The organism is Aliivibrio sp. 1S175 (assembly GCF_001690985.1).
Classification (GTDB): domain Bacteria; phylum Pseudomonadota; class Gammaproteobacteria; order Enterobacterales; family Vibrionaceae; genus Aliivibrio.
In genome coordinates, this window is the sequence record NZ_MAJS01000023.1 from 1 (window position 1) to 57,671 (window position 57,671).

40 protein-coding genes and 2 pseudogenes (1 of these 42 running past the window's edge) are annotated in these 57,671 nt (G+C 38.8%); 19 read left to right on the forward strand and 23 right to left on the reverse strand.

Annotated elements, in window-relative coordinates; genetic code table 11:
* Positions 1-6 precede the first annotated feature (6 nt).
* On the forward strand, positions 7-9,003 hold the full coding sequence (locus A6E06_RS09345; RefSeq protein WP_255312070.1) for a VCBS domain-containing protein: 8,997 nt from the start codon (positions 7-9) through the stop codon (positions 9,001-9,003).
* Positions 9,004-9,092: 89 nt separating this feature from the next.
* On the opposite strand, the gene A6E06_RS09350 is transcribed toward A6E06_RS09345, so the two are convergent.
* The 3 genes from A6E06_RS09350 to A6E06_RS09360 are packed head-to-tail and all read right to left on the reverse strand — an operon-like array spanning position 9,093 to position 14,067.
* Complete coding sequence (locus tag A6E06_RS09350) at positions 9,093-10,385, reverse strand: HlyD family type I secretion periplasmic adaptor subunit (RefSeq protein WP_065592507.1); 1,293 nt, start codon at positions 10,383-10,385, stop codon at positions 9,093-9,095.
* The gene (locus A6E06_RS09355) at positions 10,382-12,445 is read right to left on the reverse strand and encodes a peptidase domain-containing ABC transporter (RefSeq protein WP_065592506.1); all 2,064 of its coding nucleotides are present in this window, start codon (positions 12,443-12,445) and stop codon (positions 10,382-10,384) included. The genes A6E06_RS09350 and A6E06_RS09355 overlap by 4 nt, the downstream gene beginning before the upstream one ends.
* Complete coding sequence (locus A6E06_RS09360) at positions 12,445-14,067, reverse strand: ABC transporter transmembrane domain-containing protein (RefSeq protein ID WP_065592505.1); 1,623 nt, start codon at positions 14,065-14,067, stop codon at positions 12,445-12,447. The genes A6E06_RS09355 and A6E06_RS09360 overlap by 1 nt, the downstream gene beginning before the upstream one ends.
* Positions 14,068-14,202: 135 nt before the next feature.
* Here A6E06_RS09360 and A6E06_RS09365 point away from each other — a divergent pair, with 135 nt between their 5' ends.
* Positions 14,203-16,725 (forward strand): HD-GYP domain-containing protein, encoded by a 2,523-nt coding sequence (locus tag A6E06_RS09365; RefSeq protein ID WP_065592504.1) that lies wholly within the window; start codon positions 14,203-14,205, stop codon positions 16,723-16,725.
* A 59-nt stretch (positions 16,726-16,784) separates the two neighbouring features.
* Here the strand turns inward: A6E06_RS09365 and A6E06_RS09370 are convergent, their stop codons facing one another.
* The 4 genes from A6E06_RS09370 to A6E06_RS09385 all read right to left on the reverse strand — a co-directional run bounded on the left by A6E06_RS09370 (position 16,785) and on the right by A6E06_RS09385 (position 24,553).
* Complete coding sequence (locus tag A6E06_RS09370) at positions 16,785-19,088, reverse strand: zinc/cadmium/mercury/lead-transporting ATPase (RefSeq protein WP_065592503.1); 2,304 nt, start codon at positions 19,086-19,088, stop codon at positions 16,785-16,787.
* Between the two features lie 139 nt (positions 19,089-19,227).
* Positions 19,228-19,644, reverse strand: a complete 417-nt coding sequence (locus A6E06_RS09375) for a CBS domain-containing protein (protein ID WP_023603473.1) — start codon at positions 19,642-19,644, stop codon at positions 19,228-19,230.
* A 132-nt stretch (positions 19,645-19,776) separates the two neighbouring features.
* Positions 19,777-21,369, reverse strand: a complete 1,593-nt coding sequence (locus A6E06_RS09380) for a hypothetical protein (protein ID WP_065592502.1) — start codon at positions 21,367-21,369, stop codon at positions 19,777-19,779.
* 151 nt (positions 21,370-21,520) lie between these two features.
* On the reverse strand, positions 21,521-24,553 hold the full coding sequence (locus A6E06_RS09385) for an FAD-binding and (Fe-S)-binding domain-containing protein (protein ID WP_065592501.1): 3,033 nt from the start codon (positions 24,551-24,553) through the stop codon (positions 21,521-21,523).
* 262 nt (positions 24,554-24,815) lie between these two features.
* Between A6E06_RS09385 and A6E06_RS09390 the strand changes: the two genes are divergently transcribed.
* From A6E06_RS09390 to A6E06_RS09400, 3 genes are all read left to right on the forward strand, one after another.
* Complete coding sequence (locus tag A6E06_RS09390; protein WP_176703488.1) at positions 24,816-25,505, forward strand: DUF3334 family protein; 690 nt, start codon at positions 24,816-24,818, stop codon at positions 25,503-25,505.
* 81 nt (positions 25,506-25,586) lie between these two features.
* The gene (locus A6E06_RS09395; protein ID WP_065592499.1) at positions 25,587-26,276 is read left to right on the forward strand and encodes a DUF2786 domain-containing protein; all 690 of its coding nucleotides are present in this window, start codon (positions 25,587-25,589) and stop codon (positions 26,274-26,276) included.
* A gap of 112 nt (positions 26,277-26,388) precedes the next feature.
* Positions 26,389-26,577, forward strand: coding sequence for a hypothetical protein (locus tag A6E06_RS09400; RefSeq protein WP_065592498.1), 189 nt, complete (start codon positions 26,389-26,391; stop codon positions 26,575-26,577).
* A 5-nt stretch (positions 26,578-26,582) separates the two neighbouring features.
* On the opposite strand, the gene A6E06_RS09405 is transcribed toward A6E06_RS09400, so the two are convergent.
* On the reverse strand, positions 26,583-27,272 hold the full coding sequence (locus tag A6E06_RS09405; RefSeq protein ID WP_065592497.1) for a UTRA domain-containing protein: 690 nt from the start codon (positions 27,270-27,272) through the stop codon (positions 26,583-26,585).
* A gap of 9 nt (positions 27,273-27,281) precedes the next feature.
* Positions 27,282-28,223 carry a bifunctional precorrin-2 dehydrogenase/sirohydrochlorin ferrochelatase gene (locus A6E06_RS09410; RefSeq protein WP_065592496.1) on the reverse strand — a complete coding sequence of 314 codons (942 nt, stop codon included), beginning with the start codon at positions 28,221-28,223 and terminating at the stop codon, positions 27,282-27,284.
* Positions 28,224-28,612: 389 nt separating this feature from the next.
* On the opposite strand from A6E06_RS09410, the gene A6E06_RS09415 reads away from it, so the two are divergent.
* From A6E06_RS09415 to A6E06_RS09435, 5 genes are all read left to right on the forward strand, one after another.
* Positions 28,613-29,641, forward strand: a complete 1,029-nt coding sequence (locus A6E06_RS09415) for an amino acid ABC transporter substrate-binding protein (RefSeq protein ID WP_065592495.1) — start codon at positions 28,613-28,615, stop codon at positions 29,639-29,641.
* 99 nt (positions 29,642-29,740) lie between these two features.
* On the forward strand, positions 29,741-30,907 hold the full coding sequence (locus A6E06_RS09420) for an amino acid ABC transporter permease (RefSeq protein WP_065592494.1): 1,167 nt from the start codon (positions 29,741-29,743) through the stop codon (positions 30,905-30,907).
* A 2-nt stretch (positions 30,908-30,909) separates the two neighbouring features.
* Positions 30,910-32,007 carry an amino acid ABC transporter permease gene (locus tag A6E06_RS09425; protein ID WP_065592493.1) on the forward strand — a complete coding sequence of 366 codons (1,098 nt, stop codon included), beginning with the start codon at positions 30,910-30,912 and terminating at the stop codon, positions 32,005-32,007.
* A gap of 24 nt (positions 32,008-32,031) precedes the next feature.
* Positions 32,032-32,781 (forward strand): amino acid ABC transporter ATP-binding protein, encoded by a 750-nt coding sequence (locus tag A6E06_RS09430; protein ID WP_065592492.1) that lies wholly within the window; start codon positions 32,032-32,034, stop codon positions 32,779-32,781.
* Between the two features lie 237 nt (positions 32,782-33,018).
* Complete coding sequence (locus tag A6E06_RS09435; RefSeq protein ID WP_065592491.1) at positions 33,019-33,681, forward strand: Bax inhibitor-1 family protein; 663 nt, start codon at positions 33,019-33,021, stop codon at positions 33,679-33,681.
* 93 nt (positions 33,682-33,774) lie between these two features.
* Here the strand turns inward: A6E06_RS09435 and A6E06_RS09440 are convergent, their stop codons facing one another.
* Positions 33,775-34,800 (reverse strand): tetratricopeptide repeat protein, encoded by a 1,026-nt coding sequence (locus tag A6E06_RS09440; RefSeq protein ID WP_065592490.1) that lies wholly within the window; start codon positions 34,798-34,800, stop codon positions 33,775-33,777.
* 224 nt (positions 34,801-35,024) lie between these two features.
* On the opposite strand from A6E06_RS09440, the gene A6E06_RS09445 reads away from it, so the two are divergent.
* The 3 genes from A6E06_RS09445 (at position 35,025) to A6E06_RS09455 (ending at position 39,143) form a co-directional block, all read left to right on the forward strand.
* Positions 35,025-37,379 carry an ATP-binding protein gene (locus A6E06_RS09445; protein WP_065592489.1) on the forward strand — a complete coding sequence of 785 codons (2,355 nt, stop codon included), beginning with the start codon at positions 35,025-35,027 and terminating at the stop codon, positions 37,377-37,379.
* A gap of 1 nt (position 37,380) precedes the next feature.
* Positions 37,381-38,256 carry a mechanosensitive ion channel family protein gene (locus A6E06_RS09450; RefSeq protein WP_065592488.1) on the forward strand — a complete coding sequence of 292 codons (876 nt, stop codon included), beginning with the start codon at positions 37,381-37,383 and terminating at the stop codon, positions 38,254-38,256.
* Positions 38,257-38,447: 191 nt separating this feature from the next.
* A complete protein-coding gene (locus tag A6E06_RS09455; RefSeq protein ID WP_065592487.1) occupies positions 38,448-39,143 on the forward strand; it encodes a tetratricopeptide repeat protein in 696 nt (231 codons plus the stop codon).
* A gap of 64 nt (positions 39,144-39,207) precedes the next feature.
* Here the strand turns inward: A6E06_RS09455 and A6E06_RS09460 are convergent, their stop codons facing one another.
* On the reverse strand, positions 39,208-40,668 hold the full coding sequence (locus A6E06_RS09460; protein ID WP_065592486.1) for a bifunctional NUDIX hydrolase/phosphatase PAP2 family protein: 1,461 nt from the start codon (positions 40,666-40,668) through the stop codon (positions 39,208-39,210).
* On the reverse strand, positions 40,665-41,150 hold the full coding sequence (locus A6E06_RS09465; RefSeq protein ID WP_065592485.1) for a GNAT family N-acetyltransferase: 486 nt from the start codon (positions 41,148-41,150) through the stop codon (positions 40,665-40,667). Before A6E06_RS09465 ends, A6E06_RS09460 begins: the two co-directional genes overlap by 4 nt.
* A gap of 414 nt (positions 41,151-41,564) precedes the next feature.
* Here A6E06_RS09465 and A6E06_RS09470 point away from each other — a divergent pair, with 414 nt between their 5' ends.
* A complete protein-coding gene (locus A6E06_RS09470) occupies positions 41,565-42,296 on the forward strand; it encodes a phosphatase PAP2 family protein (RefSeq protein WP_065592484.1) in 732 nt (243 codons plus the stop codon).
* On the opposite strand, the pseudogene A6E06_RS20210 reads toward A6E06_RS09470, so the two are convergent.
* A pseudogene (locus A6E06_RS20210) lies at positions 42,293-42,421 on the reverse strand (LysR family transcriptional regulator); the annotation flags it as partial. The gene A6E06_RS09470 and the pseudogene A6E06_RS20210 overlap by 4 nt on opposite strands.
* A 13-nt stretch (positions 42,422-42,434) precedes the next feature.
* Here A6E06_RS20210 and A6E06_RS09475 point away from each other — a divergent pair.
* Positions 42,435-42,716: pseudogene (locus A6E06_RS09475) on the forward strand (aspartate/glutamate racemase family protein); the annotation flags it as partial.
* A gap of 2 nt (positions 42,717-42,718) precedes the next feature.
* Here the strand turns inward: A6E06_RS09475 and nrfF are convergent.
* From nrfF to nrfB, 6 genes are all read right to left on the reverse strand, one after another.
* On the reverse strand, positions 42,719-43,174 hold the full coding sequence (nrfF, locus tag A6E06_RS09480) for a heme lyase NrfEFG subunit NrfF (protein ID WP_065592483.1): 456 nt from the start codon (positions 43,172-43,174) through the stop codon (positions 42,719-42,721).
* Positions 43,174-43,701, reverse strand: coding sequence for a DsbE family thiol:disulfide interchange protein (locus tag A6E06_RS09485; RefSeq protein ID WP_065592482.1), 528 nt, complete (start codon positions 43,699-43,701; stop codon positions 43,174-43,176). Before A6E06_RS09485 ends, nrfF begins: the two co-directional genes overlap by 1 nt.
* Complete coding sequence (locus A6E06_RS09490) at positions 43,698-45,584, reverse strand: heme lyase CcmF/NrfE family subunit (RefSeq protein WP_065592481.1); 1,887 nt, start codon at positions 45,582-45,584, stop codon at positions 43,698-43,700. Before A6E06_RS09490 ends, A6E06_RS09485 begins: the two co-directional genes overlap by 4 nt.
* Positions 45,585-45,677: 93 nt before the next feature.
* A complete protein-coding gene (gene nrfD / locus A6E06_RS09495; RefSeq protein ID WP_065592480.1) occupies positions 45,678-46,634 on the reverse strand; it encodes a cytochrome c nitrite reductase subunit NrfD in 957 nt (318 codons plus the stop codon).
* Between the two features lies 1 nt (position 46,635).
* Positions 46,636-47,322 (reverse strand): cytochrome c nitrite reductase Fe-S protein, encoded by a 687-nt coding sequence (gene nrfC / locus A6E06_RS09500; RefSeq protein ID WP_065592479.1) that lies wholly within the window; start codon positions 47,320-47,322, stop codon positions 46,636-46,638.
* A gap of 1 nt (position 47,323) precedes the next feature.
* Positions 47,324-47,920 carry a cytochrome c nitrite reductase pentaheme subunit gene (nrfB, locus tag A6E06_RS09505; RefSeq protein WP_065592478.1) on the reverse strand — a complete coding sequence of 199 codons (597 nt, stop codon included), beginning with the start codon at positions 47,918-47,920 and terminating at the stop codon, positions 47,324-47,326.
* A gap of 488 nt (positions 47,921-48,408) precedes the next feature.
* Here nrfB and nrfA point away from each other — a divergent pair, with 488 nt between their 5' ends.
* Positions 48,409-49,848: an ammonia-forming nitrite reductase cytochrome c552 subunit gene (gene nrfA / locus A6E06_RS09510; RefSeq protein WP_065592477.1), complete on the forward strand. Its 1,440-nt coding sequence runs from the start codon at positions 48,409-48,411 to the stop codon at positions 49,846-49,848.
* 123 nt (positions 49,849-49,971) lie between these two features.
* Here the strand turns inward: nrfA and A6E06_RS09515 are convergent, their stop codons facing one another.
* From A6E06_RS09515 to A6E06_RS09525, 3 genes are all read right to left on the reverse strand, one after another.
* A complete protein-coding gene (locus A6E06_RS09515; RefSeq protein WP_065592476.1) occupies positions 49,972-50,616 on the reverse strand; it encodes a heme lyase in 645 nt (214 codons plus the stop codon).
* Positions 50,617-50,756: 140 nt separating this feature from the next.
* Positions 50,757-51,530: a phospholipase A gene (locus A6E06_RS09520; RefSeq protein WP_065592475.1), complete on the reverse strand. Its 774-nt coding sequence runs from the start codon at positions 51,528-51,530 to the stop codon at positions 50,757-50,759.
* Positions 51,531-51,607: 77 nt separating this feature from the next.
* Positions 51,608-53,953, reverse strand: a complete 2,346-nt coding sequence (locus A6E06_RS09525) for a helicase-related protein (protein WP_065592474.1) — start codon at positions 53,951-53,953, stop codon at positions 51,608-51,610.
* 154 nt (positions 53,954-54,107) lie between these two features.
* Between A6E06_RS09525 and A6E06_RS09530 the strand changes: the two genes are divergently transcribed.
* From A6E06_RS09530 to A6E06_RS09540, 3 genes are all read left to right on the forward strand, one after another.
* Positions 54,108-55,796: an NAD-dependent malic enzyme gene (locus tag A6E06_RS09530; RefSeq protein WP_065592473.1), complete on the forward strand. Its 1,689-nt coding sequence runs from the start codon at positions 54,108-54,110 to the stop codon at positions 55,794-55,796.
* A gap of 116 nt (positions 55,797-55,912) precedes the next feature.
* On the forward strand, positions 55,913-56,245 hold the full coding sequence (locus A6E06_RS09535) for a DUF3392 domain-containing protein (protein WP_060991277.1): 333 nt from the start codon (positions 55,913-55,915) through the stop codon (positions 56,243-56,245).
* A gap of 26 nt (positions 56,246-56,271) precedes the next feature.
* The gene (locus A6E06_RS09540) at positions 56,272-56,949 is read left to right on the forward strand and encodes a vancomycin high temperature exclusion protein (protein ID WP_065592472.1); all 678 of its coding nucleotides are present in this window, start codon (positions 56,272-56,274) and stop codon (positions 56,947-56,949) included.
* Positions 56,950-56,999: 50 nt separating this feature from the next.
* Here the strand turns inward: A6E06_RS09540 and A6E06_RS09545 are convergent, their stop codons facing one another.
* Positions 57,000-57,671 carry the 3' portion of a GGDEF domain-containing protein gene (locus tag A6E06_RS09545; protein ID WP_065592471.1) on the reverse strand. It continues 660 nt past the right edge of the window, so 672 of the gene's 1,332 nt are visible here — the last part of the coding sequence; the start codon falls outside the window, past its right edge; it ends in the stop codon at positions 57,000-57,002.

Sequence of the window (57,671 nt, forward strand, 5' to 3'; positions counted from 1 at the left end):
GGCACACTGACTGTTACGGATGTCGATACTGGCGAAGCGCACTTCTCTACCTTGTCCACAGGAAGCATTGATATTACTGGTACGCTCGGCACGCTACACCTTACCGACAACGGCCAGTGGACTTACGATTTAGATAATACTAACCCAACAGTTCAAGCATTAGGTAAAGGCTCGACAGCTACCGATTCCATCACCGTTCATTCAGCCGATGGTACGCCTCATCAAGTGGCCATCACTGTTAATGGCACTAATGACAAAGCCGTGATTGGTGGCTCAAATACTGGTGCGGTGACGGAAGAATCTCAACTTCAAACCTCTGGCACACTGACTGTCACCGATGTTGATACCGGCGAAGCGCACTTCTCAAGCACAGATGTTATTGGCTCACTAGGCACGTTACATCTAACTGATTCAGGCGCATGGACGTACGATCTTGATAATACAAATCCTAACGTTCAAGCGTTGGGCAAAGGAGCAACAGCTACCGATACCATTACCGTTCATTCTGCCGATGGTACGCCTCATCAAGTGGCCATCACGGTTAATGGCACTAATGATACAGCTGTAATTGGTGGCTCAAATACTGGCGCAGTAACAGAAGAAACACAACTTCAAACCTCTGGCACACTGACTGTCACCGATGTCGATACTGGTGAAGCGCATTTCTCCAACACAGATATTATCGGCACACTCGGTACCCTCCACCTAACAGATAATGGTAATTGGACATACGATCTAGATAATACTAACCCGACCGTTCAAGCATTAGGTAAAGGCTCGACAGCTACCGATTCCATCACCGTTCACTCAGCCGATGGTACGCCTCATCAAGTAACAATTACGGTTAATGGCACTAATGATACAGCTGTAATTGGTGGCTCAAATACTGGCGCAGTAACAGAAGAAACACAACTTCATACCTCTGGCACACTGACTGTTACGGATGTCGATACTGGCGAAGCGCACTTCTCAAGCACAGATATTATCGGCTCACTAGGCACGTTACATCTAACTGATTCAGGTGCGTGGACATACGATTTAGATAACACCAACCCGACCGTTCAAGCGTTAGGTAAAGGCACGACAGCAACGGATACCATCACCGTTCATTCTGCCGATGGCACGCCTCATCAAGTAACAATTACGGTTAATGGCACTAACGATAAAGCGGTAATTGGTGGCTCAAATACTGGTGCGGTGACAGAAGAATCTCAACTTCATACCTCCGGCACACTGACTGTTACGGATGTCGATACCGGCGAAGCCCATTTCTCCAATACCAACATTGTTGGGACTTTAGGTACTCTCCACCTAACAGATAATGGTAATTGGACTTACGATCTAGATAATACTAACCCGCAAGTTCAATCGCTAGCGCAGGGCGCAACGACCACTGATGTGATTACTGTTAACTCAGCAGATGGCACGCCGCATCAAGTGACTATTACGGTGAATGGCACCAATGATGCTGCAGTGATCATGGGAACATCGACCGGTGATGTTCATGAAGGACACACTTTCACAGCACCAGATGGTAGTATGACTGGTAGCAGTGTCGATGATCGTTCACCTGACCACATGCATGGGAATATAGGAAAATTATGGAACGATGAAATCCATACAGATGGCCACCTATTGATAGTTGATGCTGATACTGGTGAAAGCTATACCCAAACAGGTGTTTATTATGGTTCACATGGTCGTATCATACTTCAAACTAACGGAGACTGGACTTACTATGCTTCCATCGGCCAAGATACAACCGGCAGAACAATTGATCACTTAGGAAAAAGTGAAACACTAACCGATACAATCACCGTTAAGTCAGCTGATGGCACCACACACGATATTGTTATCACCATTCATGGCGACAACGACCGTCCATACTGCTCTTCAGAAGTGCAGCTCAACAGCGGTAAAGAAGACCTCGCGCAAACCATCACGGCAACCGAACTCTTAGCAAACACTATAGACGTGGATAGTAACGACCTAGGCAAACTCACCGTTGCGAATCTTCACGCTGATCATGGTTCTATTCTAGATAATCAAGACGGCACATACACTTTTACCCCAACCAAAGACTATAACGGTCAGGTTCATTTTAGCTATGACGTGACAGATGCGCATGGCGGAACGACTCATACAGGGGCGTCTACCACACTCACGGCTACCCCAGACGGCGCCATCATTTCAGAAGTGACAACTGACCACGTCACTGAAGATGGTTCACACAGCAGCCACAATACAGGGGTTACAACTGAGCTCGCGAATGGAAGACTACAAGTTGTGGACCCAGATAGCGGGGAAAATAAATTCCAGTACAGCCAGTTTGGTGAATCAGCAGTTCACGATCCGTTTGGTGGCATGTTACGTATTGATAGCATGGGCAATTGGGGGTACAGCGTTAATAATGCCAATTTGCAACACCTTGCTCAAGGACAAACTGAAACCGTTGTCTACCGTGTTCATAGTTATGATGGAACGGCATACGAGTTGCACATAGACGTTGTTGGCACCAATGACGCGCCAACCGTTACCCAAGTTGCGCTAAGTAGCGGCACTGAAGACACGCATTATCAAATGCAAGCGAGTCAGTTTGGGTTTACGGATGTTGACACCGGCGACACGCTACATTCCATCGCAATCACAGATCTACCACCAGCAACACAAGGTAAGTTTGTACTCGATGGCCACGATATTACTGCGGCGCAACACATCCCTACAGCTGACATCAATAAGCTTCAGTTCGTCCCTGCGCAAGATTTTAATGGTGATGTTCAGTTTAAATATACTGTTAACGATGGGCATACCGACTCTACAGAGGCTACAAATACTCTTCATTTTGATGCCGTTGGGGACGTAGCAGTAATCACTGGAACTACAACGGGCGATGTCGATGAAGGGCATGGTAGCTTTGGTAATATGTCACCAGATTACGCACAACCTGGCATGGCGAAACTCGGACAATCTGCATTAACGGCTGATGGTAAGTTGGATATTGTTGACCCAGATACGGGTGAATCTCAATTTGACTCTAAAGGCGGCGCTTGGAATAACTCCTATCATGGACAATACGGACACTTATTGTTAAACAGTGATGGTACTTGGCATTACGACGTGACCGTCGGCAACGTTGATTGGGTTGGTAATCGAAAAACAACCGTCGGCACGACCATTGATAAACTGGGTGAGAGTCAAACCCTCACCGACACCATTACCGTTTATTCTAAAGATGGCACAAGCCACGACATAGTCATTACCATTCACGGCGATAATGATAGACCTTATATCAGTTCTGAAGTCACACTTGCCACAGGAACAGAAGATACCGCGCAAACATTAACCACTGCCGATTTACTTACTAATACTGTTGATGTAGATGCCAATGATGCTGGTAAACTTACTATTGAAAACTTAGTTTCCGATCATGGTTCACTCTTAAATAACAAAGATGGTACTTTCACTTTCACACCAGAGAAAGACTACAACGGTGTTGTTCATTTTAGTTATGATGTCAAAGATGCCCATGGTGGTGTGACGCATACGGGGGCAACGACTACCCTTGCAGCGGTTGGAGACGCAGCAATTATTACCTCAGGCGCCCAACAAACTATTATTGAAGATGCTTCGGGTCGCCAACATGAAATCGCCAGTGGCAAATTATCGATTATCGACCCAGATGCAGGCGAACAACAATTTCAATACAGCCAGTTTGGCGAACAAGTAATCCATGACCCTTTTGGTGGCCACCTAAACATTAGTGCGGCTGGAAGTTGGGGATATTCAGTACCGAATAGTGCGTTACAGCATTTAGGCGCAGGTCAAACAGAGCAAGTTAGTTATCTTGTACATTCAAGAGATGGTACGGCTCATACCATCACCATTGACGTGGTGGGGACGAACGACAAACCGACAGTTAACGCACAAGTTATCGCGTCGACAGAAGATCAAGTACACACCTTTAACGCGTCAGAATTTGGGTTTGCCGATGTAGATGATGGTGCAGCGCTTGATCATATCACTATTGCAACAGTTCCTACTGCGTTAGAAGGAAGTCTGACTCTGAATGGCAAGCTTGTCCATAACGGCGATATAGTCGCAGCGAGTGAGATTGGGAACTTAAACTTTATACCAGCAAAAGATTTCACCGGAGTGATTAATTTCGGTTATAGCGTCAATGACGGTGCCGCAAACTCGTCGCTAGCCATCATGAAGTTAGATATTAGTAATGTAAATGATGCAGCTCATTTTCAAGGCGATAAATTAGGTTCAGTCACCGAAGATTTAAACGTTCATTCCGGCAACTTACTCGCTCAGGGAACACTACAAAGCACTGATGTTGATAATCCTGACAATCGTTTTAGTGCTGAAAACATCCATCAATTGGCCGATGGTTCTGCCGCGCAAGGTCAGTTGATGATGGGCAGTGACGGACGTTGGGTCTATCGTATTGATAACACCGCGGTTCAACACCTTGGCAGTGGTGCAACCCTAACCGAAACGTTTACAGTTCATAGTATCGATGGCACAGAGCAGGCAATTGCTGTCACGGTGGTTGGCACCAATGATGCACCAACGTTAACCGTGCAATTATCGGGTCATAGCGCGGGGCAATTACACGGCAGTGATATTGATACTGGTGATCAGATGCAATACGACACCTTGCAACCTCACGGGCAATTTGGTCAATTGCACGTTGATCCAACAACAGGTGCATTTAGCTATCAGCAAGCCGCTTCTGTCGCGGGGATGAACTTTGACCCTACAACAGGCACTTATAGTGCTAAGGAAGTTTTTGAGGTACGAGTTTCAGATGGGCATGGTGGCGAGTCTCATCAGTTTGTTAGCTTTGATGTCACGGCAACCGTATCTGCACCAGCAATCACGGGTGGAGTCCCAACGATTACCACGCAAATAGCGAATGTACCGGTGGTGTCAGCAACCCAGCCACAACAAATTGCGTCGATACCGCCCGTTAATAAGGTCAACCTCACATTAGCGGCAAGCAGTGATACTGGTAGTTCAAGCACCGATCATATTACTCACGATAATACACCTATGATGTCGGGTACGACCGATATTCCATTTTCACAGGTGACGATTTACGAAGGTTCGACGCCTGTTGCGCATGCAATATCTGATGCTAACGGCGATTACAGTACTGACCTTACAACCCTGACAGACGGTTTACATAATTTATCTGCAAAAGCGTTGGCGCCTTCATCAGTGTTACCCGTTGTATCGGGGGTGTTAAGTGTAAATATAGATACAGACACCGTTACACCTTCGGTTGATTTAGCGGCAACCTCTGATTCTGGTATTTCTAACCATGATGACTTAACGAATCAACATACGCCTGTTATTACAGGGCTGGCAGAAGCGAATGCGACGATAAGTATTACTGATGAACACGGTAACATCGTCGCATCAGGAACCAGTGATGCGAGTGGGCAATATCAATTAACCACTAGTAATTTAGCTGAAGGCGCTCAAACCCTAACCGTTGAAGCAACGGACACTGCTGGTAACCAGCAATCCGCCACGCTAGCACTGCAAGTCGATTACACTGCCCCGACGATATCCAATGTGTATTTATCGACATCAACCACACACCAAACCACTTTTGCGGGCAGTGTCGATATTGATACCACTCAAGTTGATATTGTCATCAAACATGGCAACCAAATAATAGAAACCTTACACGCCACCTTGGATGGAAAAGGTGGTTATAGTGTTGATGCGACTAACTTGCCTGACCAAACGTATACCGCTTATATTCAAGCAACAGATAAAGCCGGTAATCAAACCCCAAGTAAGTTTGACCGTTTTAGTGTTGATACACACGCCGATGCGCCGAGTATTAGTTTTGAAAGTACTGGCAATGACAATCAATATAACGCAGCAGAAGTTGCTGTTGGAGCAGCCGGCACGATCACGGCCGTGATTAACATACCCGCTGATGCTGACAAAAGTGATACGTTGTTTATTAATGGTCAAGCGCATGTGCTAACGGGGGCTGAAATATTAGCAAAACAGGTACTATTAGAAATAGCGCCGGGAGCAAAAATCAGCGCGAGCATTACCGATGCTAATGGTAATGCTTCAACACTTGCGCAGGCAAATGCGCCAACGGCGGACTTAAGTGCAGCCCCATTAACAATCACACTGGTGAATGATACTGGCGTAGCTAACGATCTGATCACTAACGATGGGCTACTCACCATTACAGGACAAGAAACCGGCGCAAGTATTGAATACTCAATAGATAATGGGAAAACATGGGCATCAAGCTTTACGCCACAACAAGGCAGCAATACTGTGTCGGTGCGACAAACGGATTTGGCGGGTAATGTGTCGCCAGAATCAGCATTAACATTTACACTGGATAACCAAGTTGCCCCACCAGTAATCTCATTAACCCATGATACTGGTAATGCCCAAGATCATATTAGTAGTGACGGTGCTTTAACCATACAAAATCAGGAAGTCGGCGCCATCATTGAATATTCAGTCGATGGGGGTAATACCTGGTCACATCAATTTTCGCCCATCTCTGGTAGCAATACGGTATTAGCGCGTCAAACCGATACGGCAGGTAATATTTCAGGCAATAGTTCACTGACATTCACATTAGATAATAGTGTCAATGCACCGCAGGTTTCACTTAAAACTGACTCTGGCGATTCAGCCACAGACCAACTCAGCAATCACGGTGAACTGTCGGTGACTGGATTAGAAAAAGGCGCGATGGTTGAATATTCTACCGACAATGGCGGGCATTGGCAGCAGAGTTTTACGCCTGTAGAAGGGCTTAATAATGTTCAAGTGCGCCAAACCGATGTTGCGGGAAATGTATCAGCAGCGACGACCGTCAGTTACACCCTCGATACGCACACGGATATACGCGTCAATTCAGCTGATATTGATAACAACGGTGAAATGTATGTGCAAGTTTATTTACCAAGGGACTCTGAAGTCACGCAAATAGAGATCACCAGTGATGGTGGTGGCACGCCAGTATTGGTCAATGTCAATGTACCTCATAAAGGCGGGCCGAGTAGCAGTCATCCCGATCATCAATATTTACAATTTGACCATATTGACTTGTCAACATTAGCAGAGGGACAGCTAAATATTCATGTCACTGGGACCGATCATGCAGGAAACACGGCAACAGCCCAATCCTTAAATAGCTACGGTCACCCGCTTATATTAGATAGAACCGCTAGCGCAAGTGATGATAGCAATACCGCGTTGGAAGATTCTGTTCAACCTGTTACTGGTAACGTGCTTAGCAACGATAGCGATGCCATTGCACTCACAACCATTGGTGATGTTCAAGGGACATATGGTTTATTCCACCTCAATACGAATGGCAGCTACACTTATACATTAGATAATAATTTAGCGGCCGTGCAACAATTAGGGGCTGGCAGCACACCGTTGGTTGATAGCGTGGTTTATAGTGCAGTGGACAATCACGGTAATACAACAACGGCAGACTTAGCGATAGCGATTCAAGGCACAAACGACGCCCCTAAGGTAGGCGCGGCCTTCATCAATATTCAAGAAGACACGCCACATGCACTTAGCGTGGCAGATTTTCACTTCAGCGATGTTGATGGTGACGCTTTATCTAGTATCACCATTACTAGCTTGACACATGGACACTTGGAACTTAACGGACAAACAGTAAATGTAGGTGATAAGGTATCAGCCTCCGACATCGCCCATTTATCCTATACACCCGATGCGAATTATCACAGTAGTGGCGCAAGAGGCCTTGGTGGCATCGAATTTACCGCCTCTGATGGTCACGATAGTTCTAATGCAGGTCATATTTTCTTCGACATAACGTCTGTCAATGACTTACCAACTGTCATTGAAAAACAATTAGGCTCACATCATGTTAAGGAAGATTCAAATGTAGACACTGCAGGGCAGCTTGTGATTACTGATATTGATGGAGATACCACCTCTGTGGCGTTAGATCCAAGTCATACTGCTAGTTTTGGTAACGTAAAATACGATACACATTCGGGACTATGGCTATATTCAGTGGATAACAATAATAAGCAAGTTAATGGTTTAAATAATGGCGATACCCTAACCGATAAGTTCTCTTTGTTAGTCGATGATGGTCATGGAGGACAAGTTTCGAAAGAAATAGTGATGACCATTGATGGTCATACGGATACACCACCAATCCCAACATTAGCTACTCCTGCTACCATTTCAGGAAGTGCTGGGCACCAAGATCTCCACGCACTGCTTGGCATTCCACCAACACTTCAACAAGGAACGCCAAACTTACAAACTGGCTGGGGGATCTCAGATAGTCATGGTCATTCTGTTAATACTTTGCACGGGCAATTCGGAACATTGCATATTAATCCTGCAACCGGAGAGCTTCATTATGATTACGCCCCCTCTTCTGGTGTAATAAAGGCCCACTCAGGAGGAAACTCCGGAGGTACCGACGAAACGGACACATTTATGTTGACACTAGGAGGCTCTCAAAACTCTCACGTTGAAGTTCATCTACACTTGCACTCACAATCGGTACATGGCAATAGCGGTCATCATATTGATCAAACAACCCTAACAGGAATGGATATATCACCCATATTACCGACTCATCCCGCTCCATCACCTGCAGTGCAGCATGATGAACCCGATTTTAGTAATAACCCTATAAGTGAATTATCATTCTCGGTTGACTTAGATGAACACTCGGCTGGTGCCTCAGCCTATTTAGATGCTTTAGGTATCACACCACCACCAAAACTTACAGAACATAACGATCACCATGCGCCTACAGACCTAGATATTGTATTAGCGCATGACAACACTGATATAACAGATGATCACTCATCACACATCGATTTATCTGATGCAATGGAGCATCACAATCAAGATCATAGCCAGAATAAACAAGAGGATGAAAACCACCATCATCACAATGACATTGATGGTTTGCCAGATATTGACCCTAATACCTAAAAATAACGATGCTGGATCTAAAAAGGAACGCGATTTAGCGTTCCTTTTTATTTTTGGTTAATATTACACCTATCTATTCAGGATAATGATTAACGCTCACCAAATGCCCGACTAACATTGGTGTAAATTGGTTTCCATAAATACTGAAAGACACTTTTTTCACCCGTTGTTATATCAACCTCGCCAGTCATCCCTGGTAATAAAGAAAAAGCATCAGGATTATCACGAAAATATGACTTTTCAATCGAGACCGTAACTTCGTAATAAATATCTCCTCTTTCATTTTTACTGGTCGTTGGCGATATTTTTTCAACCTCTCCCTTTAATGCACCAAAGCGACTGTAATCAAACGCATCCACTTTAATTCGTGCGGGTTGACCAATAGAAACAAAACCAATATCACGAGGAGATAAACGAGCTTTAAAGCTTGCTTTACCCTCTACTGGCACGATTTCAGCAATCGTACCACCAGGAGTAATAACTCCCCCATTTTGAGTTGATGGAATACTTTGAACCAACCCTTTTACTGGCGATTTAACTACGGTATCTAATACTTTTTCTTTACCAGAACGAATACGAGCTCTTAATCCACTTAAATCCGCTTCTGCTTTAGAGCGTTCAATATTGGCTTGAACTCTCGCTTCTGCCCCTATCTGTTTTAACTGAGCGCCCACGGTTTCCGCTTTACGCTTTAACACATTCTCTTGGCTCTTTGCTTGTTGGATCTCTTTTTCAATCGAAGCCAATTTTTGCTTCATTTCTAAAACTCTTAATTTAGATATATTCCCTGCTTTTTGACCCTTAATTAATATGTCTAATTCTTGTTTAGTCGCATTTAATTGACGTTGATAAACAGGTAACTCCGTTTGTAATCCTTCCAATTCCGCAGCGACTTGAGCTTGCTCTTTAATCACCGCACTTCGTTTTTGAAAAAATAACTCCTTCTCTGCGGCAAGTTGTTTTAACTGTTGTGAAACCTGTCGAGGGTAAAAATCAGCGTATTGTGAGAAATCAGGGTCACGAATTTCTACCAATGAATTTAAACGTTCAATCGTTAATTCTAACGCCGCTCTTTGTGCATTCAATTCATCTAATGCGGTATTCTGAAATTTAGAGTCAAACTCAACTAATGTTTGACCTTTTTCAACCAACTCCCCTTCAGAAACCAAAATTGATTTAAGTCGCCCACCCGTTTCACTTTGAATAATTTGGCGCTCTCCTTCAGGAATAACTGCACCTTTAGCTTTAGCAATCTCATCCACTTTAGTGAATACCGACCATGCTATAAATAGAACTAAACAAACGGTAATAAAATAAGTACTCAATGACAATAAACGAGCCGTCACTTTTGATTCAACAACATCCACATTTTGCTTGTTCATAGAGAGGCCTCCATTGCTATCTCTGTCTTTGAATTATCCGGTAACGGTCCTGCGTATACGAGTGACCCTCCATCAAGAATAATCACTTGGTCTGCTAATTTAATTAATTCAGGATCATGTGATGAAAACACAATGGTCGATCTTCCTTTGCGTTGAGATAACCACTGTTGAAACAAGTCACGCGAGGCAACATCCATGACCGGATTATCCAATAAATACAACGGGTACTCATGAATATACAGTTTTGCTTGCGACAATACTTTGGCTTCATACCCAGATAAAGCATGAGAAATACTCGCCACAATCGACTCATTCAATTGAGTATCTAAACCATGAGATAACGAATTAAACCATGCTTTCCCACCAACCTGCTCAATCGCATCAATAATAAGATCATCAGCAAGGTTTCGATTATCACTAACAAACTCGCGAATAGTTAACAGTAAAAGCTCTGGCTTTGCCGAATAGTATCCCAACCACTGACGGTATATTTGAGGATCGTATTGCGATAAATTATGCCCATTAACCTTAATTACCCCACTCTGTGGTTGGTTTAACCCCGCAAGCAATTCTAGCAACGCCGTTTTTCCACTAGCCATTGGTCCAGTAATGACGACAACTTGCCCTGGTTCTATTTTCAATGAAATACCAGAGAGCGCAGGTTTCATTTGTTGAGGAAAACGCAGCGTAATTTGTTCTAACTCAATAGTCGGCTTCTCCGACGATAAAGAGTGATGCTGAAATGAAAAATCACCTTCTATTTTTTGACTAATTGACTGATTAATTTGCAACCTAGCTTGCTTTATTTGCGTAAAACGAGATCCACTATTCGCAAGCATTTGGGCTGGTCCTGTCACGCGAGAGATCAGCATCATGGTTGCAATCAATCCCCCTGCCGTCATCGCTTGGTTAAAGATAAGGCCAATACCAAGAGCGATTACCGCCAATGTACTAAGCAAACCTAACGCATAATAAATCGAGGTATATTTGGCTTGATGACTGCTGTGAAAAAAACTATTTTTTGCCGCTAATACATTGGCTTTTTCAAATCGTTTTATCCAAAACTCACTCATATTTGCACTACGTAAAAAAGCCAATTTACTGTTTAATTCAAATAATAAAGAATAACGATTCGTTCCAGATATCGTTGTTTGATGGGATGATCTCATCAATTTTTTTTGACTATGATGAGCTAACCCGTAATAGCAAAAAAGTGAAAAAACAGGCACAAGAACTAGCCATCCGCCTAAAAAACCAATCGCAATAATAAAAAGAAAAACAAAAGGAAGGTCAAACAATGCTCCTCCAAGAGGGCCTTGAAGCAATCCCTTAAAACTCTCTGCCGTCGTTAACCGTGACATTAATGCTGACGATGACACCGAACGGTTCACTAATAATGAAGAACTAAATATTCGGTATAGCACCTTTTCTGAGATTTCTCGACTAATGCGGTTTGAGATGGTGGTTAACAATTGGCTTCGTATCACTTTTAATAACAGCATCATCGTAAATAACAATGCAGCCCCAATTGCAATACCGACAAGTTCATGGCCAGCATCCCCACCAATGACATGATCATAAATAGACATCGTAATAAAAGGGATGGCCAACGCAAACACATTAGCAAAAAAACTAATACACAGCAGCATCGGTAATAATGATTTAAATTTATCTATCCGTTCGCCAACCCAATCGGTGGAATTTCTCTCTCTAGGTTGTTCATGAATAAGAACGACAACAGATGAGATAGCGTGACGAGGTAATGAGTCACTTTCAAATTCTCCTTGTTGGTAGATTTGAAAGTCATTTAATAAAAATCGACAAACTTCAATGTCATCATCCGTAATATACAATGCCGCTAAATGCGATTTTGAAGCGAGTTTTTTAGTATAAGGGTGCACTGTATATGCAATACCTAACCTGTCCAATAATGTAAAAACATCATCCATACTTTCAAGTCGATTTGATGCGATCCATTCTTGGCTAAAAGCATGAACATTGGTATTTACATCCATCGCCATCAATAAATTAATGACCTGCGATTGATAATTCTTATCCATTAGCCTTCTCCTTGTAATGGTATAAGCTCTGCTTGCGTTTTCGATAGCTCAACCAAGAGCGGATGGTCAGTATTTAAAATAATGGTCTTTCCATTACTTGATAAAATTGAAAGAACTTTTGCTAATCGAGTTACTGATTCAATATCTAATGCAATCTCTGGTTTATCTAAAAATAACAGCGGCACCGGCTTTGCTAATTGACAAACTAAGGATACCAATTTCACACCGCCTTGACTTAACTGCTCACCTAGCTGAAAACCAACTTTGGTTTCTAAACCGTTAGGTAATTCAGAAATAACATTATCCAAACCCAGCGCCTTAATTAATGGCAATACCTCTTTTACCTGATTAACGTTAAACCCCGTCAGGTTATCTAAGAGTGATCCAGAAATAAGTATCGGACGACTTGTCACAAACGCCGTTTGATTTCTATAGTCATAATAATCACTAGTGGATACTTGATTATTCCAAAGCAATTCCCCCTCTGTCTTAGCTTCTAACCCAGATAAATTACTCATTAATTGACTACACAGATCAGTATCGCCTCCATAGAAAGTAACAATGTCGCCTTTATTTACAGAAAGACTTAATTGGTGACAAAAACCAAAACGTTCAATGTGATAATTTTTGGCTGTTAAAGATTCAAATGCAGGAAGTTTTTCCGATGTTACCGTTTCTTTTGAGCTTATATTCTTAAATAAATCTTTTACTGAATTATTAGCCACTTGAAACGAGCTGTATTTCAAACGTAACCCCACTAATGCACTCATAGGGGCAACCGCTCGACCAGATAAAATAGAACACGCGGCTAAGCCTCCCGTGGTTAGTTCACCAGATAATACCGACAAACTACCAATAATAACCATAACAACAGAGGTTCCCAGCGCGGCAATTTGAATACATTCTTGTGCGATAGCTGTATTACGCTCTGATTCTGCAACAGATAGCCATCTGCTTTGGTTTAGTTCCTTAAAGTATTGAAACGTGCGCGATTCTGCTGCTTGTTTTTTTACCCCTTCAAGCATGGTAAAAACAATAACTAAAAAATTCATCCGACTGATTTCACTTCCTGCTGCAGTCTTAGCATGCTGATATGATTTATTCGAAAACAAACAAACAAACACCGCCGCAATAATCCAAACAATAATCGGAATAAGAACAAGCTCCCCTCCCACATAAGCAACTAATGAAAGGAAAATAAGCACAAAGGGCACATCAATGAGCCCACTCAACAAACCACCAGAATAGAACTCTTTAATTGAAGAGATCCCTTTCAGCCCCTCTTGAAGATGGCCAGGCTTTAAACTCAATAATTGTTTAGCAGGCAGTTCAGTCAGTTGATGTAAAATATAAGTATACATCTTCGTTTCTGTATTTATTGAGGCGGCGGCTAGTATCCAAGAACGAACAAAACGAAGAAAAGCATCTATTAAAATAGCAATACTAGCACCACTAAGAAGCAGTACCGCAGTACCATAACTTTGATTTGGTAAAATTCGATCGTAAATTTGCAGAACAACGAGAGGAATTGATAACGATAAGATATTAATAAGCAACGATGAAGGTAAAACCCGCAGCATTGTTCTTTTTTGATTAGAGCGGTAAGAAGACAACAAATCCATTTATAGTCACCCAATAATAATTATGCATAAATCAAGTCTTGGACAAGAATCATTAATTATCAAGTAAATAATTGGTTTTATTGTTTTTATGCACTAGGTTAAAGGTTAGATATCACATATTTTTGCGAGGGTGCAATGAAACGGATTTCATTAAAAACGTACTTATTCATTATTTTTGCGACTATTTTCATCCTATTTTCAGCTCATTTATATACAAATATAAAAAGCGCCGTCACGAAACTATCAAGCGAACATATATCTGACGTTGCCGAACTTCACCAGCAAATTATCAGTAATAATGTAAACTTCACCATATATCAAATAGATGCATTAGCAGAAGAGATCTCTGATATAACATCACTGGATATTCATAATATCCCACCATCATTAATCAACTTCACTTCTTCCGCTTTCTCTCACTTTCCCGCATTAACTAATGTGTATATCTATGATATTGAAAATAATGGTATTAATTTAAAAAATATCGACGGTAACATCGAAGCTACATTTGCAACCAGTTCATCATTGGAGAAAATGTGGAAAATAAACAAAACATACACCGTCAATGATGAATATCTATATTTAAGTCGTTCTGAAAATGCAAACCTCAAAATTATCTTACAAATATCAACCGTCATTTTCTTTGAAACGACAGACCATCAACTGGTTAACAAACGTAACGTTGGATTTTATCTTTACGACTATCAATTAAAAGAAATTATTTACTCTGATCATGTGCCCACTCCTTTATCTTATTCACAGCTGCAAGGCGTGTTACATAATGAGCATGAGACCGTATCTCTTGATGGTTCAACCTACACAGCTTTTGTTCACAAATTAAATCATAGGTCTCTTTATTTTGTTTCTCTCATCCCTGAGAGTGTGATTAATCAGAATTTTAATACCGTCTCTAATGATTTATTTTTGAATGTCATCGCCTACATTTTTCTCGCGATATTGATTATATTTCTATCCTCTTCTTACATATCAAATCGATTAGTTACACTGCTTAAAAACGCGCAAAAAATAAATCACTTCCAATTTAATCAACAGAAAAAGCAAGATTCAATTGTTAAAGAAATTCATAACCTCAGCAGCACGCTTGAAACGATGGATCAAACTATTGATGATATTTTAAAAATGGTTTTTATCATTGCAAAAAGCGGTAATTTATTTCAATTAGGTGCGATTGTTGATAAAAAAATCCATAAGATTACGACAGGACACAGTTATCTTTATATCACTGATAACGAAAATACATTAAGCAGTATCGAAGGTAAGAAAAAGCTCCCTATCAAGAATGAAGATCAATCTTATTACTGTGAAGCCTCTGTACATTACTTCAATTTACATAATGATAAGAAAAAGCTCATTGGCTGCCTAGTCATTGAAGTTCCACTTAATCATACTGTCCCTAAATACCGACTATTATTTATTGAACGTTTAGTGCAAATAATCGCAGTATCCATTGATAAACATAAACTTCTAGAACAGCAAAAAGCCCTTTTACTTTCTTTTACTAAATCGATTGCCTCCGCCATTGATGCAAAATCTCCTCATACCGCAGGCCATTGTCAACGAGTACCAGAATTGACCTTAATGTTAGCAAAAGCCGCGCAAGAAAATCAAAATCAATGGAGTACATTTTCATTGAATGATGAGGAATGGGAAGAACTATACCTTGCTTCTTGGTTGCACGATTGCGGTAAGCTAACCACCGCTGATCACGTAATAGATAAAGCAACAAAACTGGATATGTTTAGTAACCGTATTCACGAAATTCGTACTCGCTATGAAATTCTAAAACGAGACGCTGAACTGGCTTACTTACATGACCTACTTAAAAATAGACAAAACACGCCAGAATTAGAAAATCATTACCATAATACGATTAAAGATCTGGATGAAGAGTTCACGTTTATTGCTCAATCTAACCTCGGCGCTGAATTTTTTAGTGACGACAATATTGAACGTCTAAATAAAATAGCGAAAAGAACCTTTATTCGCACCTTGGATAAACAACTTGGATTATCATGGGAAGAAAAACAGCGCTTGTCTGATGCAGACAAAATCACTCCGGCTATTGAATCCATTTTGCAAGATAGCACGAGTCATCTCATTCCTTGGGAGCAAAACCGAAAGACGGATGAACAGTTTAATCTTAAACCTTACCAGAATAAGTTTAATCACGGCGAGATATATAACCTCTCAGCTCAACGAGGAACCCTAACCAATGAAGAACGTTTTTTAATTAATGACCATATTATTCAAACGATTAATATGCTTAAAGAATTGCCTTATCCTGATCACCTTAAAAACATCCCTCAAATTGCAGGTGGGCACCATGAACAAATGTCAGGTAAAGGCTACCCTTATGCTATTCCTGCATCTCAATTACCGGTAACCGCAAGAATGATGGCTATTGCTGATATTTTTGAAGCTCTGACTGCTAGTGATCGCCCTTATAAAACGCCAAAAACACTGTCTGAATCATTGAAAATCTTGGCTTTCATGGCAAAAAATCAGCATATAGATAAAGAGATATTCCAACTATTTTTAGAAGATAAAGTTTACCTTGAGTACGCCAACAGATTTTTAAAACCAGAGCAAATTGATGAGATTGATGTGTCTGCTTATCTCACTCTTGCAAATTCATAAACAAAAACCGCCATTTTAAACAAATAAAATGGCGGTTTTATTTTTACGGTATCGTACGTTTATTTTTCTTTAAAGCGCAATAGACGCAGTGCATTCAAGGTAACAAGTGCTGTTGCACCACTGTCAGCAAGAACTGCAACCCATAAGCCGGTAATACCAAACAAGCTTGTCACTAAGAATATGGATTTTAATCCTAGCGCTAGCGTAATGTTCTGGCGAATATTACTTAGCGTTGCTTTTGATAGCGCCACCATTGGTGCAAGTTCTTCTAAACGGTTATGGGTTAATGCCGCATCTGCGGTTTCAAGAGCAACATCGGTTCCTCCACCCATCGCAATACCAATAGAAGCGGTCTTCATTGCTGGCGCATCATTAATACCATCACCGACCATTGCCGTTTTTGCCTGCGCAGTTAACTGCTCAACGTATTTCACTTTGTCTGATGGCAATAAACCCGCTTTATAGTCAATATTCAGCTCTTCAGCAATCGCTTTTGCTGCGCGTTCGTTATCGCCAGTAAGCATGATTGGTTTTATACCTAATTTAACTAACTTCTCAATGGCTATTTTTGCATCTGGACGCAGTTCATCACGCCACGCAAGTAACCCTGAGATCTGCTCATTAATAAGGACTAATACAACCGTTTTACCCTGCTGCTCTAGAAAGGCAATTTGGCTCTCAATTTCAAGGATAACCTCACCATCAAACTGCTGCGGTGCATACAATTCAATACGTTGGTTATTGACGATACCCTTAATGCCTTTGCCAACCACTGTTTCACGGTCATCGGCTTCAATAACGGTTAATCCTTGTTCTTGCGCTTTTATTACTACGGCTCTTGCTAAAGGATGCGATGAACCCATTTCAACCGCGGCTGATTGCAATAAAATACTTTCTTCGGTTTCAGCTTCCACTAAAACACGAATATCAGTTAATACTGGCTTACCTTGGGTTAGCGTCCCCGTCTTATCAAATGCGATGTTTTGAATATGACCAAGCTCTTCTAATGCAGCGCCCCCTTTAATCAAAGCTCCGCGTTTTGCCGCTGTAGCTAAACCAGAAGTAATCGCTGCTGGTGTTGATATCACTAACGCACAAGGACAAGCGATCAGTAGCATAGCTAAACCACGGTAAATCCACGTGTCCCATGATTGACCAAACATCAATGGTGGAATAATGATAACCAGTAATGACATCAACATCATTGCTGGCGTGTACCAACGGCTGAACTTATCAAGAAAACGCTCTAAAGGTGCTTTGCGAGATTCTGCTTCCTCAATCAGATGTAAAATACGATCTATCGCATTCTCACCTTGTGCCGAAGTGATCTGAATTTCAATCACACGATCATTAACAATAGAACCAGCCATTAATGGATCGTTAGCCTTTTTATCTACAGGAACTGACTCACCAGTTAATGCACTTTCATCAAAAGAAGCGAATTCAGAAAGTAAAATAGCATCCGCAGCTAAGCGATCGCCTGGAGAAACTTGAACTTTATCACCTACGTTTAATTCTGATGCTGGTACTTCTTCTTTAGTGCCATCCGATTTAATACGAATTGCAGCATCAGGCACTAAATCCATTAACGCTTTGACACCACTACGAGCTTTCGCTGACGCATAACCTTCTAATTGTTCACCTAACATAAACAATAAGATAACCATAGCGGCTTCAACCGTTTCACCTAAATACACAGCACCAATAGCGGCAACTGTCATTAACGTTTCTATCGAAAATGGAGAGCCATTGATCGCTAAACGAACCGCTTTTTTACCAATTGGAATAAGGCCAAATAAACCAGCAACCGTAAATGCAATGGTCCCGAGTTCTTTGTTAACTAAATTAATACCTGTCGCAATGACTAAAAAGGCAACAAGGATGATCAATAAAATATTTTTACGCCAAAATGGTTTTGCATCACTTTCTGATGCGTTTTTTGACCCCATGTCAGATAATGGAAAACCCGTGGTTTTCGCGACACTAATCACTCGCTCAAACGCCGCTTCGTTATTGGTTCTTACCGTCAGTTTCTCGGTTGCAAAGATAACGTTAGCGTCCGTCACTTCTGGAATGGCAATAATCGCTTTTTTTAATTTAGCAGCACAACTTGGGCAATCCATGTCAGCAATCAGCCAACTGCGAGAAAAAGTACTTGTTGCTGGAATGACAACTAAGGGGTCTGATTCTCCAGGATCACTACCACAGCACGAGTCCGCATCTGTTGCTTTATCAACGCTGCTACAGCAATCAGCAACCGCGCTTTCTGCCTTTATCGCTGTAATTTTTGGTGCAGCACAGCATGAGCTTGATGGATTATGCTTATGATCTTGGCTATGGGTGGTTTTATGGGCTGTACACATGAGAATATCCTTTCGTTAGGTAATTTGTTTATCTACTTTAACTATAGACCTTAGAGTTAACTCCAAGGTCAAGAACTAAATTATGCAGACGTAAAAAAGGCACCGAAGTGCCTTTTTAAAAGGAAGATAATCAAACCGCTTAAACAGGATGTTTAAAGCAATGACCAATTGATTCACTGATAGCCTGAAGAACATTACGTCGAGTAATAATGCCGACCAATTTACCACCATCCACAACAGGGTAAATTTTAGGCTTATCCGCTGTCATACTTTGTGCAAGCTCGATAATATTATCTTCTGGCGTTACCGTTAAGACATCTTGTCTCATTACATCACCTACTACGTGCGTATCTTGGCAATGGTAACTCACACCAAGCAGTGACTTTATTAAATCTTGTTCTGAAATAAACCCAATCACTTCTCTTTGTTCATTAACAACTGGGCCGCCAATATGTTGTGAAGTAATAAATTGGTCTAACGCTGCTGATAATGACATATCCGCTGTCAAAGAAAGTGGGCGTGCGCTCATGTATTGTTTTACTTTTTTATTTTCCATCATGTATACCCCTAGCAATCGCTATCTTTTATTTTGATAACTTAAGTGTGGACTATTTTTAGAAAAAAGCTAAATCACTCTTTCCTATCTCTGTGATGGATAAAACCTATTAAGAAAAAAAAACAGATAAAATCATGAGCTACCTAACAATACATCAATGAGTATTTTCTTATTTTGCTCTACAGATGACATTACATTTTCGTAACCTGCGGTGTTATTCGTTTTTTCCATTCGACGTATTACAACTAAACATTGTTTAATATTTTCTGGGTCTTTCATCAAGTTCTTCCCTCTTAATGTTAGCGTTAATAGCATGTAATTAAGATCAGAAGAATATGGGTACGTTTGACCGATTTTTATCAATTGTAGATTATTTTCATCAGCAGACTTTTGAGCTCTTAACCATTGGTATACTTTATTCAACTTTTGAAAATGGGCCATCGATTGCTGCAATAACTGAGGGGCCGTTTTTTTAAGCCCAGCTTGATCAAACATTTTATACAGTGTGACACACAACTTTATTTCGCCCGCCATTGCTAGCACACCAAAAGTGGCAACACGAAATTCATCAGAAGCGACTTTACGCTCAGATAGAAAACGGTAATAGCACGTTGCTGCAATTGCTTTTGCTTTATAACGCTTTCCTTGTTTAAATAATTGACGAGCGATAAAAATATTAATATATCCCTGTAGCTCATCACGTTTATCCATTGATATACGTTTTTTCAAGGTCATGACCAGTTGACCAAAAAAACGTCGATATTGCTCTTTATTAAACGTAACTTTTGATTTGTAAACAATATCCGCAATATCAATAACCATTTTATTTAATGTTATTGAATTAATACCAATATGATAAAAGCGCTTCATCACCATATTATGCAGTAAAGCTGATTTATTATTTTCAACAAGAAACGTTAAGTATGCATAAAAAACATCATCATTTTTTGGGTTATTCTCATACGCACTTGCTAACGATGATTGGACTTTATTTGGTTGTTTTGCTTCTGCATAAATATCCGCTAACATAAAGTTTGCTTGGAATAAGTATTTCTTTGAACGCAACAGTAATTCAAGAACAGGAATTGCTTTAGGTTTTTCTACAATTTGACAATATGCCATCAAGTTTTGAGGCATAATTTCACTTTTATCGTGTCGTTGATATACTTTTTTGAACGTTACAAAATCGTTAGCCTTATATAACTCTTCTAAAGTCATATTAAGTAGCATTCTATTTTTATACGTACCAGGATAGGTTTGAGCACGTTTGATAAATGCAGATTGAGAACCTTTTACTTCACCGATCAATTTTTCAATTAAAAGCGTAAGATTGAATGATTTTTTTATCAGTTCATTAATATAACCAAAGTTGATTGGGCTATTTACTATAAAATCAGGAAAAAGCTCTCTTGCATTGATATCATCAACTGGTGAATCATCGTTATCAATATCAACGATAAAAATAGGACGCTTTCCAAATTTAGCTTTTTCGCGTGCACAATTAACAATATCAGAAATCACTTCATGATCAGCATAGTGATACTCAATAAAATAATAATCATAAACAGAAAGATTTGATGCTTTCAGATTTACATTAAAACTATCCGCATTTTTAAATCCAGCTTTTTGAAAAAACTGACGGATCTGGGTACTACGCTCTCTCTTTTCAGTAAAAACTAAAACATTCATTTGTGGAATGCGTCTAATAAGTTCAGCGCTACTCATCTATATTATAACTCTAGTAAAAACAACAAACACAATATACTAACCCGTAAAGTAAATGCAGTATTAATTTAACAAACTAAAAACAATTTGTATTTATGTTACTACAGGTAAGTCGCGTTATTTTTACAAAAAGTAACGCGACATTAGATCATTATATATTAGTCAGTAGCGCTTGTAATGGATGTTTTAATTGCTTTCCTTCAAATCGCTTAACCTGACTACGGCATGAATAACCTGTTATCAAGGAACGCTCCATGTCCAAATTAGCTAAGTTTCCTTTCCAACTTAATTCATAAATCGCTTTTGATGATTCTAATTTATCTGCCTCATGGCCATACGTTCCAGCCATCCCACAACATCCAACAGGAACTGTCTTTAGTATCAGTCCAAAATGACGGAAAATTTCCCCCCATTCCTTTTCTGCATTTGGTAATTTAGTTTTTTCTGTACAATGGGCAAATAATTGCCAAGCTCTTTTATCAAATACCGTTGCCTTCGCAAACGATGATAGTTGAGGATAAAGCCATTCATGCACCGTCAATACGACAAAATCACCTCGTTTATCAGCCAATATCTCGTCATATTCATCTCGATAACAGAGAACTAAAGCAGGATCCACCCCAACCATTGGTATTTTTAATTCAGCAATTCGATTTAAAAACTCACTCGTTGTTTTTGCTGTCGACGAAAATTGCTTTAAAAATCCTTTAATATGTTGAGCTTTACCATTGGGCTTAAATGGCAATAATATTGGTGTTAAACCTAACCGTTGGATCAACTCAATAAAGTCACTCACGACTTCGGCATCATAATAACTAGTGAATGGATCTTGAACAATCAATACATGCTTCTTACGTTCATTTTCGGAAAGCGTAGTCATCTTTTCAAGATTAAACGTCGAAATTTCTTTATTTTTACACCGTTCTTTTAATGTTGGAACCGAAAGTAATGGCATATCGACATAACCTAACGTTTTCTTTGTTAGGGTTTGAGTCAAACCTTGTCTAAGCACGACATTAATTATACCAGGTGCTTTGGCCATGATAGGAAGCATAGTTTCAATATTAGCCACCATGTAATCTTTCATCGGGCGCTGATAACGACTGTGATAAATATTTAAAAATCGAGATCGGAAACTTGGTACATCTACTTTTATTGGGCATTGACTTGCACAGGCTTTACAAGCCAAACATCCCATCATTGCGTCATGCACTTCATGCGAATAATCATATTCCTTTTCTTTGTTTATACGATTACGAATTCGGTCAATGATTTGTTTTATTGATGGACGCTTGGTCAATAATTCTTGTTCTAACGCAACAGGGTCTACACCTTGTTCTGCTAATTGACGCAACCATTCTCGAACAAGACCCGCTCGCCCTTTTGGAGAGTGGCGACGATCTGCCGTTATTTTCATTGACGGACACATCGGAGAACTAGTTTCATAATTAAAACAAAGCCCATTCCCATTACATTCCATCGCTTGATTAAAGCTATCTCTTACTTCAATTGGAATTTGTCGGTCATAATATCCACGTTTTGTATCACTGACTTTAACAAGCTCATCACTGCTATCTAACGGCGTACAAATTTTACCTGGATTCATTTTATTATGAGGGTCAAATACGCCCTTTACTCTTCGTAATTCAAGGAATAATTCTTCCCCAAAAAATGCAGGCCCATATTCAGAACGGAAGCCTTTTCCATGCTCGCCCCACATCAAGCCACCATACTTTGAAACTAAAGCCACGACTTGATCTGAAATAGTGTGCATTAACAATTCTTGTTTAGGATCACACATATCTAAAGCTGGACGAACATGTAAAACACCAGCATCGACATGACCAAACATGCCATAATTTAATTGATGTGAATCTAGCAATTGTCTAAATTCTTGAATAAAGTCTGCTAAATTTTCAGGGGGTACACAAGTATCTTCAGCAAAGGCAACCGGTTTTGCAGACCCTTTTGTTGCCCCTAATAATCCCACGGCTTTTTTACGCATGGTATAAATACGACCAATACTTGCCACATCTTTAATGATTTGATAACCAATAATACCGGCCTGCTCAGCTTGCATTAAAGATTCCAGTTGCGTAATGAGAACCGTGACTTGTTGATCAACCAAGTCGAGATCTGTCCCTGCAAACTCAACCATATTTAAACCTAGCATTTCTTTGTTTGCTACGTCAGTAATCAAATCACTGACGCTATGCCAAACAATGTCTTGCTTTGCAAAATTCAACACTCTTGAGTCGATAGTTTCGACAGAGAGTGCATTTGCCTCTACCATAAATGGCGCATTTCTTAATGCGGCATCAAACGTGTCGTATTTAATATTAATTAACGTTCTGGCTTTTGGAATTGCAGTAATATTGACTTTGGCTTCAGTAAGAAAAGCTAATGACCCTTCAGAACCACATAATACTCTAGTGACATCAAACTGATCCGTCTTTGTATTTAATGCGTTCTTTAAATCATATCCGGTTAGAAACCGATTTAATGGTGGGAATTTTTCTTCAATTTTCACACGGTTTCTACGACAAACAGAAGCCGTAACATCTAAAATAGAACGCACAGATTCTGGCTGAAGATCATATTGAAGACTGGTATCTAAACATGAACCATCCGCTAAGACAGCGGTAACCGCTAAAACATGATCAGACGTTTTACCGTATTTTAACGACCCTTGGCCTGAAGCATCTGTGTTTATCATCCCACCAATGGTTGCACGATTACTGGTAGACAAATCAGGAGCGAAGAAATAACCATGTGGGCGAAGTGCATCATTAAGCTGATCTTTAATTACACCCGTTTGAACTCTAACCCAACCTTGCTCAATATTGATTTCAAGCACTTGATTCATATAACGAGATAAATCAACAACAATGCCTTTAGTTAAAGATTGTCCATTGGTACCAGTGCCACCGCCTCGAGGTGAAAAGGTGACTGTTTTATATGTATCTTGATTTGCAAGTAACGCTAAACACTCTACGTCTTTCGTATTTTTCGGTAATAATACCGCTTGTGGCAATTGTTGATAAACACTGTTATCTGTTGCAACAGCTAGGCGACTTGAATAGGTCGTTTCTATATCACCACTAAATTCACTTTCTTTTAATTTATCTAGATAATCCACTACCGTTGGATCGATAGTCGATTGGAATGGTAATACTGGTAACATTGCTCCCTGCTCCTTTAATTGCTGATCCTCAGCATTATAATGTTGTTCTAGACACACTTTACAACATCTCGCATGGATAAAACATCTCGCCTATGCTATATCCGACAAATAATCACAATTTTATATCTTAATTAATAAATTGCTTATACCAATATAAAGGTAAGCAGTTGAGAGTCTGTATCGTATTCTATGGCATATATTTTGCTAGGTTTTTATATCACCATCGCACCTTATTTATTTAGAGAAAGTTATGAAACCAGCAATGAAAAAAAACAAAACAAAAATCATTACTACTGACGATATTCTATTAATACTATGCCGTTCGATGTCTGGCGTATTAAGTAAAGCGACACAAAGTTCAGTTAACTATTCTGCTATGGTACAAAAAATCACTAAAACGAGTTTAAAGCCAGATTTTGGTTGCTTTGTTCTTTTTGATGGCGGCTTCTCTGGCTTGGTGGTTACAAATTTCACTAAAGACGCAGCATTAGAGCTATACACCAAATACATGAGTAACATGGGGTTCCCTGAAGAAGAATTGGCAATTTTGCATACATCTGATGAAGTTGGTGATGTATTGGGTGAATTAATGAATCAAATTATTGGTGATTTTACAGGGCAAATCCGTAAAACATTACAAACCACAATTTCTCAAAACCAACCTAAGATGTTGGCTTTAAATAAACAAGTCATCCTTTCTGTTGATACCAATTTAGACCGCCCACAGGCACGTCGAGTCACTTTCACTACAGAAAAAAATAATATCTTCTACCTTGAGCTTGCTATGGATAAAACAGAATTCATTCAGCTTGAAGAATTTGAACAAGAAGAAGATTTTGATGCCGATGACCTATTTGAACAACATAAAACAAGTAACTCTCAAGCATCAGCGTTAAAAGAATCTTCATACCAAGACGCTGATGACTCGCTGTTTGATGAATTAGGTATTTAATATATCCAAGAGCTTTAATTTTCTTTCAAATAAAGAGAGAGACAGGTAAAATAGTTGCCCCGTAAAAAGTAAGGTAAATCTATGTCATCTGCAAAGCAAAAGGCTCTAAAAAAGATCGCTAAATGTCTTGAACTTGGTAATTCCGCTAATGTGAATGAAGCCGCTCAAGCCATTAGAATGGCGCATCGCCTTATGCTTAAGTATGGTCTTGAGAAAGATGATATTGAATTTATCAAGATGGGTAAAACACAAAGTTCTCATCTTCTTCCTGCTAATGTTGGCAGTAATATCTTAAAGATTATTCGTGGTATTAACACCCGTTTTGGTGTTGAGGCGGTATTGCTAAACCACAAAGGACTGAAAAAAACTGAATTTATTGGTTCAGCTGATCGCGCAATCTTTGCGGCATTTGCCTTTGATATTGTTTATCGTGAAATGAATGAACAAACAGGCCAATTTAAAAACAGCTTTTCAGGATCAGGAACTGGGCAACTTGAAGTCACTAAGCGTGTAAACTCATTTCTAGCCGGTTGGATAGAAGGCGCTCTTGAAAAACTGCCCGTAATAGCGCCTGATGATGAATCAGCCAATAAAATTAATGACTACATTGATAAAGAATTTAAAAATATTGACCGTGAAACTTTTAAACAACAATTAAGAGAAGCCATGGCCAATATTACTGCTGATTATGAAAAAGGGTTAAAGAAAGGTCGTACTCTTTCTGTAAATCGACCAGTAGCTGGGGCTCAAGCACCGAAGCGTTTAGGTTAACAATTCAGCAACAAATAACATGAAATCAGTCTCAGTTTGATTTAGATCAACTATAAAGCCACTATTGCACGATACATTAAATTTGTTATCAAAATGTATCAAGGAGCGATTTGTGACTTTATTAAGAAACCCTAAATGCTATACCGACGTTTGTATTGATGGAAAGTGGTACCATTATGATCACTGCGGCACCACTGTTTATATGCTAAAAGGGGGATCTTCTGCTGAGTTTAACCTCAATTCAGAGCCTCTGACTGAAAGTGAATTGGTTGAACAAATTAAACAAGTCAGTGCTTTCTGAAACCTTTATTTAATTTCAATTTCGATTACGTCATGACAACAACGAATAACCTGTAATAAATACCCTTTTTTATTGTTATTTATTGCAGATTGATGGATGTCCATCAACATACTTCCAGAGCTAATATTTAATACAGCCGACTCACCTTCTGTTGCAGGAAACACCCCAACCTTCACACGTAAACTCGGACAATGTAATAAGTATTGTTCTTTTAAAAGAGAAATAACATCAATATCGTTATCCATTGTTGCTAGTGATGGAAATAATGCTTCAGGCAAATATTGATATTGAACCGCAACTTTTCTTCCTTCAATGATGATCAATCGGCTATATATAACAACATATGAAAAAGGAGGTAGGTTTAATGTGTCTGCCACCATTTTCGGCGCTAGTATACGCTTTGAATCAATAAGTTCTGTTTTATAGCTTCGATTATATTTTTTACATACCTTCAAAATATCTAATTCTTGAGCAGGATTAAAAATTAGCGCCTCTTGTGATACAAACCAACCTCGTCGTTCTTCCTTATAGACTTTTCCTGATAATGCTAGGTAATTTAGCGCCTCTCTTAATGTAATACGCGTTGTTGAGAAAGCGTCAGCAAGTACCCGCTCAGAGGGTAATTTATGTCCAGGTTCTAACATGCCATTTTCAATCTGCTCTGCAATCGCATTTTTTATGATCAAGTATTGCATTCACTTTCCTTAAAGTGTTTTTACATAAATATCATTAGATAGATAAGTTTGTAATTGAGCATTTGATACCAAGTGGCCTTTTTTAATTAATATGGTCACTCGAACCTGATCTTTTTCTGCTTGTTGCAAATACTCTGCAATTTCTTGTTCCGAATTAATTGAAATTCGCTCAGCATCACGACGGCATAATTCAACAAATTCAGAGGGACAATCATTAAAATATATCACCCATTCAGCTTGTTGCATTAGACGTAATGATTTTAATGTTAGCATCTCTGTATCTTGATTGTATTCAATCCAGTTACGTTCAGATCTCACACTAATGTCATTTGACAAATAACGAGTGAATAAGTGTTCTAATTCATTTCTTGTCGTAAGCGTTTCAATATCAGGAGAGCGTAAAAACATTTCCCAAAACTTTCTACGTTCATCAACAGTTGAAAAATATTTTTTCACCACATTTCTTTTATCTGCACCAAAGTCAGCTAACATCGCAATTTTAGTTGAAAGCTGCGTCTCTAATTGTTCTCGTATAATACGGATTAAAACGGGTGAAGATCCACCACTTGAAATCGCAACTTGAACACGACCACGATTAACCATTGATGGCGTAATAAAATCACAATACCCTGTATCATCAACAACATTCACTAAGATCCCTGCACCATGTGCATCTTTATATACTTGGTGATTTAACTCTGAGTTATCTGTTGTTGCCCATACTTGCACGTACTTATTATCAAGTAAACTATGATGATAGAAACCTTTATGGTACGTAATTTTCTCTTGTTCAACATAACGAGATAAGTACGGTTTTATCGAAGGTGCGATAACCGTAATATCAGCATCTGCTTGTAATAACATATCGATTTTACGACAAGCAACTTCCCCACCACCAACCACTAGAACTGGTCGCTTTTGAATATCCATAAAAATGGGAAAATATCTCATTACATCCTCACTGAGTCTTTTATTTAGTATCAACAATATACCTTGCTTCTATTCATTAAGGTAGTGGCGGTAAGCGTCAAAAATAAAATGTGACTTAACATATTCACAAAATATAAAAATTAACAATTAATTAACAACTTTAAACGTCAGACCAGATCATTAACACTGCTATTTAAAAAAAAACTAGATTTTATCGCCAACCATACTGGATAAGGCAGATCGATTTACCTATATTTTATTTGTTAGCCTATTTCACAAATCATTAACTATTGTATATCGTTTAAATACAGCTGCTTATAAAAGTAGCAATTAAGTACCACCTAATGGCTAACGCAACATACGAGATTGTGATACGCCTGTTCAATAATGGATTATAAGGAAGAACACAGATGAAATTTAAAACAAGCACTCTTTACGCTGCTCTTACCGCCTCAGCACTGCTTATGTCTACACAAGCTACCGCTGCAGAAGGTACGCTAGATAAAGTAATGAAGAATGGATATGTTCAATGTGGGGTGAGTACTGGCCTTCCAGGTTTTTCAAACCCTAACTCAAAAGGAGAATGGGAAGGGATTGATGTTGAGTTTTGTCAAGCCGTTGCTGCTGCTGTCTTAGGTGATAAATCTAAAGTTAAATACGTTCCACTAACAGCTAAAGAGCGTTTTACCGCACTTCAATCTGGTGAAATTGATGTGTTATCACGTAATACAACGTGGACACTGCACCGAGATACCTCTCTTGGCCTTAACTTTGTTGGTGTTAACTACTACGATGGTCAAGGTTTTATGGTCAAAAAAGAACTTGGCCTAACCAGTGCTAAAGAACTTGATGGTGCATCTGTTTGTGTTCAATCAGGAACAACAACAGAACTTAACCTTGCTGATTACTTCCGTAATAATGACATGGAATATAAACCTGTCGTATTTGATACTGCCGCCCAAACCTCTAAAGGATTTGATGCGGGTCGATGTGACGTGCTGACTACTGACCAATCTGGTCTTTATGCGCTTCGTTTAAACCTTAAAGATCCTAAAACAGCGCAAGTTCTACCAGAAATCATCTCAAAAGAACCATTAGGGCCTGTTGTGCGTCAAGGTGATGACCAATGGTTTAACATCAATAAATGGGTGCTAAATGCCATGATTAATGCTGAAGAATACGGTATTAACTCGCAGAATGCAGACCAAATGCTGAAATCTAAAGATCCAAATATCAAACGTATTCTTGGTGTTGATGGACCAAAAGGAAAAGGCTTAGGTATTCGTGACGATTGGGGTTACCAAGTAGTGAAACAAGTGGGTAACTACGGTGAAAGTTTTGAACGTACTGTAGGTAAAGGTTCACCACTGCAAATTTCTCGTGGTGTGAATGCACTTTGGAATGCTGGCGGCTTTATGTACGCAGCACCTATTCGTTAATTCTAATGGTCAATAGAACCAAATAATAAATAGAAACTAATACAATTTTATGGGGTGAGTTTTCACCCCTTTTATAAATGGATTTAAGGTTGTAGTTGTATGTCATCTAAAAATAAAAACCTCTTTTATAATCCAACATTTCGTGCAATTTTATTTCAAGTGATTGCTGTTGCTACACTTGTCTTTTTCTTTTATTCCATAGTTAACAATGCATTATCCAATTTAGAGTCTCGCGGTATCGCTACAGGTCTTGCTTTTCTAGATCAAGAAGCTGGCTTTGGTATCGGTTTGTCTTTAGTGGAGTATGATGAAACACATACCTATGGACGCACGTTCGTTGTTGGTCTTTTAAACACAGCATTAGTCTCTGTTCTAGGGATTTTATTTGCTACTCTACTTGGGTTTACTGTCGGTATTGCTCGCTTATCCAGTAACTGGTTAGTCAGCCGATGTGCCGCGGTATACATTGAAACGTTCCGAAATATTCCTCTTTTATTGCAAATCTTCTTTTGGTATTTCGCTGTTTTACAAGCCCTTCCCTCTCCTCGTCAGAGTCTTAGTTTAGGAGACAGTATTTTCTTAAATGTACGAGGTTTGTTCTTCCCCGGTCCTATTTTTGAACAAGGATCCAATCTCATTGGTATGGCCGTTGTTCTTGCTATCGTATTCATTATTTTTCTATCGCGTTGGGCTCATAATAAGCAAACACTAACAGGCCAACAAACGCCTGTACTACGTTACTCTGTGATGTTACTCGTTGGTTTACCAACCTTATCCTATTTCATTTCAGGCATGCCTGTATCGATTGAATATCCTGAACTAAAAGGATTTAACTTTCGAGGTGGGATAAGCATTATTCCAGAGTTAGCCGCATTAGTTGTGGCATTAAGTGTTTATACTGCATCGTTCATTGCTGAAATTGTTCGTTCCGGTATTAATGCGGTTAGCCACGGTCAAACTGAAGCTGCAATGGCATTAGGTTTACCAAGAAATAAAACCTTGAAGCTTGTCGTTATTCCTCAAGCAATGCGTATCATCATTCCACCCCTAACAAGCCAATATTTAAACTTAACTAAAAACTCTTCATTAGCAATGGCCATTGGTTATCCAGATCTCGTTTCTGTTTTTGCAGGCACAACGCTCAACCAAACAGGGCAAGCTATTGAAATCATTACCATGACAATGGCGGTTTACCTAACCCTGAGTTTATTAACGTCATTTTTGATGAATATCTATAACAGTAAAGTCGCATTGGTTGAGAGGTAACTATGAGCATACATCAATTTCAGCCAGATCTTCCACCTCCAGTAAATACGGTAGGTGTAATAACGTGGCTTAAGAAAAATCTATTTAATGGGCCTTCAAACTCCCTTCTTACCATTATCATCGCTTATTTAGCCTTTAGTGGTTTATGGAATGCAGTCAGCTGGGCACTCATCAATGCCGATTGGATTGGAACAACACGAGATGCTTGCTCTAGCGAAGGGGCTTGCTGGGTAATGATCAATGTGCGTTGGGATCAATTCATGTATGGATTTTACCCGACGGAAGAGCTTTGGCGACCTCAGTTGTTTTATGGACTACTCGCAATCTTTGTTGCGTTACTCGCTTATGAACACACCCCTAAAAAAGTGGCTATTTGGTTAGTATTTGTAAATATCTTCCCATTTTTTGCGGCCTTTTTATTATATGGCGGCGTATTCGGGCTACCCGTTGTCGATACTCACCTTTGGGGCGGTTTATTAATTACGTTGGTTATTGCTATTGTAGGTATTGTTGTTTCATTACCGATTGGGGTCGCGCTTGCGCTGGGCCGGCGTTCTGAAATGCCAATAATCCGCAGTATGTGTACCGTTTACATTGAAATTTGGCGTGGTGTTCCTCTTATCACTGTTCTTTTCATGGCTTCGGTTATGCTGCCACTGTTTTTATCTGAAGGAATGGAACTGGATAAACTCTTTAGAGCACTCATTGGTGTTGTTCTATTTAGTGCCGCATATATGGCCGAAGTAGTTCGTGGTGGCTTACAAGCGATACCAAAAGGTCAATACGAAGCGGCTGATGCCTTAGGGTTAGGTTATTGGAAGAAAATGCGCTTAATCATTCTTCCTCAAGCATTAAAGATTACCATTCCATCTATCGTAAATACCTTTATTGGTTTATTTAAAGACACCAGTCTTGTGCTTATTATTGGTATGTTTGATGTACTAGGTATTGGTCAAGCCGCCAATACTGACCCTGAATGGTTAGGGTTCTCTACGGAAAGTTATGTCTTTGTCGCTTTGGTTTTCTGGGTGTTCTGTTTCTCGATGTCGAGATACTCCATCTATTTAGAAAACAAACTTCATACAGGCCACAAGCGATAATTAACAGAATTCAAGGATGTAGTTATGACGACTCAACAAGAATATATGATCCAATTAGAAGACATGAACAAATGGTATGGTCAATTTCATGTACTTAAAAATATTAACTTACAAGTTAAAAAAGGCGAAAAAATAGTTATCTGTGGCCCATCAGGCTCAGGTAAATCTACCATGATCCGTTGTATTAACCGCTTAGAAGAGCACCAAAAAGGTCACATTTTTGTCTCTGGTACAGAGCTGACTGAAGATTTAAAAAACATTGAAGCGGTTCGTAGAGAGGTAGGAATGTGTTTTCAGCACTTTAATCTATTTCCTCACCTTACGGTTCTTGAGAATTGCACACTTGCCCTCATTTGGGTAAAAAAGATGCCTAAATCAGAAGCAGATGCATTGGGAATGAAATACCTTGAACGTGTAAAAATCCCTGACCAAGCGGATAAATACCCAGGCCAACTGTCTGGAGGTCAACAACAACGAGTAGCGATTGCTCGTTCATTATGTATGAACCCACAAGTAATGTTATTTGATGAACCGACTTCAGCTCTTGACCCAGAGATGGTACGAGAAGTGTTAGATGTAATGGTTGAGCTGGCTGATGAAGGGATGACAATGTTGTGTGTAACTCACGAAATGGGGTTTGCCAAAGAAGTTGCTGACCGCGTCATATTTATGGATGCAGGGGAGATTATTGAAGAAAACAACCCTATCGATTTCTTTGAAAATCCACAATCTGATCGTACACAATTGTTTTTAAGCCAGATTTTACATCATTAAAGAAGAAAGGCTAAAACGACGACTGTAAAGTCAAATAGAACACATAAACAGCGATCTTAGGATCGCTGTTTGTTGTTACAGATACTTACAAACTTCATCACCTAAGTTAATACACTGGTGTAAAATGGTTTCTAGCTCAACTAATTCAGTTCAAAAAACAGAACTTCCTTGATTTTTTGAACTATAGGCACCATAACTGTCTATATATTTATGTCTGTCCATTCCAAGGGGAATACGATGAATAATCAAATGTTCGGCCAAACTCGTACACAAGAGTCGGCTCTACAAACGAATAAAGTATTACGTAATACTTATTTCTTACTGTCTATGACGCTACTATGGTCAGCGCTTGTTGCTGGCGTATCAATGGCTCTGAATCTACCTCGTCCGGGTATTATCATTATGCTTGTTGGTTTCTACGGGCTATTGTACTTAACAGAAAAGAACCGTAACAACAGCATGGGTCTTCTATTCACATTCCTATTTACTGGCTTCTTAGGTTACACCATTGGTCCAATTCTAAACATGTACATTGGTGCAGGTATGGGCGATGTGATCTTAACGGCTCTTGGTGGTACTGCGCTTTCATTTATGGCAGCATCCGCTTATGCACTAACAACGAAGCGTGATTTATCATTCCTTAACGGCGTGTTAATGGCTGGTTTTGTTGTTTTACTTATTGGTATGGTAGCGAACATCTTCCTACAAATGCCTTTATTACACCTTGCTATGAGCGGTATGTTTATTCTGTTCTCAACAGGTGCAATTCTATTGACTACACAATCGATTATTCGTGGTGGTGAAACAAGCTACATTTCTGCAACGATTACGTTGTATGTTTCTATCTACAATATCTTCATCAGCTTACTAAGTATTCTTGGTATCATGCGTGATGATTAATCGATAACTACTTCGATGATATAAAAAATGCCAGTCTTCACAGACTGGCATTTTTGTATCTATCGCTTTGACTATCTATCTACAATCATACTGCTAATTTATATACATCGCACATTCGTCATTGATATCTTCAGGCGGGAAATGGTTTTCTCTTACATAAAATTTATTTAACAAGCGAATGACTGAGTGTTTTTTAACGGGTTTTTCATCCATTAAACCATGCAATTTACGAGCGACATTTTGAATAGTTAATAGGTTTTCTAAAGGTAAACTTGCTTCTAAATCATTCTTTAAGCTGTGAGCGTCTTCATACCCGTTCGCAACAGCAAGGTAAGCCCAAATATAAGCCACTGCGTTATGAGAGGAGGATATTTTCTGATTATATTGTGCTGAACGAAATTGAGATTCAGGGCTTTTAAGTTCACCCCCACGCTCAGACCAATAAATCGCTTTATAAACATTCTTCTTTACGCCAATACCATGATAATAACAAGAACTAACCGTGACCATAGCTTTCGCATCATCTTGATAAGCGGCTCTTAGCATCCAATAAAAACCTTCCGGATGTCCATTTTGTAATTTTTGATACCAACGGGCAAGAAAAAGCTGTGCTTTAAGGTTATTTTTTAATGCTAAATTTGTAATAGTTTGAGTGCCAATATCAATATCTTTATCACACCCTATGCCTTCTAAATAAAACTTTCCTAAAGTAAGCGTTGCTTCCTGTTGCCCTTTTGAATCACCTAAACGGGCTGCCCAAAATTTAGACTTCTCACTTGAATTTGGATCATCATAATTATCATCGTAAAGCCTAACTAAGGCGTAAAAAGCTTGCTGGCTATTTTGCTCTGCCGCTTTAAGGTACCATTTTATCGCACCGTTTTGATCTACTAGTTCTAAATCTGCACCCAATGCCAGTTGAGCGGTTATATTGCCATTTTTAGCTCGTTCTATTTTATCTTTTCTATCGACGTCTTCATCAAAAGTGACGGGACTTGAAGAGGTCAGAGAGCGATTTTTACGTTGTGCTGCTGCTCTTTTTTCCTGTTCGATCGATTGAAAGTGCAAAACAACGATAATTAAACAAATTACACTACCAAAAAATAAGAACCAATACATTGTAAGCTCATCGAAAAGGAATAAATTTCTATCTCTATTCTAATGATTTTTACCTTGAATTAGAATTAATACCTTTGTAAAACAATTTTATCTGTCTATTTTTTATAAAAAGACACTAAATAATGACTGCAATTTTCTTTTGTTCGCGATTCCTACCTTTGTTACTGGTTTTTTCAAAAATTTTAGCTAAGGTATTATTAATACTATTCATTTACTTGGCTTATATGAAAAAACTTTCTCATTATTTTTTATTTGTTTTTCTTTTTACCTTACCGCAATTGAGCTATGCCAATTGGGACCTTTCTGATGACCAATTAATAGAAATTACACCACAAGCCCAAAAAATTGAAACGGATATTCAGTCACTTCCAGAGCAGCATTTTTTCTCAAAAAATAATTACGCTCAAGTAAAACGACTTTTATCATCCACGATTATTGAGCAAAAAAAACACTCAAAAAATCTTGAAGATGCATTAATAAAATATAGAAATAACAGTAATGAAGCTGAGTGGTCTATCGTAGAAAGTAACCATCAATCACTTAATTCTTTAAATTTAAGTAAGCAACAACTGCTAACGTTAACAGACCAAACCACTCGAGAACAATTAACCGGCTTTGGTCCATACGGTGTCACTCAGTTTTATTCTGAACTTTCGATTACTAAGTTAAATATTGAATATTATTTACATTATCAAATCCGCAGCTTTAAAAGCTTATTGCATGATTTAAAGATATCTCCAGTTCCTATTATCAGTGTGATATTTAAAGTATTGTGCGTATTTTTTATATTCAATTGGTGGATGAGAAACTCAGATCGCCTAATCAACGACTTTAAAATCTCAAAACTCGAAGGTACGACAAAACCAAACATATTTATCAGAAGTATTTGGTATCTAACTCGTGCACACAAAGCGATTGCTTGGTTACTTTTAATCACCGTAACATTACGGATTATTTCAACGCTTCCAAGCTTACAACACTTAATCTTCCTAGAGATTTTTACTTGGTGGGTATTGGGCGGATCAATCGCTGTAAGTTTCGTTCTTGAGTTCACTTATCGTAATAGTAAACACAATAAAAAAGACATTACCGCCTTACGTTTATCAACAATACGCCATTATATTTGGGGAGCAATTGTCGCAGGGGTTATTTTGCAGATCTCGTCAAGAACCCTTGGCCAAGGAACAATCTATGCATGGATAAACTCACTCGTTTATTTGTTCTTTATCCTACTGACTGTCTATACCTTAAAACAATGGAAAACAACGGTTTTTGATAGAATTAACAGTATTGAACCACTTCCTGTATCAATTATGTGGGCTGTACGTAATCAACAAACTTTCTTAATTTCAATTCCTGCAATAGCTTGCAGTGCCGCTTGGTTATCTTGGCGATCTATTCAACATAGTATTATTAGTTCTCTATCTCAATATGCGGCTTTTAGTCATGCTCTCGCTTATTTATTTAGAATAGAAGTAGCGAAACAAACAGAGGTTTCGCGAGAACTCTCTAACTTAGTTCGTATAAAAGGGACAACGGCTTTTGACTATATTGCACCTGGTTCAGAAAACTCCCCTTTAATTGAGTCTTATGCTAAAGATGAAATAACGTCGCTCTCCCGCTATTTACTGACCGAAAGCCCTGCCGTGTGCGTTTTATCCGGAGAAAGAGGTGTCGGTACAACTACCTTACTTAACCGTATTTTAAATAAAGTAAAAAATGCGCAGCCAATCTACATTAATTGCCCTTATGATGGATATTCAGCTCTACTTCCTGAACTCGCAATTCAATTAGGTTTAAGCGGCGATTCTTCAGAAAGAGATATTCTTCAGCATTTAAGAAACTGCGAAGAATGTTATTTAATTGCTTTTGATAATGCTCAACGTTTGGTGAAACCTAAAGTTAATGGATTGGCAGATTTAATGAGGTTAACCAATTTACTTCGCCGAGCACGAAAAAGTCACCGTGTTGTTCTTGCCATTGAAAAATCAAGCTGGCGCTTTATCGACCGTGCGCGTGGAGAGCGTTTATTATTTGATTTAGTTACCTTCATGCCTAAATGGGCTGAAAAACAGATTAGCCAATTACTGGAATCTCGGATTACAGTCATTGAGAATACACCTACTATTTCTTTTGACGGGTTGGTGTTACCAAGACAATGGGATGAAGAGGACTTAACTGAAGAAGAACGAGCAAAAAACGGCTTCTACCGTATTCTATGGGATTATTCTGATGGAAACCCTACCGTTGCCTTGCGATTTTTTAGGTTATCTCTTCATCGTGATAAAGATTCAAATGCAGTTCTTGTCCGATTATTTAAAGCACCACACTCTGATGATCTTGAAACCATGCCAAAACCTATGCTTGCTGTTTTACGCTCTATTGTTCAATTGGAAATAGCCTCACCTGCTGACGTGAGTGAATGCAGTCGCTTAAGCATGGCCGAAGTAATAAGTACCCTACGTTACTTCCAAAGCCGTGGTTATATTGAATGGAATGACAGTAAAGCCCGTATTTCTGATCACTGGTTCCGTCACATTACTAATGTTCTTCATCGTCAACATTTATTGGTGAAATAATATGCTTCGATTATTTATTTTTCTTATTGCGTGTAGTTTTGGACAAACAGCATTTGCTGAAGATCCTCAATCACTTGATAACCTACATCAGTTCGCAAGCTTAATCCGATGGAGCGGCGTAGCATTCTCATTTATCATTGTTTTTATTGCTTGGTTATTGCTTCGTTTTACTCAATCAATTGTGGATGGTATTAGTAGCCAATTTGCCCAACGTAGAATGTTGATGCAAAAACTACAGTCTTTCTTCCAATTTTTTATTTATATGTCTACGGGTATGACCGTTTTCATGCTCAGTTTCCGTGTTGATGAAAGAGTCTTAGCCCTAATTGGGGGGACTTTAGCTGTCTCTGTTGGTTTTGCACTAAAAGATCTTACCGCTTCTTTTATCGCAGGGTTAACCATCATGATCGACCGACCTTTTCAAGTGGGTGACAGAGTCACTTTTGAAGGACATTATGGCGATATAATTGCCATTGGTTTACGTTCAGTTCGTATGCAGACACTAAACGACGATATTATTACGATCCCAAACAATAAATTCTTAAATGAAGTCGCAATGAGCGGGAACTACGGCGCACTGGATATGCAAGTTGTTATCCCTTTCTACATTGGGATGGATCAAGACATTAATGCGGCTCGTGATATTATTCAAGAAGCAGCCTCTTCTAGCCGTTATATCCATTTACCAAAACCTGTTGTAGTTTTAGTTAAACAAAGTATTACTGATAATTATTTAGCCATTCAATTAACGTGTAAAGCTTATGTCGTTGATATTAAATTCGAAAAACTATTTGAAACAGACATCACGTTACGTGTAATGCAAGAATTTAGAAAATCAGATATTTTTCCACCTTCAATCGCGATTCAAAACAAATAATCATGTTAAAGCCACTCTATTTATAAAGAGTGGCTTTTTATGATCAAATCAAATAATCACTAATTTTCACATAATAACGTTACTGTTTTTAGCTTCTCAAATAATAATATACGATCCATTTATCACTCGCCGTACTGTTCTTTTGTTGCTAACATATCAGCTATATATTTAGCTAACTAGTTGGTTCTGTAATGAAATTAATATTAAAAACTCTATTACTATCTGCAGCATTATGTTCCCCCCTCGCGTTTGCTAATACGGACGCACATAATGATTACCTTAAAGGTACTGCCTACTTAAACCAAGATAACTATAAAGAAGCAATAATTTGGTTAACAAGCGCAGCAAATAACGGTTCAATAGAAGCTCAAAATAAAATCGGCGTTCTCTATGCTAAAGGTATTGGCACTGATATTAATACAAAACTTGCCATTCAGTATTTTACCAAAGCCGCTATAAATAAAAGCGCCATCGCTTATTACAATCTTGGAAAAATCTATGAAAGTGAGAATCAATACCCTATCGCGATTGATTGGTACAACAAAGCAATTGAATTAGAAAATAGTAATGCGATGAATAACCTGGCTGATTTGTACCTTCAAGGCAAAGGGTTAGTTCAAAATACACATCAAGCAGAGATTCTGTATATAAAATCAGCAGAACTCAACAACGCTACCGCAATGCGTAACCTTGGATTTTTATATTTTAAGGGTATTGATATTAAGCAAGATATGAAAAAATCGTATTTTTGGTTTAATTTAGCAGCAGCTAAATCTTATCCAGAGGCTGAAAAGTACAGAGATTTTACTGGTAGTAAATTATATAAGACCACTAGAATATCAGTACAGAATGAAGCCTTAGCATGGCTAGACGAACATTCAATTTAAGTATAAAACAATTGGGTTGTCTTAGGTATTAACTAAAAAAACCCAATTATATTTTATAATAAACCTATTTTTTTTGATTATTTAACAAGTTCGGTAACCATCCCGATAGCATAATAATCAAGAATATTAATAAAAAGTTTGCTGTTGCCTTTATCGTTAAAACAATAATGCTTCCAGAAGGCAAGGCGTCTAGAACCATATAGGTACCAAAGCGAAAGGTCATCATTAAAACAATAATAGAACTAAATGCAATTAGACGACTCTTTATCGAGACCAGCATGGCGTGCTCTTTTTTCAATACAAGTGCCAGTGTTGTTCCCCAGCATAATGCTGCCATATACAGATAATTCATATAGAACATGACAAATGCTAGGCCACTAGTAGCAACTGCCATTAATAACCAAAATGAAACACTTCCCATAACTCGATACAATAAATCGCCATGTTTCTTTTGCAAACTTGAGAAATGATAGACGACCATCATACCCAATAAAACCCCAGCAACGACATCGCTAAGAAAATGAATACCTAGCCATACACGAGCAAAGGATTGAAGGATGATTAAAAAAATACAAATCTGCCCAAAGATCTTCAACGTAGATGAAGTAACTTGTTTTCTTTTTAATGCAAGATAAAAAATGCCGTAAATAACGGTAGAAAGCATTGCATTCATGCTTGGCATTCCAAATCCATTTGCTGCACTTAATTGCAGTTGAGGAACATAAACAAATGGACGAGGAAATCCTAAACCCTGTTTCGCTAAGCCAGTAAAAACTATCGTTAATATAATACCAAACAGTAATGTCAGCGCAGTCTCTCTTCCGAAATAAACTAAAGCGACGACAAATAAAGCATAGAAAAAAGCTTCTTGCCCTGTTTCATTAATTAGGGTGAAAAATACTTTAATTACAACGTTAACAATACTTGGTAATGCATTAATACTCTCTCGTAACGACATGAGTAACTTCAATTCATATTGATGAATATCTGAAGCTTGACCGACAAGATTCGTAACCCAAGTGATATTACTTCCACCATCTATCGGCTTGGCAAACCATTGCTGTAATTGCTCTAACTGTTCAGGATAGCGATATTTATTAGGGTCTACTTTGTATGGTTCAGTTAAATATACCGCTTCGGTTTCTATCCCATAATGTGGGGCAAACCAAGATGGAATACGAAAGAAACCATCTGCTGTTTGTAAATCAAAAGCGACAATATCAGAATTACTAACGCAACGGTAAATCGTTGCCTTTTCATCTTGATACAAGATATCTTTTGCCGTGACAACAAGGCCAGTCTCTTCCCAAACTTCACGCTCGGCAGCTTCTTTTCCACTTTCTCCTTCATCAATGATTCCACCAGGTAATGATAATTTACCTGTAATCAGCTCTTCAATAAGAACAACCCTGAAACCATCATCGACAACACACACCGCCCCTTTTGATAACGAGGACTCATTAGAAAACGCAGATACCGAAAAAGCAGCTGATAGCAATAAGAGGCAAGCTAGGAATTTATTCATATCTCAATCTCTTTCAAAGGTTTACGCAAATAATGAATATGCTCTTTCAACCCCTGTTGATAATAAAATTTCAATGCTGATTGATTAAAGTCCCACACTTCAACAAATATTTCTTTTACTCCATAATCTTTTAATTCTTGCTCAATACGTGTCATTAATTTTTCTGCAATTCCTGCACGTCGACTCTGTGGCTCTACATACAATTCATCAATAGTAGCCATCATCACCGCTTTACTTACTGTAGAGACTAATTCACAAAAATGCCCAGTGACAAAACCAATGACATCACCATCTAATTCGGCGACGTATATCATACAATCAGGATCATCTAAGTAGCGAGAAATGCTTTTCTCTTCTTCGATTTCAGAGGCTGTTTTAAATAGTTCAGGGCATTGCTGATGATGTTCATCATGTAACTGATACATCATTGAATTTAAGCGAAAGAGATCGATTTCTTTTGCTCGGCGAATAACTGGATCCATGTTGATACCAAACGAGGAATTAGGAATGAGGCGTAATTAGACCATTTTTTATAAGCAAAAAAAAGGCTCTATACCTCTAGAGTCTATATTCATTGAGCGACCTATCAATTTTATGAATTAAATCAAAAAGAATGCCTTATCATTTTAGCTCTATTTTTATAGAGTGAGGAGTGTATGGATATGCTTTCGGAGCAGATATCTGACCCGTGTTTTTTGACAAACATTTAAATCTACTCTTACAATGATTAATACAGATAACGGTACTTTAAAAAATAAAACACTGATCACTTGAAATATCTTGTTACAATGACGGCCTGTCGCTCTATTTTATTGTGGGCTTTCTTACTTTATTTTGACCATAAATAATCTAAGCAAAGTACACTACCTTTACTTGATTTTATTAAATGAATTACTATGTTATTTTCTTTTTCACCGAAATACCGCACCTATGAGTTAGCTATTTTTATTCTTTTAATTTTAAGTATGTTAGCTATACTTTTAATCATCCCAACCCCAAATTTATTTGATCCTTTATCAAATATAGGAAGTCATGGTTTGGGTTGGTTAAGTCGCTCTGCTGGGTCGCCTATGTTTCTTCTCACATCAGCTATATTCTGTAGTATTCCTATACTAAAGCGTTTACCTATAAAAAAAATAGGCGCTCTGTATGTTCAATTTGCTATCCTTTTAGTGTTAAGTTTAGCCCTCAAAATTGGCGTTAAAGCCATCACAGAAATTCCTCGACCTTATACTCAGGCTTTAGTCCAAGTTGATTTAATCGATAGTCCAGAAAATTTTTATGCCCTTAGTGAAAGTAATAAAGACATACTTATTACGCAGGTGGAAAACATTGTGAGCCCGGCTCGTATCGAACAATGGCGTAGTGGTATGAACTATTCATTCCCATCAGGGCATACTATTTTTGCAGCAATTTGCGTTTTATTTTGGGGAGGTTTCTTACTCCGTCATAAGCACTATTTGCTTACTTTCCTTGTCTTGACATGGGGCATTGGTGTTGGGCTTAGCCGTATATGGCTTGGAATGCACTGGCCAACAGATCTAATGGCTTCTATTATCAGTGCGTCCCTTTTAATTCTTTGTGTACCAACCATCAGTTTTGATAAAGAACCCATAATCAATAATTAAGACTCGATATCACAAAGAATACTCCACACTTTTTCACCCGCAGGATGTAATCTAGCTTGATAACGATACGCATAATATGCAATAGAAAGTCGCAATGATTGCCCACCAATAATTGCGACTTTTTTTGTTTTAAATGATGTGATTGAAACTGACGATTTACAACAACAAGCAGTGATGGCAGGAATTTACGAAGTAAAAGCAGGTAATGTAGAGAAAGGGAAAGCGATGATGTTACCTGTTTTTGAAGATATGCTAGCCCAAGGTGCAGAAGCGGTTATTTTTGGTTGTACTGAAATTCCTGTCGCATTGGCTGAACAAAATATGAATTCACCAAAGCTGTGCTTAGACTCACTAGAAATATTAGCAAAATGTTGTGTAGAATGGTCTTATGAAGCAGAGCACACCGCATTAGCAAGCTAAGCTTACTGTTTACGATTCTTCTTCACTGATTTAACCGCCATAATGCCAAAGCCAATAAGTAACAATAACGGCAATAGCCAAAGTACATAGGTTTTAGCATTTAATGGCGGTTCATATAAAACAAAATCGCCAAAACGACGCGTCATAAATGCCACCACTTCTTTATCACTCTTACCTGCTTTGATCTGTTGATACACTTCTAAACGCAGATCTTTCGCTATCGGTGAATTTGACTCAATTAAATTTTGATTTTGACATTGTGGACAACGTAAGCTTTTCGCCAATGCTATCGCTTGTCGCTGCTGCTCTGGAGAATCAAATTCAAACAGCTCTACACTTTCTATTGTCGCTTTGTCAGCAGCAACAAATAAACCATTACTGCTATCCAATGATGCATTAACGGAAAATACAGAACATAAGCAGAATAACGACACCAATAGATTAAAAGAACGCTTCATTATTTCGCCTCAAAAAAGTCAGCAAATTCACGCTGCCATTTCTTTTCATCTAAAGCACCAGTAAAGCGATGTAATATAATACCTTGTTGATTCACTAGAAACGTTGTTGGTGTGCCATATACACCTAAATCCATCGCTAGAGAGCCCCTAGGGTCAAAAATCACCGCTTGATAAGGGCTGCCTGTTTGTTCTAATACTTGTTTAGCTGCAATGCGATCATCTCTATAATCCAAACCGATAATATTCACACCCTGCTCTTTTAATTGATGTAAAAACTGATGTTCTGTTTTGCAAATCCCACACCATGCAGCCCAAACATTTAGCAAAGTTAGTGGCTGTTGTTGAAATAACGATTCATCTAATAATATGGAAGTATCCATGACTTCTGGTAATTCAAACGCAGGAATAGGTTGCCCTACCATTGCGGTTGATGTTGTCGATTCTTTTGTTTCTAATCCTGTCAGTAACAAGATAAAGACAATCGCACATACACCAACGGCGATCCCTATTTTTACTGTTGATTTCATGAATAATTACTCTTTCTTTTTACCATAGCTAATACACCACCAAGCGCCATCAAAATAGACCCAAACCAAATCCATCGTACATACGCTTTATATTGTAAACGTAATGCGAAACTGCCGTCTTTTAATTTTTCACCTAACGTCACGTATATATCACCATGCCAAAACCAATGCATTGCAGGTTCACTCATGTTCATTACACGAACTTGATAATGACGGCGTTGTGGCTGAACCATGGCTATTTCTTTGCCATTTTCACGTATCAATAGATTTGCTTGTTCTGCAGTGTAATTTGAACCTACCAGTAATTCGGTTTCTTTATAAGTGATCTCATAATCGGCTAATTTAGCGGTTATGCCCGGTTCCATTTTCGCACTGTTTTCAAAAGAGTGTTCACTATTCATCGCTGCACCAATCATCACTATCGCAATACCAATATGAGCGATAACCATTCCTAGCGCTTTGCCTTTGGACTGTATCAGCGACCAAATAGACCCCATTACTACAGCGAAAGCTAGCACCCAAACCAAGCTAGGAATTACTGCGATATTTTCATATTGAACACGATATATTCCTAGCCCTAGCACAATAGACATCAAGCCTGAAATAACGATCTTCTTGGTATTTGCATTTGTCGTCTTTCCTTCCCAACGAACAAAGACCGACACGGCGATCATGAACAAAGCAACAATCGCCATTGGCACAAATAACAGATTAAAATAAGGCGCTCCAACGGAGATATTTCCTAATCCGAAAATTTGGAAAATCATAGGATAAAATGTGCCAAGTAATACTGTGATTGTTGCGATTAAAAATAAACCTGCGAGCAATAAAAATAGAAAATCACGACTGATAAAATGACGAATAGGCTGGCTATTTAACTGTCTACTTTTTAATGAATACAGAGAAAAAGAGACTAACATAACCACAAATAAGATCAGAAGAAGAATGATCCCACGAGTTGGGTCCACCGCGAATGCATGAACAGAAGTAAGCACCCCTGAGCGGACGACAAACGTCCCTAAAATACTCAAACAAAATGTCACTAATGACAGGATCATCGACGTTTTTAGAAGTTGGTTTTTCTTATCACTCGCGATTAAGGTATGCAGTAAACCCGTTGCGGTTAACCAAGGTAACAAAGAGGCGTTTTCAACCGGATCCCAAAACCACCAACCGCCCCAACCGAGTTCATAATATGCCCACCACGAGCCTAAACTGATCCCAGCAGTCAATAATGACCATGCTAATAGTGTCCAATGTCTTGCGTGTTTAACCCAATATTGCGGTACGTCTTTCATCATCAACGCAGCAAGTGCAAAAGCAAATGTTGCGGCAAACCCAACGTAACCTAAGTACAATAATGGCGGATGAAATATTAATCCAATATCTTGCAGCATTGGATTCAAATCTCGACCTTCTACTGGGGTATTGATATAAATAATGAAGGGGTTTGAAGCAAATAAAGTAAAAGCAGCAAAAATAGCAATTAGCGCATTAAGTACCAGTAATACTCTAATAACGTACTCTGTTTGTATTGTTTTTCTCTTTAGCGTAATTAAACCTGCCCATAGCGTTAAGGTTAATACCCAAAACAATAATGATCCTTCATGCCCCCCCCAAATAGCGGCAATTTTAAAAAATACAGGTAATGCAGAATTAGAGTGTTCAGCAATATATCGGATTGAAAAATCATCAATATAAAAGCCATACCCCAATGCAGAGACGGAAAGAAAGCAAAATAAAGTACTAAGAATCGAGAGAGGGAAAATCAACGTTGCCCAAGCTAACTGAGATCGTAATATTCCATATATAGCAGACATGAAAGCAACAAAAGATAACACCATCGTTGCTATTAACCAAAATTGACCTATTTCAGCAATCATATAACTCCACTGATCCCCTCAAAAAATAAAAACGCCATGCTTATCCTACTGTGACTTAAATAAGTAACTTAAGATAAACATGACGATACTGCATTATACGACGGTCATTTGTCCTGCGTATAAAACAAAGGTACGAAGCATTAATACACCAATTAAGCTCAATGATGTGACTACAAAAATAAAGCCCTTACTGTGCGAGACTTCTTTAGGTGCAAATGCATTGAGCGCCAATGGCGTGATCATTCCTAGGCCAATAACACCTACCCAGAACCAAGTACCCCAAAATCCACCACCAATTGCAGCCCAAGCAGCTACTTCACCTTGGCCACCACTGAAGATCAATCCAGTAAAGAAAGTGATAATAACAAACAACTCAAACAGCACGACTGGTCGTTCAAAGTTATGTATCCATGACACTGCAGGACTCTTACTCGATTCACCAAAACCTAAAATACCAAACAGCAAACACGCCGCGGCACCAGAAGATAAACTAGAGAACAAGAATAGAATCGGCAATACCGGATTATTCAACATTGGGTAGGTTTGTAATGCGGACAATAAAAACCCAGTATAGGCAGCAAGCATTATTGCAAGAATACCTAAAAACAATTCTAACGCATTTTCAAACTTCTCTATTTTCAACAAAATAGCATCAATAAAAGTGAACTTCCCTTTTAAAAATCCCATGATATCTTTGCGAAAAATAATCCCAATCCAAGCAAACAAGACGACCATGTAGACTTGGAATAAAACCACCCCCATCGACATTACCGAGGTTGGGTTAAAGTAGATCATGATTTTCCAAAATGCTAACGGTTTTGTTAGATGGAATACCAAAATCAGCAAGCCGACAATAATGCCAAAAGGCGCTAAAATCGCCATGGCTTTTATAATGCCGTTATGCGCAGGATCTCCTTCAATGACGTTACGCTTCAAGTACAGTGAAATCATCACGGCACCGGCAGACATACCTGCTAAGAAAAGGTAGATCGCAATGATCCAATCCCAAACTAAGGAGTCAAAATTAAACGCAGCTTCCCATGCACTCATCTTAAATCTCCCCTTTTTGGTTTGGGATCTTAAATAACTTAGGCTTAGTGCCTAGATCCACTTTATCTCGGTAGAATACGCTATTATTTAATACCGCATTAATCTCGCTGTCTTTATCGTTCAAATCACCAAAAATAAGTGCTTTTGTTGGACACGATTCAACACACGCAGGTTGTTTACCTTGAGCTAAATTCGTCTCACGACAAAAATCACATTTATCTGCAGATTTAGTAACAGGGTTAAAGAAACGTACTTGATAAGGACACGCCGCTAAACAGTAGCCGCACCCTACACATTTTTCGTTATGGACATCGACAATACCAGTTGCTTCGTCTTTATAAGCAGCGCCTGTCGGACACACCATTACACAAGGTGCATTTTCACAGTGTTGGCATGACTTACGCGTAAAGCGATAATCGACATCAGGGAACTCTCCACGCGGTTCACTACGGATAATCTCTAATCGAGAAACCCCTTCTGGCACACTGTTCACTTCACGGCACGCTTCAGTACACGCAGTACAACCAATACAGGCCGTCTCATCATGCACCATACCATAACGTTTTGCGCCATCTTCCATTGAATAAGCCAGCGTTTTTTTACTGCTTATTAATGACGTAGTTGCGACTCCGGTAGTAAAGATAACCGCACCCGAACCAGCTAAAAAATTTCGTCTAGAACAACTCATACTATTCTCCTAGCTTATTTTCTTTCTGATTAAAATCAGCGTGGCAGTCAACACACATCTTTATCTTTGATGAATGGTCAAAAGAAAGTACCGCTTCTTTTTCTCCATGCACAATATGACAAGATGAGCAGGTTAGATTTTTAGCGTGAACGTCATGCGTCCAGCTATCATCACGCAAATCTTCTGAAGTGTGGCAATCAGTACACTGGCTATTAGCTTGTAAAATTTCATCAAACGAAAGGGTCACTTTTTCCGTGCCTGCTTTTGATTGTGCCGCAGAATATTTGGTTACTTGAGGTGCGCCTTCTCGATGATCAGGCCCAATTGATTTATGACACTCAACACAATTCACATCACGTTTAAGTACGTCAAATGCATTCTTACCGTGAGAACCTTTGAGTGTTTCTTTTTCGTCTTTATGACATTGAGTACATGCGTAATCTCGGTCACGAATCAGTGTCACTTCATGTCGAACAGATGAATTAGCATCAACTAATTGGGGTGATTCATCCGCTGCAACATTGAGAGACAAACCATAGAGACAAAATGCGAAGAGTAGCTTCAACATTGTGACTATGGCTAAATTAACTTTGCCCATGTTATATCCTTCCCTTTCCTATTTTATTTCAGTCAAATCAATCAAAGATCGAACATAAATAAAATGGATGAGTGATTGTATTGATGAAGAAATACACTCTTCATTGAAATCAATTCTCACTGGATAGTTAGCCACAACGCTTAACAGAGACAGTTTATATATAAATGTGTCGAAATAATACAAAGTGTGTCTTATAAAATGCATCTGTCTACCACTTTTGTGATATGGCGCAGATAGAGTTATCTCACTGTTATATAAGGTAAATAAGAACCATTATTAATAAGATGCATTTAAGTTAATACTTTAGAGGTATAAATATTTATTGGTGATATAGATCACTTATGTAACTTGATGTAAATCAATACAAACTCCGATGAAAAAATGACCTTTCCTTATCTACGATATACTCATTATGTTTCCAATTCTGATTGATAGTCGTTCTCACAACGCTTGGCTAATTCATAACAAGAATATTGGAGATATCAACTGTGAAAAAGCAATGGACCCGTCGTTCAGTCGCTGCAATTGCCATGGTGACTACCTTATTATTAAGTAGCCACAGCTTTGCCGATTCTGAAAAAAATGAACGAGTTGACCCTCGTAATGAAGCGTATGCCAAAGAACATGCTGAACAATATAAATCTTGGCGATCTACTTCTGACAGCGTACAAATTGAAGATGCCTTAGCTGGAGACCCAAACATGGTTATCATGTGGGCAGGCTATGGTTTTGCTAAAGACTACAATAAAGCCCGTGGGCATTTTTACGCGATAGATGATGTACGTGAAACCTTACGTACCGCAGGCCCAACCGATGCAAACTCTGGCCCAATGCCAATGGCATGTTGGAGCTGTAAAAGCCCAGATGTTGGCCGTGTCATCGAAGAACAAGGTGAAGATGGCTATTTTTCTGGTAAATGGGCTCGTTTAGGCAGTGAAATTCAAAACCCGATTGGTTGTGCTGATTGCCACGATACTCGTAGCGAAGAATTTAAAAATGGCGAGCCCGCGTTAGCTATTACTAAACCTCATGTTGAACGAGCAATGGATGCAATCAATAAACCATTTGATGATCAATCACGCTTAGACCAACAAGCCTCTGTATGCGGTCAATGTCACGTCGAATACTACTTCACAGGAAAAACCAAAGCCGTTAAATTCCCTTGGGATAAAGGGACTACGGTTGACGAAATGGAAGAGTACTATGACGAAATTGGCTTTAGTGATTGGACTCATAAAGTCTCTAAAGCTCCAATGCTAAAAGCACAACACCCAGGCTACGAAACATGGCGTGAAGGCATCCATGGTAAAAACAAGGTCACTTGTGTTGATTGTCATATGCCAAAAGTAACAAATGAAGATGGCACTGTTTATACAGACCACAAAGTGGGTAACCCATTTGATCGCTTTGAAGATACGTGTGCTAATTGTCATACGCAATCAAAAGAAATGCTACAAGGTGTCGTCGCAAGCCGTAAAGCTCAAGTTTTAAAAATGAAATTAACAGCAGAGCGTCAAATTGTCGCTGCGCATTTTGAAGCAGGAGCGGCATGGGATGCTGGAGCAACAAAAGAAGAGATGGAACCTATCCTATTAGATATCCGTCATGCACAATGGCGTTGGGATTATGCAATTGCTTCACATGGTATTCATATGCATGCACCTGAAATCGCCCTAGAAGTATTAGGCACTGCTGTTGATAAAGCGGCTGATGCGCGAACTAAACTTATTCGACTACTAGCGAAAAAAGGCATTACCGACCCGATAGTTATTCCTGACATTTCAACCAAGGCTGCGGCACAAAAAGCCCTTGGAATGGATATGGAAGGCATGGAAGCGGAGAAAAAACATTTCTTAGAAACCCTCGCACCTAAATGGGATGAGCAAGCAAAAGAACGTGAAGCCAAAGATTATCCACCAATACAATAATACGTTACTCAACTGAATGTTTATTATTGTGGCGTTTTAATTATCATTAATAAACAATAAAAAAAGCCGATATTTCAAATGAAATATCGGCTTTTTCATATCGTTAACTCTTTAACTCTTTAACTAGCGACGAGCTTGCATTAATTGTTTCGCTTGGTTAATCGAATTAATGATAGTGACTCTATCAACATCTACACGTTCAGAATCTAAAATTTTCTGCCATGCATTAATTGCTTTTTGATAACGGAAAGTTACAAAATGGTCAGAAGCAATTAACGTTAAGGCCGCTTGATTGTATTCATCTAATGCCAACGCTTTATCCAATAGTTTTTCTATGTCTTCATCAAATAACTGAGAATGTAGATAATACTGAGCAGTAGCTTTGGCTGCGTATTGATTTGCTGTTGGTTCTTCGGTTAGTCGAATAACATAACCAAAACAAATATTGGCTGCATTCAATTCACCATTAAGTAAATAGCCTTGCCCTATTTCAAACCACAATTCAGCATCGTTTGGCGACGCTTTCAATTGGTCTTCTAAATAGCGCATCTTGTCATCATACGACAAGGGCCCTAATGGTTCAGTAATGACTTTATTATTTACAGCAAACTTTTCAGGGCGTAAACCCGAAGAAAAAATAACAATCATGCTAATGATGACTATAAATATCATCCAAACTGGATTCAATGACGCTGCATTACCGCGACTAAAAAACCACCACAGTACCGCCCCAATAAGAACAAAACTCAATAACATCATTATTATCATATTGTGTATCCAAATAAAAAACTGCCGCGATCGTAATTCAATTTTAAACGGATCACAATGATCATTGTCATAGACCAAATAATCCCTAAATTAGGGTCTATTCAAAAAATGACGAGGGTTATCGTATATAAAATTCACTCTTAATTTGGTGGTAATAATCTCATACCAATACCAATACGGCTGTGATTATAATTGTAATCAATCAACGTTTCGCCATAACCGGTCCAACCTTGAACATACAAGCCAATGAATTTATTTACATACAACGTGTAGGCCGCTTCTACGCCACCTTTATTTGTATCAAAGTTATAATGAAATCGAGTTGAAAATTCACCAATGTCATTCCCTAATTTTAACCATACATCGTAAGGGGCCATGAAATCATTAATATCTTCGTTATTTTCTTCATCACTAAAGACATACCATGCACGAAAACCATACTGTACCGGTCCATCAAGACGCTCTAAAGAGCCATAAACGCGATCCCAACTGCGAGATAATCCAGATGTTTGACCATTAGATTCATGCATATAACCAAATTCTGCGCTGTTAAAAAACAACATATTGGATTGATGCATCACAAAAAATTGAGGTTTATAGTTCGTTTCTCTAAAAGGTGATGATATTTCATTGTTACCTAATTGCCATAATGACTTTTGGGTATAAGAAAACATAAAAGCCGTAGTATTATTCATCGGAATTAATGGAACAGCTAAGGAAAACTGAAACTTTACTTCTACATTTTGAAGACCATTTGCATCTTCAAATCCACCACTCACGTATTCGTCTTTGTTTATTTTATCGGTGTAACTTCCTAGCAAATAACTGTCTTCGTAAGCAGAAATACTATTAAGCGTTTTTGCTGATGTCATGAAGGGTAACGCCAATGCAATTAATAGCATCCATTTTTTCATAATTGACCTTTTGTCAGAAACCTGTCTTTTTCACTAATAAGCAAAATACATACCGACATTGACGCTAACTCACAGAGTTATCTAACGTCAATGTTACGACTGGCTTTTTTATATTGAATGCGCCAACCAGACCAGGTTGGAAGCTCCCACCTTTTAACATCCCCTTTTCGTTGGCCTTTTACATAATTTAGCAAAATACGCTTACTTTGAGGGAAATAGTCGACAGATAAGGTGATATCCGGCAAAACAACATGCTGAGGATAGGTTTTTATAAAGTCAGACATTTCCCACTCAGGGATCCCATCAAATATAAAATCAGTTTCATCAAATATCGTCATCTCTTCTAAAGAAGTAATACCAAGATCTTCTAATTGTTCTGTAAACCAAGATTCAAACGTCACTACTGAACTTATTTTATTGCCATTAAGTTGACAATAGAGTTGCCAAGCCGCAATTTCAGTCATTCTTTTCTCTTTAAATGACGGTAATATGCTCCCCTCCATGACTTGAGAGACGATTGCTGGAATCGCATCCACCTCTGTGGGCTCTACACATTTAATCATTAACAGTCGATTTGCATAATAATATTCATGAGCGATTTTCAGATCTTTATCATCATGAATGCATTCGCCAATACGACAGTCAGCCAGTCCAGAATCAATAATCCAAGATAATTCTATTGGCGCTAAGGCTGTACCTATCGTTAAAGTCTGCTTATTGCCTCTTCCGGGAAGAGAAAATTGGTCAAACACAACAGCAGCCTCATAAACAGGCAAAAAATGACTATGTCGTCCTAATACAACCTCTTGCTTACCATTACCAAACGCTTCTCTTCGTTTTTCTCTTCGAATATAAACTAGCTCTGGTAATTTTTTAACCAATTGCTGTAACACTTCATCTCTTTTTAATCGACTACTCGCCTCTAACTCAGGTAATGATAATTCTGACCTAATTTGTACCGCGAGAGCTTGTGCTTCTTTACGCAACTCATCATCGATCGTTAATCCATGGCATTCATGCCCACGAATAATAGAAACTAGCGTTACTACATCACACGACTTTGGATTCCAGCGTAAAAATTCATCTAGCGCCATCTCAGAATTAGACAATGAACACAGTTTATTTGATACAGATAATCCCGCGACTACATCAATCACGGTTTCTTTTTCCGCTTTACCTTCTACCACTGAAATCATGTGTGAAAAAAGAGTATCAATAGGCAAAGGAAATAAACGTAAACCATAGTCGGTAATGAGTAATTCTGAATCAATCGCCCCCATTTGCTTTAATTTTTCCTCTGCTAAACAGAGTGACTTTTCAGGCAAGGATTCAAGAAGCGCTATCTCACGTAATTTAACACCACAACTTGCGGCAGCAAGTACTGCCTCAACTAATTCTTCTCTTTGTAATTCTGGAGGTGTCATTGACTCTAATGGTGCGTGTTCGCCAAACAATCGAATGGCTCGCCCTGCTTGAGTACGACCTGCTCGTCCTGAACGTTGATCTCTGCTCGCTTTTGAAATCGCTTGCAGTGAAAGAGTCGTTCGCCCGTTACGCTGGTGCGTCCTTCTCTCTAATCCAGAATCAATGACAACAGTAACATTTGGTATGGTTAGCGACGTCTCAGCTATATTAGTAGAGAAAATAATTCGTTGTTGAGAAGTTTGAGTTAAAGCTTGATGTCGATAAGTATCAGATACGCCTGCAAATAAAGGAATGGCTACAGTGTTGGAGAATTTTGTAGCCGCAATTTGAACGCATTGTATTATTTCTTTTTTACCGGGTAAAAATACCAATATATCTCCGGTTTCACCTTGCTTTAATGTGTTTACTAAAGCCTCAATAATTCGTTGTTCTAAATCTTGGTTCGAAGGCATTTTCTGCGGGTGATCGGCAATATTTGAAATCATCACCTCAAATTGGCGTCCTTCAGCCGTTAATACGTCAGCATTGGCATATTCTGCTAATTTCTGACTTTCCATTGTTGCCGACGTCAAAATCAACCGATGTTTTTGGTGTTTATTTAACAGGGCCAATAATATATCGGTATCCCAGCGGCGCTCATGAAACTCATCAATCATCACAACATCAAACGTTGCTAATCTATCTTCCATAAACCACTTTAACGCAATACCTGGAGTAACAAAGACTATCTTGCTGTCCTCGCTATATTGAGCATCCAATTTAATCGCATAACCAATATCAGTCCCTAAAACACACTCATGTTGTAAAGCGAGATACTCAGCTAAAGCAGTACAAGCAATTCGTCTTGGTTCAATCACTAATACTCTGCCATATTCAGCAGCCCATAACGGTAAATGTGTTGATTTCCCTGATCCCGTTTCAGATTGAATAACTAAATTTTTACGTGGAATAGAAGCAGAAAACTCAGAATGAATCGCATTAATTGGTAATAAAGACATATAAACCGAGAGATAAAAGGATATTTCACTACTTTAGCGGATTTGATTGATAAAAACATGACTCTATTCGCACTTTATTTTCATTCACGCTTTGATATTTGCGTTAAGTAGGCATAGGATCTGTGGTTCATTCTTGATTTGAAGAAGCATAACAATGAATAACAACAAACGTCCCCTATATATCCCTTATGCTGGCCCAGCACTTCTAAGTACTCCTCTGCTAAATAAAGGCAGCGCATTCAGCACAACTGAGCGTAAATATTTTAACTTAGAAGGCTTACTTCCTGAAGCTATCGAAAGTATTGAAGAGCAAACTGGTCGTGCTTATAAGCAATATCAAAGTTTTGAAAATGATATGGATAAGCATATCTACCTTCGCAATATTCAAGACACGAATGAGACCTTGTTTTATCGCTTAGTTCAAAACCACATCAGCGAAATGATGCCAATTATTTACACACCAACCGTTGGTGCTGCGTGTGAAAACTTCTCAAACATCTACCGTCGTGGTCGTGGACTATTCATCTCTTATGAAAACAAAAACCGCATTGATGATCTACTAAACAACGCTGCAAACCAAAACGTAAAAGTTATCGTGGTGACTGATGGTGAGCGTATTCTTGGTCTAGGTGATCAGGGGATCGGTGGCATGGGCATCCCAATTGGTAAATTAGCACTGTATACCGCTTGTGGTGGTATCAGCCCTGCTCATACTTTACCAATCGTTCTTGATGTGGGTACAAATAACCCTCAACGCCTTGCTGACCCTATGTACATGGGCTGGCGTCATCCTCGTGTTACTGGTGACGAATATAAAGATTTTGTTGAAGAGTTCATTCAAGCCGTTCAACGTCGCTGGCCTCAAGCTCTCGTTCAATTTGAAGATTTCGCTCAGAAAAATGCGATGCCTTTACTTGAACGTTATAAAAATCGTATTTGTTGCTTTAATGATGATATTCAAGGAACCGCTGCGGTTACTGTTGGCTCTTTACTTGCGGCATGTAAAGCAGCAGGAAGTTCATTAGCTCAGCAACGAGTGACTTTCCTTGGTGCCGGTTCTGCTGGGTGCGGTATTGCAGAAGCAATCATTGCTCAGATGGTATCGGAAGGTATCTCTGATGCTCAAGCTCGCTCTCAAGTGTACATGGTTGACCGTTGGGGCTTATTGCAAGAAGGCATGCCCAACCTGCTTGATTTCCAACAACGCTTAGTTCAAAAAGCAGAAAATACGAAAGAATGGGTTTCTGAAGAGCCAAACTACTCTCTTGTTGATGTCATGCGTAATGCTAAACCAACCGTATTGATTGGTGTATCTGGTGCCCCTGGGTTGTTCAGTAAAGAAGTTATCCAAGAGATGCATAAACATTGTGAACGTCCTATTGTGTTCCCACTGTCTAACCCAACAAGCCGTGTTGAAGCAACGCCAAACGACATTATTCGTTGGACTGATGGACAAGCATTAGTAGCAACAGGTAGCCCGTTTGATCCGGTAACTCACAACGGTCAAACTTACCCAATTGCACAATGTAATAACAGCTTCATCTTCCCTGGTATTGGTCTCGGTGTCTTAGCAATTAAAGCAACTCGTGTTTCTGATGCAATGTTAAGAGAATCAAGTCGTGCATTAGCAGAGTGTTCTCCATTGGCGATTAATGGCTCAGGTGCGCTTCTTCCACCATTGGAAGAAATTCATACTGTATCGAAGAAAATTGCTTTCGCCGTTGCTAAAAAAGCAATCGAACAAGGTTATGCCTTAGAAATTACCGACGAAGCATTGCATCAAAAAATTGAACAATACTTCTGGAAACCGGTTTACCGTCGCTACAAACGAACTGCGTTTTAATTAAAAGTTTCAACCGAAATCAAAACCAGAGAACATTTCTCTGGTTTTTTTTTAACTATCTGTTCTATAAGAGATAGAATAGTCAGCAATAATTATTTTATAAAAAGATGGCTTACATGAATCACATTGTTTCTTTTTTTAATTCCATGGGGAGCTACTTAACTCCTTATTTATCTGATATCTCAATTGCAATGATTGCTTGTGCTCTTGTTATGCTTGGCGGTGATATTAATCGAGCAGTTAGAGCCTTTTTATCAGGTAAACATTTCCTAATCCGTACAGGGGCTTTCATTGGCATTAATGCATTTGGTTATGGATTGTTAATTGTAAAAGCATCGCCTATTCTCAGTTCTGCTTTACGCTCTATTCAGCCAGCTTTTATGCTTGCTATTGTTTTTTCGACCTTTATTATAATTGGTGCGTGGGCACAGAAAAATCGCCAAGTGTAAGTATCGTTAATTTAAGTTGAGGAATGATGACAATCTCAGTGTTTGACATAATGAAGAAGTGGCTAAAAATAGCAACGATTGTAATGATTACACTTACATCTTGTGTTTTAGCTGCCGATTTTTATATGTCTTTTTCAACACAATCACAATTATACCAAGACATTGAAGCCCTTCCGGCTCAAGAAACGGCATTAGTTCTAGGGACTAGTAAGTATATTCGTAGAACATTAAACCCTTATTATCAATACCGTATTGATGCTGCAATTGCTTTATTTAAACAAAATAAAGTCTCACATTTTTTATTAAGCGGTGATAATGCTCATCGTTCATATAATGAACCATGGACAATGAAGCGCGATTTATTAAAAGCAGGGATCCCCGAAGATAAAATAACGCTTGATTACGCAGGATTTAGAACATTAGATTCAGTACAACGAGCCAAAGAAATATTTGATGCCAATAGCTTAACTATTGTTACACAAGAATTTCATTGTCAACGTGCTGTATTTATTTCTAACCATTTCGATATGGATACTGTTTGTTTAGTCGTTCCATCACCCACCGGATGGGCAAACAGAAAAATTCGATTCAGAGAAGTACTTGCAAGAACCAAAGCGATGCTAGATTTGTATGTATTTCATGTTCAACCAAAGTTTCTAGGCCCTAAAGAACCGATTAAACATAGCTCTCCTCCTGTTGAATAATCACTAAAAAAGCCTTACTGCATCAAACAATAAGGCTTCTTTGAAAATTGTTAGTTTATATAATGAACGCTAGACTCTGCTACTACGATATTCTGACTTATCACAACTCTATTACGACCGGCATTTTTTGCTTTATATAAAGCATCATCCGCTCGTGCAATGACTTCTGTAATTCGTTCGTTTTTCATTTCAGCCACCCCAAAACTACTGGTTAAGGGTTCATTATGACACCATAAATGATGTTCAATTGTATGGCGGATCTGCTCTGCTTTTTCAGCAGCTTCTACTAAATTATGATTTGGGCTGAAAACAATAAACTCCTCCCCTCCCCAGCGGACCAAAAAGTCTGTACTTTTGATAGCTCCCGTAATGACCAATACAAACTCTCTTAATATATCATCGCCGGTTTGATGGCCTAATTCATCGTTAACCTTTTTGAAATAATCAATATCAATATAGATAACAGAAAATGTTTGCTTACCCCAGCGCACTTGTTGTGACATTCTATCAAGCCAAGCTCTCACCGCGTTTCGGTTTCGTGCTCCTGTTAATGAATCACGATGAGCAAGCTCAGCAAACTCCACATTTTTTTCTTTTAGGCTGTCATTAAGGTTTTTTAGCCTACCTTCACGATAAGTACTTGCTTTAAGCTTTTTATTAAGCCTTTTCTGTTCATACCAAACATAACTCATGATTATTGCTAACCATACGTATAAAATACT

Excerpts from the sequence above, each read along its gene's own strand:
- A6E06_RS09350 (WP_065592507.1), bottom strand. The coding sequence starts at position 10,385 with ATGAACAAGCAAAATGTGGATGTTGTTGAATCAAAAGTGACGGCTCGT.
- A6E06_RS09355 (WP_065592506.1), bottom strand. The coding sequence starts at position 12,445 with ATGGATAAGAATTATCAATCGCAGGTCATTAATTTATTGATGGCGATG.
- A6E06_RS09360 (WP_065592505.1), bottom strand. The coding sequence starts at position 14,067 with ATGGATTTGTTGTCTTCTTACCGCTCTAATCAAAAAAGAACAATGCTG.
- A6E06_RS09365 (WP_065592504.1), top strand. The coding sequence starts at position 14,203 with ATGAAACGGATTTCATTAAAAACGTACTTATTCATTATTTTTGCGACT.
- A6E06_RS09370 (WP_065592503.1), bottom strand. The coding sequence starts at position 19,088 with ATGTGTACAGCCCATAAAACCACCCATAGCCAAGATCATAAGCATAAT.
- A6E06_RS09375 (WP_023603473.1), bottom strand. The coding sequence starts at position 19,644 with ATGGAAAATAAAAAAGTAAAACAATACATGAGCGCACGCCCACTTTCT.
- A6E06_RS09380 (WP_065592502.1), bottom strand. The coding sequence starts at position 21,369 with ATGAGTAGCGCTGAACTTATTAGACGCATTCCACAAATGAATGTTTTA.
- A6E06_RS09385 (WP_065592501.1), bottom strand. The coding sequence starts at position 24,553 with ATGTTACCAGTATTACCATTCCAATCGACTATCGATCCAACGGTAGTG.
- A6E06_RS09390 (WP_176703488.1), top strand. The coding sequence starts at position 24,816 with ATGAAAAAAAACAAAACAAAAATCATTACTACTGACGATATTCTATTA.
- A6E06_RS09395 (WP_065592499.1), top strand. The coding sequence starts at position 25,587 with ATGTCATCTGCAAAGCAAAAGGCTCTAAAAAAGATCGCTAAATGTCTT.
- A6E06_RS09405 (WP_065592497.1), bottom strand. The coding sequence starts at position 27,272 with ATGCAATACTTGATCATAAAAAATGCGATTGCAGAGCAGATTGAAAAT.
- A6E06_RS09410 (WP_065592496.1), bottom strand. The coding sequence starts at position 28,223 with ATGAGATATTTTCCCATTTTTATGGATATTCAAAAGCGACCAGTTCTA.
- A6E06_RS09415 (WP_065592495.1), top strand. The coding sequence starts at position 28,613 with ATGAAATTTAAAACAAGCACTCTTTACGCTGCTCTTACCGCCTCAGCA.
- A6E06_RS09420 (WP_065592494.1), top strand. The coding sequence starts at position 29,741 with ATGTCATCTAAAAATAAAAACCTCTTTTATAATCCAACATTTCGTGCA.
- A6E06_RS09425 (WP_065592493.1), top strand. The coding sequence starts at position 30,910 with ATGAGCATACATCAATTTCAGCCAGATCTTCCACCTCCAGTAAATACG.
- A6E06_RS09430 (WP_065592492.1), top strand. The coding sequence starts at position 32,032 with ATGACGACTCAACAAGAATATATGATCCAATTAGAAGACATGAACAAA.
- A6E06_RS09435 (WP_065592491.1), top strand. The coding sequence starts at position 33,019 with ATGAATAATCAAATGTTCGGCCAAACTCGTACACAAGAGTCGGCTCTA.
- A6E06_RS09440 (WP_065592490.1), bottom strand. The coding sequence starts at position 34,800 with ATGTATTGGTTCTTATTTTTTGGTAGTGTAATTTGTTTAATTATCGTT.
- A6E06_RS09445 (WP_065592489.1), top strand. The coding sequence starts at position 35,025 with ATGAAAAAACTTTCTCATTATTTTTTATTTGTTTTTCTTTTTACCTTA.
- A6E06_RS09450 (WP_065592488.1), top strand. The coding sequence starts at position 37,381 with ATGCTTCGATTATTTATTTTTCTTATTGCGTGTAGTTTTGGACAAACA.
- A6E06_RS09455 (WP_065592487.1), top strand. The coding sequence starts at position 38,448 with ATGAAATTAATATTAAAAACTCTATTACTATCTGCAGCATTATGTTCC.
- A6E06_RS09460 (WP_065592486.1), bottom strand. The coding sequence starts at position 40,668 with ATGAATAAATTCCTAGCTTGCCTCTTATTGCTATCAGCTGCTTTTTCG.
- A6E06_RS09465 (WP_065592485.1), bottom strand. The coding sequence starts at position 41,150 with ATGGATCCAGTTATTCGCCGAGCAAAAGAAATCGATCTCTTTCGCTTA.
- A6E06_RS09470 (WP_065592484.1), top strand. The coding sequence starts at position 41,565 with ATGTTATTTTCTTTTTCACCGAAATACCGCACCTATGAGTTAGCTATT.
- nrfF (WP_065592483.1), bottom strand. The coding sequence starts at position 43,174 with ATGAAGCGTTCTTTTAATCTATTGGTGTCGTTATTCTGCTTATGTTCT.
- A6E06_RS09485 (WP_065592482.1), bottom strand. The coding sequence starts at position 43,701 with ATGAAATCAACAGTAAAAATAGGGATCGCCGTTGGTGTATGTGCGATT.
- A6E06_RS09490 (WP_065592481.1), bottom strand. The coding sequence starts at position 45,584 with ATGATTGCTGAAATAGGTCAATTTTGGTTAATAGCAACGATGGTGTTA.
- nrfD (WP_065592480.1), bottom strand. The coding sequence starts at position 46,634 with ATGAGTGCATGGGAAGCTGCGTTTAATTTTGACTCCTTAGTTTGGGAT.
- nrfC (WP_065592479.1), bottom strand. The coding sequence starts at position 47,322 with ATGAGTTGTTCTAGACGAAATTTTTTAGCTGGTTCGGGTGCGGTTATC.
- nrfB (WP_065592478.1), bottom strand. The coding sequence starts at position 47,920 with ATGGGCAAAGTTAATTTAGCCATAGTCACAATGTTGAAGCTACTCTTC.
- A6E06_RS09515 (WP_065592476.1), bottom strand. The coding sequence starts at position 50,616 with ATGATAATAATGATGTTATTGAGTTTTGTTCTTATTGGGGCGGTACTG.
- A6E06_RS09520 (WP_065592475.1), bottom strand. The coding sequence starts at position 51,530 with ATGAAAAAATGGATGCTATTAATTGCATTGGCGTTACCCTTCATGACA.
- A6E06_RS09525 (WP_065592474.1), bottom strand. The coding sequence starts at position 53,953 with ATGTCTTTATTACCAATTAATGCGATTCATTCTGAGTTTTCTGCTTCT.
- A6E06_RS09530 (WP_065592473.1), top strand. The coding sequence starts at position 54,108 with ATGAATAACAACAAACGTCCCCTATATATCCCTTATGCTGGCCCAGCA.
- A6E06_RS09535 (WP_060991277.1), top strand. The coding sequence starts at position 55,913 with ATGAATCACATTGTTTCTTTTTTTAATTCCATGGGGAGCTACTTAACT.
- A6E06_RS09540 (WP_065592472.1), top strand. The coding sequence starts at position 56,272 with ATGACAATCTCAGTGTTTGACATAATGAAGAAGTGGCTAAAAATAGCA.